The sequence below is a fragment of the Vibrio sp. 10N.222.55.A1 genome (assembly GCF_041473835.1).
Lineage (GTDB): Bacteria > Pseudomonadota > Gammaproteobacteria > Enterobacterales > Vibrionaceae > Vibrio > Vibrio crassostreae_C.
This window is the reverse complement of sequence record NZ_JBFRSX010000052.1, coordinates 1-57,671: the sequence shown is the minus strand read 5'-3', so window position 1 is coordinate 57,671 and position 57,671 is coordinate 1. Positions and strand designations below refer to the sequence as shown.

Genomic DNA, 57,671 nt, shown 5'->3' with positions numbered 1-57,671 from the left:
TGGCACACGCCTTGGCACTGATCAAAAACAAGAAGTTTGATGGTCAGCTTAACCCCGAGCACATTGCTCTGCTTGGCATGTACCACGACACCAGTGAGGTACTGACGGGTGATTTGCCAACGCCAGTTAAATACTACAACCCGGATATTGCACAAGAGTATAAGAAGATAGAAGCCGCGGCAGAACAAAGACTGCTTTCGATGTTGCCAGAAGAGTTCAGAGACGACTTCGCCCCCTTCTTAATATCTGGTACTGCGAGTAAAGAAGAGCAAAGCATCGTCAAGCAGGCAGATACTATCTGTGCGTACCTGAAATGCTTGGAAGAGCTCAGTGCGGGCAATCATGAATACGAGCAAGCCAAGCGCCGATTGGAAGAGACACTCGAACAACGCAAAAGCCCAGAAATGGACTACTTTCTCACCACATTCGCACCGAGCTTTGAATTATCACTAGACGAGATAAGCTAGCTGGGTATAAGTTGTTTTTAATTAGCTAAATAAAATCAATTTGATAGGTGCTATTTTGAATTCTCAACTCGAACCACCCTTTGTACTCGAACAAGAATGGCAGCATCGAAATGACGATGAACATAAAATAAGACGGGATGACCACCGCAGCCCGTATCAGCGTGACCGTGCGCGCGTGCTTCACTCTGCTGCTTTCCGTCGCTTACAAGCGAAAACCCAGATCCATGGCACCACGGTCAACGACTTTCACCGAACGCGCCTTACCCACTCTCTTGAGGCCGCTCAGCTTGGCACCGGTATCGTCGCTCAACTGAAGAAAAAGCAGCCCGAATTTCGAGACCTATTACCCTCAGACAGTTTGATTGATTCACTGTGTTTGGCTCACGACATCGGTCATCCACCCTATGGACATGGCGGCGAAGTCGCACTCAACTACATGATGCGCGACCACGGCGGCTTTGAGGGCAACGCTCAAACGTTTCGCATAGTCACACAGCTAGAACCTTACACTGAACATCACGGGATGAACCTATCTCGACGCACTTTGTTAGGTCTAATTAAGTACCCTTCTCTGCTGAGTGAGGTTCAAGCTAAATTGCAGTCTGAACCCGTTAAGCATCAACGACAACTCCGAGCTAAAGATTGGATGCCAGCAAAAGGCATCTACGATCATGATGAAGAGTTGTTTAACTGGGTGCTTGAACCGCTTTCAAGCAGCGACCAACAGCTCCTAAAACAGAAAAGAAAAACGCATACCGAGCCACTTGAGCACAACAAGACCAAATATAAGTCACTGGATTGTTCGATCATGGAACTTGCTGACGACATCGCGTATGGCGTGCACGATTTAGAAGATGCGATTGTGCTTGGCTCTGTGACCAAAGCTCAGTGGGTCGAATCGGCTTACCCTCAACTGAAAGAGATGGCCGACCCATGGATTTGTGAACACCTAGATTCAATTACAGAGATGCTTTTCTCTGGTGAACAGTATCGTCGAAAGGATGCGATTGGTGGGATAGTCAACGCACTGTTGACCAGTATCTCGATTAAGCGAGTGGAGGCTAACTTTGAGAATGTACTGTTGGCTTACAATGCGGTGCTCGAGCCGAGCATGGACGGCACACTCGATAAGCTGAAACACTTTGTCAGCGAGTTCGTTATTCAAGTGCCACAGGTTCAGGTCATCGAATACAAAGGTCAACAGATCATCATGGATATGTTTGAAGCATTCAGCGCAGATCCTGAACGCTTGCTGCCACTGCCCATCAAGAAGCAATGGCTACAACATCAAGATGAGTCTCGAAAAATGCGCGTGATAGCCGATTACATTTCATCGATGACTGATGATCTTGCGCAGAAAATGCATCAGCAACTGTTCTCAGCTCATACCGAGTTTTAATTCCTGACTCACTTTACTAAAACGGCTTAATCTAAGTAGTTTTTCTCAAACACGCCCGGCGGCATTTGATTGATTTGAAACTGAATCATTTGGTCAAATGCCGTTAGCAAAGGGCTAAAGTCGCCATCACGCTCTAACAAGCTAAGTAAATGATAGCCAGCTTCAACGGTTGAAAGGCTATTTTCACTGGGTGCTTTGCGAATTCGGTAATTACCCTTGAGATCTTTCGGTAAATGAACCGTGTTCAACGCATGCAAGTTACTCGATACTTGCCACATCTTGAATGCTTTCTTCCACGTGCCATCCAATAAAATCACACGCAGCTTCTTATTGGGAGATGTCGCCGACTCAACTGAAACAGAGTTTTCGCTTGGGTATAAAATCACATGTTGATACTGTTCATCGCACAACAATGCGTTGAGTTGTTCGTTGTCTGAAAAGTCTTCGCCAACAAACGTCACGCTGTTATTAAGAGATAACGAGAGAATACGCGCTGTTCCCATCGGACGATGCTCTTCTGATGGGTGCTGAAGAATGATAAGCTCAACATTCGATTCGAGTGGTGTAACCCACTGACAAATACAAGCTTTCAAAGCCTTGCTGCATTGGGGGCAATAACGAGACATGGATTTAATGTGTACCCTGTTTTAATTTTCATTTCACTTTTATGCGTCTTATTCCAATTTGAGCCAATACAAGCTTGGGTCGTTTGGGATAGCAATGCGATTGCCGATGGGCAATGGTGGCGAATCCTAACAGGAAACTTTTCACATACCAACTACTCGCATCTTCTGATGAATCTAGCAGGCTTGTGGATCATCAGCTACCTGTTTCAACCGAGTAAAAAACAGCTTGTTGTTGCTTTGCTTGTGATCAGTTTAGTGACTGGCGTCGCTCTGTTGTTTTCAAGTATTCAGATCTACGTTGGCCTATCGGGCACTTTGCATGGGTTGTTTGGCTTATTCGCGCTCAGAGAGGCTTTAAACGGCAGGAAGTCTAGTTGGCTGTTAGTATTCGGATTAGTCGCTAAAATCGCTTGGGAGCAGCTTATTGGCCCTTCTAGCACGACTGGTGAACTGATTAATGCTCGTATCGCGATTGAAGCCCACCTAGCAGGTGCATTGGCCGGAGGCTTCATATCTATCGCTTCATTTCTAACAAGTAGAAAAACGGGTCAAAGTTGAATTCTTTCGCGGTTCTTTTCAACCGTCGCTTCACCTATCCCTTTGACACTCACCAAATCATCAGCAGTAGTAAATGCCCCGTTCTGATCTCTGTAATCGACGATTTCTTTGGCTTTCTTGTCACCCACGCCAACCAATAGTGCTGAAAGTTCTTCTGCCGTCGCGGTATTGATGTTGACCGTAATCTCAATGCCTTCGTAAAGCTCAGCCTTGGTTGGGCTGTCTGCAAACACGGCAGGGCTTAAGAGCATCAGAAATGAAAGAATTAGTGTTGAATATATCGTGCGCATAAATAGTTCCTTTGTTCAAAAAACGTAACTTATGCATTTGCCGCGCTAGATAACACAATCACCAGATAAAAATAAAGCGGATCACCTAAGTGACCCGCTTCGTTATACATCTTATTTTCATCAGCTTGTTTGTTGGCTCACAAATCTGAATTAAAGCCTAACAATCACGTGTTGATTTCAGTAGTAAGCTCTAACTTGAGCTTGCTACTGAGGTAATCAAACGCTTACTGACCTTGACCCACTACGTAGTATTCAACGTCTGCGTTTTTACGAAGTACGTTTAATACGTTAGTCAGGTCTTGCTGGTTACCAACTCGCTCCAACTGTGCACCAATTTGAGTGCTGTAGGCTGGGTTGATCTCAGCCGTTACTTTAGAAAGCTCAACAACAACGATATTACCGTCTTGGTCTTTAGATTGACCGAACACAGCTTGACCTGCTTCTGGTTTCGCTAGAGCGAATACAGATGCCGCTAATGGCGAGTTACGGTCAATCGTTTCAAGTTCAGTGAACTCAAGGTTGTTGTCCGCTAGTACTGCTTCATTGCCTTGCTCAAGTTCGTTCACTAGAGAAACACCTAGCTCAACCGCTTGCTGCTCTGCTTGTACAGCAGACAGTGCAGCGACAACTTGATCTTTCACTTCAGCTAGAGGAAGAACTGTCTCATCACGAGTCTCTTCTACACGAACAACAATTACGTGCTCAGGTGCAACTTCGATAACTTCCGAGTTTAGACCGTCTTCTTTCACTTCAGGGCTCAAGATAGCTTGCATAACTGCAGGCGTCATCAGAACTTCTGGAGCGTCAACTTGAGAGATGAAATCTGTCGTTGTGATCTTCGCGTTGATAGCTTCTGCAGAATCATCTAGAGAATCTGGGAATTCAAACGCTACTTTTTCTAGCTCAGTTTGTTGCTCGTAGAACTGATCAACTGCGTGTTGGTCTAGAAGCTCTGTCTTAATCTCTGCCGCTACTTCAATGTAAGGCTGAGCTTGAGACGCTTTTAGTTCGTCTAGCTTGATGATGTGGTAGCCGAAATCAGATTTAACTAGGCCAGTAGTATCGCCAATATTCTCAAGAGCGAAAGCCGCGTCTTCGAATGCAGGGTCCATAACATCGCGCTCAATCCAACCTAGATCACCGCCAACGTCTGCACTACCGAAGTCGTCAGATTTCTCTTCCGCTAGCGTAGCAAAATCAGCGCCTGCATTTAGCTCGTCTAGGATTGCCTGAGCTTTCGCTTCGTCATCGCCTTGAACTAGGATGTGGCTAACTTTACGTTGCTCTTCCGTTGAGTACTTGTCTAGGTGCTCTTGGTAGTATTTCTGTGCTTCTTCATCGCTTACTTCAAGCTGAGACTTAAGCGCTTCAGCAGAAAGCTCAATGTAAGATACCTTAGCTTGCTCTGGACGAGTGTAAGCTGCTGGGTTCTCTTGGTAGTACTGTTCGATTTGCTCGTCAGTTAACTCGATGTCTTTTGCAAGGTCAGCAACAGACAGTGTCACTGTGCGAATGTCACGAGTTTGTGCGATAAGCTTGCTCTGAGTATCGATTTCGCCCTGAAGAACGAATTCACTGCCTTGAAGTGCAGTCACAAGCTGGTTGCGCATAAGGTCACGACGCATGTATTCAGCGAAGCTCTCTGCGCTGAAACCTGCACGACGTAGTGCCGATTGGTAAACTTCTTGGTCGAATTGACCCGCCGTTTGGAACTGAGGCATTTCTAGAATCATGGTGCGGATTTGAGAATCACTGATTCGTAGGCCTAGAGACTCAGCTTGCTGCTCAAGCAGTACGTCATTGATCATGCGATCAAGTACTGATTTACGGAAAGACTCTACGTAAGCAGGGTCTGCAAGCATTTGCGCGAAGTAATCGCCAAGTTGAGACTGCATACGATTACGTTCGTTTTGGTAAGCCTGTTCGAACTCACCACGAGCAATTTCTGTGTTGCCAACTTTAGCTGCTGCGTTGTTACCGCCACCGGTGATGTAGCTGCCTACACCTGCGAATACGAATGACAGGATAATCAACCCAAGGATAATTTTTACCGCGATGCTATTCACGCCTTCGCGTAATCGATCCATCATAATTTAAGTGCTCTCCGGATATGAAGCATTGGCTTCAAAATAAAAATCTATTCACGCGATATTATCAGAAAAAGAAATGCGCATCAGTAGGATGCGCATAATTTAAATAAGTTCAATGTGCTTTGTACACATACTGTTTAAGAATGAAACATCATTTTTCAAACAGTAAACGCATTTTACTGCCTTCCCCTCTTAAATGGAGGTTTCAGCAGTGAAAATTAGTTACATGCGTCTTTAAGTGCTTTACCCGCTTTGAAGCCAGGTACTTTAGCTTCTGCGATTTGGATCTCTTCACCAGTTTTTGGGTTACGACCTGTACGAGCAGCACGAGTACGAACACTGAAAGTACCAAAGCCAACAAGTGCAACTTGGTCACCAGATTGTAGCGTTGTGCCAACTGCTTCGATGAATGCGTCTAGAGCGCGGCCAGCTGAAGCTTTAGAGATGTCTGCGTTTTCTGCGATTGATTCTACTAGTTGTGTTTTATTCACTGTTTTTCCCCTATGTGTCATCTGTGACTACTTCTGATGACTGTACGTTCCATTTTGGTTTTAATTTAGCCGCAAGCCTTATTGCAAAAGGGCTGCCGCTTTGATCAATAACTTAGCGTCCAAAAAAAACGCTGACAAGCCTTTTCGGGCCTATCAGCGTAATTCTTTACTTATTTTTGCTATGCATCACTATTTTTTCACGTCAAACTCGACCCCTGACGGATCTCGTTCTAGCGCGACTTTGAGTACTTCATCAATCCACTGAACCGGGATCACCTTCAAGTCAGCGATTACGTTGTCTGGAATCTCTTCCAAATCACGCTCATTGTCTTTAGGGATCAGTACAGTTTTGATGCCGCCACGGTGTGCAGCAAGCAGTTTTTCTTTCAAGCCACCGATAGGTAAAACTTCACCACGAAGGGTAATTTCACCTGTCATACCGACCTCTGCTTTAACCGGGTTACCCGTCAAGCTAGAGACAAGTGCAGTACACATTGCGATACCCGCACTCGGGCCATCTTTCGGTGTAGCACCTTCTGGTACGTGAACGTGAATGTCACGTTTTTCGTAGAAATCTGAGTTGATACCCAGTTTTTCAGCACGAGAACGAACCACTGTCATTGCCGCTTGAATCGACTCTTTCATCACGTCGCCAAGTGAGCCAGTTTGCGTTAGCTTACCTTTGCCCGGCATTGCTTCGGTCTCGATAGTCAGTAGATCACCACCCACTTGAGTCCACGCTAGGCCTGTTACTTGACCGATACGGTTGCTTTCATCCGCTTTACCGAAGTCGTGGCGTTGAACACCTAAGTACTCTTTCAGGTTATCAATGTTAACCGTTACAGACTTAAGATCGCTGTCTAGCAAGATGTTCTTCACTGCTTTACGACAGATCTTTGAGATTTCACGCTCTAGGCTACGTACACCCGCTTCACGCGTGTAGTAACGAATGATGCCGATGATTGCAGAGTCTTCAATCTCAATTTCATGAGGCTTAAGACCGTTGCGTTGAACTTGCTTGTCCAGTAAATGGCTCTTAGCAATGTTCAGCTTCTCATCTTCTGTGTAACCAGATAGACGAATCACTTCCATACGGTCCAGTAGAGGCCCAGGAATGTCCATCGAGTTCGATGTTGCCACGAACATAACATCTGACAGATCGTAATCTACTTCTAGGTAGTGATCGTTAAATGCGTTGTTTTGTTCTGGATCTAGAACTTCTAGAAGTGCTGAAGATGGGTCGCCACGCATATCAGAAGACATCTTATCGATCTCATCTAATAGGAACAGTGGGTTCTTAACACCAACTTTAGACATCTTCTGGATCAGTTTACCCGGAAGTGAACCGATGTACGTACGACGGTGACCACGAATCTCAGCTTCATCACGAACGCCACCAAGTGCCATACGCGTGTACTTACGACCCGTTGCCGCAGCAATCGAACGACCTAGCGAGGTTTTACCTACACCAGGAGGACCAACAAGACAAAGGATTGGGCCTTTTAGCTTGTTGATACGGTTTTGTACTGCCAAGTATTCAAGAATACGTTCTTTAACACGCTCTAAGCCGTAGTGGTCTTCGTTTAAGATCTCTTCCGCTTTCGCTAGATTCTTTTTCACTTTTGAACGCTTAGCCCAAGGAACGCCCACCATCCAATCAATGTAGCTACGTACTACTGTTGCTTCAGCAGACATTGGCGACATCATTTTCAGTTTTTGCAGTTCTTGCTCGGTTTTTTCACGAGCTTCTTGAGGCATCTTGGAGTCTTCGATCTTCTTCTTCAGAGTCTCGAATTCATCAGGAGCGTCGTCCATCTCGCCAAGTTCTTTCTGAATCGCTTTCATTTGCTCATTCAGGTAGTACTCACGCTGAGATTTTTCCATTTGCTTCTTAACGCGGCCACGAATGCGTTTTTCAACTTGCAAGATGTCAATTTCTGACTCCATTTGGCCCATCAAGAATTCCAGACGTTCAGTCACATCTAAGATTTCTAGAACGTGCTGCTTGTCTACCAGTTTAAGTGGCATGTGTGCAGCAATCGTATCAGCAAGGCGAGCTGCCTCATCAATACCGTTCAGAGATGTTAGAACTTCTGGTGGAATCTTTTTGTTCAGCTTAATAAAGCCTTCGAATTGATTGATCGCGCTGCGAACAACCACTTCTTGTTCTTTTTCGTCAAGTTCTGAGGTTACAACGTATTCTGCGTCCGCTAAGAAAAACTCACTTTCTTTGAATTGGTGAATTTTTGCACGCTGCTGACCTTCGACAAGCACTTTAACAGTACCATCAGGGAGCTTTAGTAACTGAAGAATGGTAGCGACAGTACCTACTTTAAATAGGTCGTCAATTGAAGGCTCATCAGTGTCCGCTTCTTTCTGCGCTACAAGTAGTACTTGTTTGTTAGCTTCCATTGCCGATTCAAGGCAAGTAATCGATTTTTCACGACCAACAAACAATGGAATAACCATGTGTGGGTAAACCACTACATCACGTAGAGGTAGCACGGGGATTTCGATACGCTCGGAACGTTCCAAGTTCATATATTTCTCTCTTCCGCTTTAACTTATAAAGCAGTATATGGGGCTTAAACGACTGGATTCAATGGAAGAATAAAAAAAAGGAGGTAATTGCTTACCTCCTTTTTCAATTTGAGTGACTTGTCTAAAAAAGACCTACTCTGCAACAGCTGCTTGGTTATCTGAGTTGCTGTAAATTAATAGTGGTTCTGACTCACCATTAATTACCGACTCATCAATCACAACCTTGCTTACATCAGTTGAAGATGGCAGTTCGTACATAGTTTCTAGTAGAACACCCTCCAAGATAGAGCGTAGACCACGAGCACCCGTTTTACGGTTCATTGCTTTCTTAGCAATGGCACGTAAAGCGTCTTCACGGAATTCTAGCTCTGTATCCTCAAGCTCAAATAATGCAGCGTATTGTTTTGTCAGTGCATTCTTTGGCTCACAAAGGATTTGGATTAGCGCTTCTTCATCAAGCTCTGTCAGTGTTGTTGTAACAGGTAGACGACCAATGAATTCAGGAATTAGACCATACTTCACTAGATCTTCAGGTTCTACTTGAGTGAACAATTCACCGATAGTTTTAGTTTCGTCTTTCGAACGCACTTCTGCGCCGAAGCCGATACCTGAACCTGTTTCTACACGTTGCTCAATCACTTTATCTAGGCCTGCAAACGCACCACCACAGATAAATAGGATCTTAGACGTGTCCACTTGCAAGAACTCTTGCTGTGGATGCTTACGACCACCTTGAGGTGGAACTGAAGCAACTGTACCTTCAACAAGTTTTAGTAGAGCTTGCTGTACACCTTCACCAGACACGTCACGCGTGATTGATGGGTTTTCAGCTTTACGAGAAATCTTGTCGATTTCATCGATGTAAACAATGCCGCGTTCCGCTTTCGCTACGTCGTAATCACATTTCTGAAGCAACTTCTGGATGATGTTTTCAACATCTTCGCCCACGTAACCCGCTTCGGTTAGTGTTGTTGCGTCTGCCATTGTGAAAGGAACGTCTAGGAAACGAGCCAATGTTTCAGCCAGTAGTGTTTTACCACTACCAGTAGGACCGATAAGAAGAATGTTACTCTTACCTAGCTCTACGCCTTCAGCTGTCGTATCACCATTACGTAAACGCTTGTAGTGGTTATAAACTGCAACTGCTAGCACTTTCTTCGCGTATTCTTGACCGATTACATAGTCGTCAAGATGCTCACGAATCTCACGCGGCGTTGGCAGCGATTCCGATTCTTTCTTAGGAAGAACATCTTTAATTTCTTCACGAATAATGTCGTTACAAAGATCGACACATTCATCACAAATGTAAACAGAAGGACCTGCGATTAACTTGCGAACTTCGTGTTGGCTTTTGCCACAGAAAGAGCAGTAAAGCAGTTTACCGCTACCACCCTCTTTGCTTTTATCTGTCATTCGCTAACCTCTTAGCCTTAACTCTCTATGCTTGAGTGTATATCAATTTGAATCACTTTGCGTTAAACAATTGCCCTGCAATTATTGACCGCGGTGATTAAGAACTGAATCCACCAAGCCGTATTCTACTGCTTGATCAGCAGACATGAAGTTATCACGATCTGTATCGCGCTCAACAACTTCTAGAGGCTGACCTGTGTGCTCTGCCAATAGTTTGTTTAGCTTTTGTTTGATCGTTAGGATCTCTTGCGCGTGAATTTGAATATCAGACGCTTGGCCTTGGAAACCGCCAAGTGGCTGGTGAATCATTACACGTGAGTTTGGAAGCACGTGACGCTTACCAGGAGTACCACCCGCTAGTAAGAATGCACCCATAGAGCAAGCTTGACCCATACATACTGTGCTCACGTTTGGCTTGATGAACTGCATTGTGTCGTAGATAGACATGCCTGCTGTTACGCTACCGCCAGGTGAGTTGATGTAAAGATAGATATCTTTGTCTGGGTTTTCTGATTCCAAGAAAAGCAGTTGAGCCACGACAAGATTTGCCATGTGGTCTTCCACTTGACCTGTTAAGAAAATGATACGTTCTTTTAATAGACGAGAATAAATATCGTAAGAACGTTCACCACGGGAAGTCTGTTCAACCACCATAGGAACTAGTGCGTCCATAATCGATGGCATTGTATTTTTTTCTTGGTAGCTCATATTCTTATGTCCCTAAAATAAATGGCCCGAATGATTAAATCATACGGACCATTGTTAGCAGAATTGTTGACCGTACGTCAACCTTCTACGTCAGATATTACTATATTAAGCAGGTTGCTGATTCATTAGCTCGTTGAAGCTAACTTCTTTATCAGAAACTTGAGCTTTAGCGATGATTGCATCAATAGCTTGCTCTTCTAGAGCAACGTTGCGCATGTTGTTCATCATTTGCTCGTTTTGCTCGTAGTAAGCAATAACTTCTGTTGGATCTTCGTATGCTGTAGCCATCTCTTCGATGATAGCTTTAACTTTCTCGTCGTCAGCTTTTAGCTCTTCAGTCTTGATTACTTCACCAAGTAGAAGACCTACAACTACGCGACGTTTAGCTTGCTCTTCGAACAGCTCACGTGGAAGTTGGTCAGCAGCTTCAGTGTTGCCACCGAAACGTTGAGCAGCTTGTTGACGTAGAACACCGATCTCTTGATCGATTAGAGCAGAAGGTACGTCGATGTTGTTTTCGTTAACTAGACCGTCGATAGCTTGCTCTTTGATGCGGTTCTTAACAGCTTGCTTAAGCTCACGCTCCATGTTCTTACGAACTTCAGCTTTAAGACCTTCAACGCCGTCAGTTGCGCCGAACTTAGCAACGAATTCTTCGTTTAGTTCTGGAAGTTCACGAGCTTCAACTTTGTTTACTTTGATTGCAAACTTAGCTGCTTTACCTTTTAGGTTTTCAGCGTGGTAATCTTCTGGGAAGTTTACGTCGATTTCGAATTCCATACCTGCTGTTTTACCAACGATACCGTCTTCAAAACCAGGGATCATGCGACCAGCGCCCATCTCTAGTGGGAAGTTCTCAGCTTTACCGCCTTCGAACTCTTCACCGTCGATAGAACCAACGAAGTCGATAGTTGCACGAGAACCAGCGTCAGCAGCAGCTTCAACTTCAGTCCAAGTTGCTTGTTGCTTACGTAGAGTTTCGATCATCTCTTCAACGTCAGCTTCTTTAACTTCTACTGCTGGTTTCTCAACAGTGATGTTTTCTAGACCTTTCAGCTCAACTTCTGGGTAAACTTCAAAAGTTGCGTTGAATACTAGGTCAGCGCCTTCGTTGTTTTCAACTGGTGCGAAAGTAGGTGCGCCAGCTGGGTTGATTTTCTCTTTAACGATCGCTTCGATGAAGTGACGTTGCATTACTTCGCCCATCACGTCTTGACGTACTGCTTTGCCGTACATTTTAGCAACCATCTTCATTGGCACTTTGCCTTTACGGAAACCATCGAAACGACGGTTTTTCGCGATGTTGCGTAGTTCAGCTGTAACTGCATCTTCGATGTTAGCAGCAGGAACAGTAATATTAAGACGGCGCTCTAGGCCTTCTAGCGTTTCAACAGTAACTTGCATTATATAAACCTCAAAACTGGCTCAGTAATCTGAGCATATGAGCCGTAACTTAGCTTTAATTCAAAAGCAGACGTTGTTGGCTGCATCCTTGTGTAGTGCTCTATCCGAACACCTAATTTAAAATCGAGCATTGATGTCTGAATTGATTATTCAACCAAACACCAGACTAATCAGCGATATCTTCGTTCTTCACACGTCGATTAAAACGCAATAAAGCTTGTTTTCAGAAACAAGAAAGGTATCTCCGATTAGCCTCAGGACAGAAATTTTAGACGCGACATTCTAGCGATCTGTTTAATCTCTGTCGAGCCGTTCACCTCTGCATGATGATGAATGCTCTAAATTCGTCCAACTAAGTGATACAAAAACGATCAAATCATCACTTAGCACAACAGAAATGGGGACAATAGCGACTTTTTCAAGGGAATCGAGGGCTTTTTTTGCTAAAAACCTTAAAAAGAGATCTTGCTCTTGTTTTACCCCTCAGAGTCGATAACTTTTTCAACAATCCCCGTTACAAACCCTTAACCTACATCCATCTGTTCACTCTCTGCTTTCAGCAAAAACTACCGCTATTTGCTACCATAAACGAGAGAAGACAGGCTTGATTGTTTACCAAAGAAATCAGCGGAGAGCCTTCATGTTTCAAGCTTTTAAAATCCCAATACTGTTAATGGTCACATACAGTTTACTGATGGTGTTTGGCGGTCATTGGGTGTGGAGCACGAGCCATGAAAGTTTGTTAAATGATCATCAATCTAAGCTGGACCGCTTTTCTGTTCATATTTCAAGCCAATTGGATAAGTTCGCGCACATTCCCGAGCTGCTTTCAAAAGACAAAGAGCTGGTCGATGCCCTGCACTCTCCAAGTAACTCTGCGCAAATCGAACTCACTAATCGTTATCTAGAGCACGTAAACTCGGTGATTCAAGCATCCGACACCTACCTACTAGACAGTATCGGCACCACCATTGCAGCCAGTAACTGGAATCAACCGCGTTCTTTTATTCGTCGTAACTTTGCTTTCCGCCCCTACTTTCAAGAAGCGATTATTGGCAATGAAAATCAATATTTTGCGCTAGGTTCAACCTCTGGAAAGCGAGGCTATTATTATTCTTACCCCGTCTCCTATGCCGCCGAGATTATTGGCGTCATTGTCGTAAAGATGGATTTATCGCTGATTGAAGCAAGTTGGAAAGGCAAACAGAGTTTTTTTGTTGCTGACGATAAAGATCAAATTGTATTTATGTCGAGTAACCCTGAGTGGCTGTTCAAAAGCCTTCAGCCGCTAAGCGAAGTACAACACACTCGAATTCAAGAAAGCAGGCAGTATCTCGATACAAAAATAGAAAGCCTGCACTTCTCCGGCGATTTAGACAGTGCCACCAGTCGTATTGAGTCGCCACACAAACTCGTCCAAGAGCAGTTCTTTAGTTCTTCGCGTTTCCTAGCCGAACCAAGACTCACCATACGGGTATTTTCTCCAACCCACTTAGTTTGGTGGGACTTGGTTGCTTACCTTGTGGTTTTGAGCCTAATCTTTGCGATTATTTATCTAACAATGCAGCTCAACCACCATAGACAACAAAGACGAGCACAGATAGACAGGCTGCAATCCGAAGCCAAGCAAAAACTCGAATTTCAAGTGCTTGAACGTACATCGGAGTTACATGTTGAGATCAAACACCGTATCGAAACCGAGCATGTTCTGAGGCAAACCCAAGACGAGCTCATCCAAGCCGCCAAACTAGCAGTGCTAGGGCAGATGTCAGCGAGCATCAGTCACGAACTGAATAACCCGCTTGCCGCGATTCGCAGTTATGCCGACAACGGCCGATTGTTTCTTGCCAAAGAAAAAACCGATCGTGTCGATGACAATCTATCGCGAATCTCGGCACTCACTGATCGTATGGCGAAAATCAGCCACCAGCTTCGCTCGTTCGCCAAAAAATCTACTGCGGAAGAGCTACACACCTTACAAATACTCCCAGTTTTACATTCATCGAAAGAGCTGATGAAGCCACAACTCAAGAGCGAGCGAGTTAAGGTCAACGAACTCCCTGAGACCTTTGATGCTTGCGTGCTCGCCAACGCCATTCAACTGGAACAGGTGATCATTAACCTGCTGACCAACGCGATTCAGGCGGTGGAACAACAAGATGACAAACAATTAGCTATTCTGTTAGAGATTAGAGAGTCCGACCATCAACAAGCCAATACCTTGCTAATTCATGTCGATGATAACGGCCCCGGCTTCACCTCCCCTTCTAGCGGAAACTTTTTTGAACCCTTCCATACCACCAAGAAAAACGGACTTGGACTTGGGCTATCGATTTCTCAACAAATAATCAACGGAATAAATGGCAAGCTCGTTACCGGTAGTAGCCCTCAAGGCGGTGCTCGAATCAGCATAGAGTTGCCCCTTGTTGGACATGAACAGCAAACAAAAACTCAGCAATAACCAGAATACAAAGAAGTAAAGGAATCACTATGTGTCACGTCTATTTCATTGATGATGAATCCGATCTAAGAATGGCGATTGAACAGAGCTTCGAGCTCGCCGACATTGATGCCGAATTCTTTCCCGATGCGGAGTCTGCTCTGCTCGCGATTCAAGAAAACGGCTTACCTCACGTGATCATCACTGATATCTGTCTACCAGGTCTATCCGGGCATGATCTGCTCAACACCGTGATGCACAAAGACAAAGAGATCCCCGTGATCATGATTACTGGTCACGGCGATATTTCAATGGCCGTTCAAGCCATCCAATACGGCGCCTATGACTTCATTGAAAAACCTTTCGCTAATGAACGCCTAATCGAAACCACTAAGCGAGCGATAGAAAAACGTCAGCTCACACTAGAGAACCTTGAGTTAAAACGTTCACTCAAAGCCAGCCAAGCACTCGGCCCTAGAATCATTGGTGATACGCAATCCATGACTGAGCTGCGCTCCATCATCACCCATATTGCCGACACCAATGCCGATATATTATTGTTTGGCGAGACAGGTACAGGTAAAGAGTTAGTAGCACGTTCTCTGCATGAACAAAGCAGCCGTCGAGAGCAAAACTTTGTCGCGGTCAACTGTGGTGCTGTTCCTGAAAACCTGATTGAGAGTGAACTGTATGGCCATGAAAAAGGGGCATTCACGGGCGCAGAAAGCATGCGAGTGGGTAAATTCGAGTTTGCTCAAGGCGGAACTCTATTCTTAGATGAAGTTGAATCCATGCCGATGCAGGCACAAATTCGCCTATTACGCGTCTTACAAGAACGCGTTATTGAGCGAGTTGGTTCAAACGGTTTAGTGCCACTAGATATTCGAGTGATAGCAGCAACCAAAGTCGACCTAAAGAAAGCCGCTGAAGAAGGCTCTTTCCGCCAAGATCTCTATTATCGACTCAATGTTGTGACCTTAGATTTACCGCCGTTAAGAAGCCGACAAGAAGATATCCCAGCACTCTTCCACCACTTCTTACTGGTCGCTGCGGCGCGTTATGGCAAGACTGCCCCTGCCCTTCCACAAAAGGAGCTGCACGCACTTTTGGCTCATGATTGGCCGGGAAATGTTCGAGAATTACGTAATACTGCAGAGCGTTTTGTACTTTTAGGTAAGCTTTCTCACTTATCAGACAGCGCCACTGAAACTACTCAAGAACTGTCTTTGGCAGAATTGGTATCTGACTTTGAAAAAAACACGTTGAAGCAGGCACTTATTGAATGCAATGGCAGTATAAAAGAGACCATGGAGAGGCTGCAATTACCGAGGAAAACCCTCTACGATAAGATGCAAAAGCACCAGCTAACGAAAGAATCTTATAAGGTAGAACCAAACTAAATTAGATTTGGGAGCAAGATCACCTATACTTATTTCGACAACAGGATGTTATGCAATAAATATAATAAGGAAGTGGTTATGGGTGAGAAAACAAAAGTGCCATCGATTACCGATACTTTCGAGATAGATGGTATTTTTTATGCTGACAATCATGTCGATCTACACACGCCAGAATTAGAGGCAAAACGCGCTTTGTATGAGCAGATAAAGCCTCATTCAAATCGTGGCAGAAATATAGATGAGGAGGTCTAGCGACCTCCTCATTTTTTATGGATTAAATTCCATGTCAGTGAATGACTCAAATAGCTACTTGGTTATGATCTCTGGTCCCATCAAGGTGGTCGGTAACCATGTTGATACCCAAGGTACGTAAGTTACGATAATCAAGAACAAGAACATCACGCCAACCCACGGCAACGCTGCTTTTACCACGTTCATCATCGACATCTTCGCGACCCCGGCGGTCACAAACAAATTGAGCCCAACAGGCGGCGTTATCATCCCTATCTCCATGTTCACCACCATCATGATACCTAGGTGAATTGGGTCGATACCCAGTGCAATTGCAATTGGGAATACCAACGGCGCAACGATGATCAGCAAACCTGATGGCTCCATGAACTGCCCACCAATCAAGAGTAGAACGTTCACCACAATCAAGAAGGTGATCGGACCCAAGCCTGCAGAAAGCATAGACTCAGTGATCATCTGAGGAATGCGTTCCTCTGTCAGTACATGCTTAAGAATCAGAGCATTGGCAATGATAAACAGCAGCATGATCGTCAGCTTACCTGCATCATAGAGCGTGTCTTTGGTATCTTTATGGAAGAAGGTTTGGAACACTTTAACCAAAGCAGGCTTTGTATTCTTCTTGTCCGCAAACGGCCCCATATCTTTGTAGATAAAGTTGGCAATAAAGAACGCGTATACCGCTGCAACAGCCGCCGCTTCCGTCGGTGTAAAGATACCGCCGTAGATACCACCCAAAATGATGACAATCAGTAGCAGACCCCAACTTGCGTCTTTTGCTGCTGCGAACATCTCACTCCAGCCCACAAAAGGCTGTGCAGGAATCTTCTTAATACGTGCTGCAATGTAGATAGCAATCATCAACATCACACCGGCCAACAGGCCAGGAATAACGCCACCGAGGAACATGCGACCTACAGATACATCCGTCGCCGCAGCGTAAACAACCATAACGATGGATGGTGGAATCAAGATACCCAAAGTACCCGCATTACAGATAACCCCTGCCGCGAATTCTTTTGTGTAGCCGTTTTTGATCATACCAGCGATAACAATACTACCGATTGCTACTACCGTTGCTGGAGACGATCCAGATAACGCTGCGAACATCATACATGCCACAACCGACGCCATCGCTAAACCGCCGCGGAACCAGCCGACCATTGCGATAGCAAAACGGATAATACGTTTCGCCACACCACCTGTGGACATGAAGCTAGAGGCCAAGATAAAGAAAGGGATCGCTAAGAGTGTGTAGTGGCCTGCAAATGCATTAAACAGCGTTTGTGCAACCGAAGCTAGTGACGCATCAGAGTGCATCAACAAGAATATGACGCTCGATAAACCAAGGGAAATCGCAATTGGTACACCGACCAACATGAAAGCAATTACCATTAAAAATAGAAATAACATTGCCATGATTAGTCTTCCTTACCGTTAGATTTTGTACCCGACTCGTTCGCCTTGTTTTGCTTAGTCGAATTCAATACCGCTGTCGCGTCTTCATCAGAACCCGCTAACACATCAGCTTTCAATGCATCCAGCTCTTCTTCGGCTTCATGACCTGCAATCATGCGGTCAAGCTTGCCCGTCGCCACTTGATAAGCGATTTGGATGAATCGGAACGTCAGCATTGCCATACCAATCGGCAGCGCCATATAAGGAATAAAACGTGGCAGTTTCTCGTATCGCTCGCCTTCATTCAGCCAGCCAGCAAGAAACTGAAGCATCTCGGGCATTGGAATATCATCGGTCTCGTACCAAGCGCGCTCAGTCGCGAACGGGTACCAGTAATTCCAAGAACCTATAAGAAGTAAGATTGAAAAGGCCAGGCAGCTTGCAACGGCGATTAACGCATACACTTTACGTAGCTTTTCTGGGGCAAGGTTAATAATGACATCAACGCCAATGTGAAAGTGTTTTTTAACGCCATAAGATGCGCCTACTAACACCATCCAAGCGAACATGAACACAGTCAGTTCTAGTGCCCACAATATATTGCCATTAAATGCGTATCTGAATACCACATTGGCAAAAGTAAGTAGCGTCATTGCGCCAAGGAAAAATGCGATTAATGACTCTTCAATCACATCCGTAACTCTTCCGACTTTGGAAAAAAGAGAGGTTTCCAGTGCTGATTCGCTAGAATTTGGTTGTTCCATTTGAGGATTATCCATAATTGACTCCGCTTATAGTTATTTTAATAAGGAGTGGCGAAATGCACGCCACTCCCTTAGCGGTGTTATTGGTTTGAAGCTAACGCTGCATCGATAAGGTCTGAACCGATGTCTTTTTCAAACTTCTTCCATACTGGTTGAAGTGCTGCTACCCATGCTTCACGCTGTTCAGGCGTAAGTGTACGAACCTCACCACCGGCTTCGATGATGTTATTTTTGTTCGCTAGGTTAACTTTTGAAGATTCTGCATTACGTGTTTCAGAGACTTCTTGAACGATAGTACCAAGCTGTGTACGTACATCTTCAGGTAGGTCTTTCCAGAAGTCGTTTGACGTTACAACTAAGTAATCCAAGATACCGTGATTGGTTTCAGTTACGCCGTCTTGTACTTCAAAGAACTTCTTACCGTAGATGTTTGACCATGTGTTCTCTTGGCCATCGATAACCTTAGTTTGCAGGCCGCCGTATACTTCTTTAAAAGACATCTTCTGTGGGTTAGCACCTAGTTGTTCAAACTGAGCCACCAATACGTCTGATGCTTGAACACGGAATTTCAAACCTTCCGCATCTTCAGGGTTGATAAGAGGTTTATTCGCCGACATCTGTTTCATGCCATTGTGCCAAAACGCTAGACCTTGTAAGCCACGACGCTTCATTGCATTCTTCAGTTTTTCGCCAGATTCTGAGTTTTGGAAACGGTCAACGGCTTCTACGTCTTCAAATAGGAAAGGAAGGTCAAAAATGCGGTATTTCTTAGTGAACTTCTCAAATTTAGACAGCGATGGTGCCGCCATTTGAACATCACCATTTAATAGGGCTTCCAGTACCTTATTATCATCGTAAAGTGTTGAGTTAGGGAAAACTTGCATACAAGCTTTGCCATTCATTTCCGTGTTTACTCGCTCTTCCAGTAAAGAAGCGGCAATGCCTTTCGGGTGCTTGTCGGTATTGGTTACATGACTGAATTTAATCACGATTTCACCAGGGTCACAGTTTGCAGCAGCATTAAAACTTGTGAGCGCCAGAGCAGATACAGACAGCAGGGTAAGAGGCTTAAACATTATTATTCTCCTTAGTAAACAAAGCAGCCCTTCAATGGGAACTGCGTGCTTTCACTAAGGCAATTAGCGCGCCATATTGACACAATTCATTAACAAGCCTTTAACCGCAAGGCTTCATCAGATCTGCCTGCAGTTGTCGCTAACTCGCTACAAAAATTAATGGGTGGAAAATGACACATAGAATATTTGTAAATGGGTGGGAGTTGACCAAAGCATCAGTGATAAATGAGGTCTGACCAAAAGCCCCTTTCACGATGATGCCTTGAAGTAATTTCAACCTATCCTGTAGAGTGCTGCACAACTTAGTCAGATTTACTGATCCACTACTTACCAAGAGTTGCTACCCATGAGTCAGATCTACCATCACCCAGTACAGATTTACTACGAAGATACCGATCACTCAGGTGTGGTTTATCACCCTAACTTTCTTAAATACTTTGAGCGTGCGCGCGAGCATGTGTTGGGCAGCGATAAACTGGCAGAGTTGTGGAATGAACATGGACTGGGGTTTGCGGTGTATAAAGCCAATATGACCTTTCAAGACGGCGTTGAGTTCGCAGAGATCTGCGATATCCGAACCTCTTTTGAGCTCGATGGCAAATACAAAACCTTATGGCGACAAGAGGTATGGCGTAAAGATGCAACCAAACCTGCCGTGATTGGTGATATCGAGATGGTTTGCCTAGATAAAGACAAACAACTTCAGCCTGTACCCGCAGAAGTATTAAAAGCGATGCTTGGAGAGTCGAGCTAACTTTATTTTATCCACATAGACGTAAAGAGATGAGACGACGAAAAGGTTCTCATCTCTATCTGCATGGGGAGCAAATTCCCGCCAAGCGTCACCGCAAAGCGATACTGTTCATCCAGCCGCCCTAAGCAACACTGCCAATCTGTAGAACTATCGTCTTGTTGAGCAGAATCCAAATTCAACCCAATCCCGCTATGTAGCCTGATTTCGCGATACAAGCCTGATTGAAAGCCTGACGAACTGAGTTCCACTACTTGCTTGGTCAAAAATGTTCGCTTGGTCAAATTAGAGAAATCGAACGAGAAGCTTCGCAACGATGTGGCTAGCCCCTTGCCTGTCGCTTTGATATACGACTCCTTCAGCGCCCAAAGATCGAAAAAACGCTCTCTCTGCAGTAATGCCGTTCACTTAAGAGTGAACGGCATTTTTGTTCTTAGCATACCGTTGTGGTCTGGGTTTAACTCTTCTAGGGAATGTCCTTTCCCTTCGCCCTTCAAGTATTAAGCTTTCAGCCATGTTGTGGAACCCCTTTAGCTGACGAGGTATTGCGCCTGGTGTTGAATAAGGTAAGCCTACAAGTAACGCTGATACATGAGCTAACGTGCCGTTAAAACTCAGTTGATAAGGAAGGTAATTTCCCTTTAAATTGAAGCAGAGCTCGACCATCTGATATCGGATTAAATTGTAAGTAAGCAAGATGCCCCATAACTCCTGCTTGACCAGCTCTGGTAAACGACTTCGCAGCGTAAGACGGTTTCCAAGCATGTATTGTTTTTGCTCTCGGTAGCCCAGCTCTATTTCCCAACGATGCTCATAAAGGCCTGCAATATCTTTTGATGGGTAACGCAGGGAGTCCGTCATGGAGGTTAATACTTGGTAGTCTTTTCCTTTAATTTTACGAGTGACAAGTCGAGCGGTTATCGACTTTGGTAAATCAGGCCATAGCTTTCTAGCTCTTGGATTACTGTGTAATTGAACAAGTTTGTCATTTCGCCCTAAAGATTGAACAATGTCATATTGTGTATTTTTCTTGAGGGGGATAAGCCAATGGCGCTCTGAGCCAGAGTCTTGCCATTTATGTAATAAACCTAAAGAATAGAACCCCTTATCGAACATTGTTACGCTATGGTTTGGTGTTGTTTCTATCAGTTTTTCAGCTAATATCATTTCGTTTGTATTGTAATTATCAAATGCACTGGCCGTAATAATGTGACTGCTTAGTTCCATTTGGCAGACCATTCTCACTTGCGGATATTGCGTCCCTTTTTGTCGAGAAAATGCCTTTTCATTTTGCGGGTTATCGGGCGTTCGCCAAACAACGCCATCGACGCCAAGCAGCGTTAATCCATTCCATTGGGGTAACTTTGCACTGTTTAACCATGACGTAGTCATTCGCTCAAAGACCGCTTTAATTGCGTCTTCACCCAACGTCTTTCGACGTTGAGTTAACGCACTCGGTGCGACAAAAGCTTTACCTGTACGGTCGACAATATCAAGTTGGTTCACTAAATCTTTCATGGATTTACTGTTATAGATAGCCATTCCAACAAGCAGCCACACCATGGATTCTAAAGTTAATTACCTCTTTCTCATCGTGACAGTATCAGTAAGAGAATAGGCTTCGTCAATGAGTTCAATTGGAAGCAAGTCAGACAAAGTCTCAACGCTGCTAGGTTTCCAATCATTAATTATGTTTAGAGCTTGAAAAACATCCATAAAAAAATCCAAGTGCATTAAATACACTTGGATTTTGACAGCTCTGAAGGATCCTTCAACCGATCGCTTTGGCTTTAACTGATCGGCATTAGACCTCGTGGTCGACTTTTCTTTGGACGTTCTTATCTAAACTAGATAGACGATCAAGACTTCTGCATACGCTTTTTCAAGCGCGCTAAATCAATTGCACTTGAGCGTACAGTAAGCTTGATGCATTCGTAGTCGTATTCTTCCTTCACCACACTCATGTTTGAGCGAATCTCACCGATAATGCCTTGTCCAGAATAAGGAATCGTGATCTCTTCTTCGATCATGCCTTGTTCAGCCACACCCACAATGTACTTGTGTAGTTTGGTGATATCGAGCGGGTCACGAGTCGAGGTCAGCATTGCATCTGGGAATTCTTCAATCAGCTCTAACTGTTCTTCTTCGCTCAATCTATCGCACTTGTTCAGTACCAATAGTTTTTCGCTGCCTTCAACGCCCACTTGCGCTAATACTTCGTGTACCACATCAAGCTGTGCGCGGAATGAAACATCAGAAGCATCAACCACATAAAGCAGCAATGAAGCATCATGCGCTTCTGCTAGTGTTGAGTGGAATGAAGCAACCAGATCGTGTGGCAGTTTCTTGATGAAACCCACCGTATCTGACACTAAGATACGCGGCTGAGTGATCGGCTGAAGTGCACGAACCGTGGTATCTAAGGTCGCGAATAGCTTATCTTCACCGCTCACTTCGGTTGCGGTCATAGCGCGCATCATCGAAGATTTACCCGCGTTGGTGTAGCCAACCAGAGCAACAGTGAAAAGCTCCGAACGCTGAGTGCGTCGGTTCTTCATTTCGTCCTGTACGCTAACCAGCTCACGTTTAAGCGCAGCAATTTGGTCACGTACTTTACGGCGGTCTAGCTCTAATGAAGTTTCACCAGCACCCTGACCCATTTGACGCTCTTTATCACCGTCGGCTGTTTCACGCAGTCGAGGCACTAAGTAGTTTAGGCGAGCGATTTCAACTTGCAGACGTGCGGTACGAGTACGAGCATGGCGGCTAAAGATCTCGATGATGATACCAGTACGGTCAAATACCTCGACACCCAAGTGCGCTTCTACATTACGCAGTTGAGATGGGCTCAAATCACAGTCGAATACCACTACGTCAGCAGTACCAAACTCCACATCTTCAGATGGAAGATCATCAAAATCTAATTCATCGATACTAGCGCGAAAATCAAAAGATTCATCGATAAAATCTTCATCTTCTGCTTCTTCAATCGAACCTTGGTAACCGGTGAGGTGTGCAATTTCTGCAAGCTTACCTGCGCCCAACACGTTTTGTCGTTGTGTTGAACTGTGGTGCTGTGATTGTGTACCGACCACTTTAAACCCTAGGGTTGTTACTAAGCGAGCAAGTTCGGCAAGAGACTCTTTTGCTTCGTCACCTTTGAAGTCCGGTGTCGTAATAGAAATAAGTAAAGCGTTACTAGCTGAGGGTTTTGCTGTTAGTTTCATGTATTCTTCTGTTTATGCACTAATGTGCAACCTAGTATTTGGTCTAAAGTAGCGCGATCCTACGCTGTTCTCGGTCAGCTTTATAGAGCTAACGGAGGCTATTTGGCGATATTATTGCAGTTAATCCATTTATCTCGTTTATCCCTCTGTTTTCGTGAGGAAATAAAACAGGCTAAAACAACAAAAAAGACAGCATCACGTTACTTATTAGTAATTAGTGATACTGCCTTTGCTTAAGCTTAGACTCTCATTGAGCTACTGTCTCAAAAACTAAAAATCAATTCTCGCTTCAGTCTGAGCATCAAAGAATACCGCCTTTGATAAGTCAAAATGCAGCGGCGCCATTTGCCCAACTGACACTTCAAATTCTGGCGACAAGCGACATGCCACTTCTTGGTCGTTCACTTTCACCATCGCAATCGTATCTGGCCCTGTTGGTTCTAGCACTTCTAACTGCAAGTCTAGCTTGGTCGTTGCCGACACATCTTCACTTTCCTGCTCGGTAATATGTTCAGGGCGCAGGCCAATCACCACTTCTTTGCCATCTTGCTCACGCATGCTTTGTGGTAATCGAATGTGGTGCTCTTGCTCAGCTGTACCCGTTACTTTGATGATCGGATTCTGCTCATCATCCAAATCCACCATGGTCTTAATGAAGTTCATAGATGGTGAACCCATAAAGCCCGCCACGAACATGTTATTTGGCTTGGTGTAGATCTCTTGCGGCGTACCGAGTTGCTGCAGTTCACCATCTTTCATCACCGCAATACGGTCAGCCAAGGTCATCGCCTCGATTTGGTCATGGGTCACGTAGACAATGGTGGTGTTCAGCTTTTGGTGCAGACGTTTGATCTGGTGTCGCATCTCGACACGTAGCTTGGCATCCAAGTTAGAAAGCGGCTCATCGAACAGATACAGCTTAGGACGACGCGCCAAAGCGCGCCCCATAGCGACACGTTGACGCTGACCACCAGATAGCTGCGATGGTTTACGATCAAGCAGTTGTTCGATTTGTAGCATTTCAGCGACGCGATTCACTTCTGCGTCGATTTCGTCTTGTGGCATCTTGCGGATCTTCAAGCCGAAGGCGATATTGCCGCGTACCGTCATGTTTGGGTAAAGTGCGTACGACTGGAATACCATCGCGATGTCGCGGTCTTTAGGTTCAACCTGGGCCACGTCAACACCATCAATCACGATTTCACCCGAGCTAATATTTTCTAGCCCAGCAATGGTGTTCATTAGGGTGGATTTTCCACACCCCGAAGGGCCGACAAGTATCAAGAACTCCCCCGAATCGATACTGATGTCGATGCCCTTTAACGTTTCGTTGTCCGCGTTGCGATAGGTTTTACGGATCTGTTTTAAATCTAATGTTGCCATGGGTAATTATCCTTTTACTGATCCTGCCGTTAGGCCACGAACAAAATATTTTCCTGCGAAGACATACACCAACAGCGTTGGCAGCGCGGCGATGATCGCGGCAGCCATATCAACGTTGTATTCTTTAACGCCCGTGCTGGTGTTGACTAAGTTATTTAATGCTACGGTGATTGGCTGAGTCTCTGAGCCGGAATACACCACCCCGAACAAGAAATCGTTCCAGATTGCGGTGAACTGCCAGATCACCGTCACCATGATGATAGGCGTAGAGATCGGTAATAAGATCTTGAAGAAAATGGTAAAGAAGCCTGCACCATCCAGTTTTGCTGCTTTGATCAATTCATCCGGAATCGAGATGTAGAAGTTACGGAAAAACAGAGTTGTAAACGCCATGCCGTAGATAACGTGCACAATCACCAAGCCGATGGTTGTGTTCGCTAGCCCCATCTTGCCGAGCATGGTTGCCATTGGTAGTAGCACCACTTGGAACGGAATGAAGCAACCAAACAACAGTAAGCTGAAGAACAGATTCGAGCCTCGGAATTGCCATTTCGTCACTACATAACCATTGAATGCACCGAGCAATGTTGAAATCGCAACCGCAGGAATCACCATTTGGAACGAGTTCCAGAAGTAGCCTTTGATGCCTTCACATTTCACGCCCGTACAGGCGGTGTCCCACGCTTTATACCAAGCATCAAACACCCACTCTTTCGGTAAGCTCATCAAGTTACCTGCCTTGATGTCTGGCAGAGTTTTGAATGAGGTCAGCGCCATGACAAACAATGGCATTAGATACACCAAGCAGAAGAAAAGCAGTGCTGAATAAATAAAGATTCGAGCAAAATTGATGTTATTCATCATGACTTTTTCTCCCTAAGTTCAGAGTAAAGATAAGGCACGAGAATCGCTAAGATACCAGCAAGCATCATCATGGCACTGGCAGCACCAAGGCCGATTTGTCCACGCGTAAATGAGTGTGCGTACATGAATAACGCAGGAAGATCCGATGAATAACCTGGGCCACCCGCTGTCATCGCGGTCACAAGGTCGAAACTCTTAATCGCAATGTGTGAGGTGATGATCACCGCGCTGAAAACCACAGGGCGCAAGCAAGGTAGAATGATTTTCAGATAAATAGTGGGTAAGCTTGCCCCATCAATTTGAGCCGCTTTGATGATTGAAGAATCAATGCCACGAAGGCCGGCTAAGAACATCGCCATCACGAAGCCTGACGACTGCCAAAGTGCTGCGATAACCAAGGTATAGACCGACATTTCAGAGTCGACTAACCAATCGAATTTGAAGTCGGTAAAGCCCCAATCTTGCATCAGTTTTTCAATGCCAAGACCCGGATTGAGAATCCATTTCCAAGCGGTACCCGTCACGATGAATGACAAGGCCATTGGGTATAAATAAATGGTACGAATCGCGCCTTCTTGACGGATGTTCTGGTCAAGCAATACCGCCAAACCCACACCCAACAAGATAGCAATCGCCATGAACAGAAAACCAAACACACCGAGGTTGGTGATTGAGGTGATCCAGCGATCGTTGTCCATCAGCTTTTCATATTGAGCTAAACCAACAAAGTTGAAGCTCGGTAAAAATCGAGAATTCGTAAACGACAGCGCCGCCGTCCAGAATATATAGCCGTAGATACACACCACGGTCACTAACGCGGTCGGCGCCAGTACAATCTTGGGTAACCAATGTTGCAACCTGTCAGCAAAGCTAGGCTTGGGCGCAGGCTGGCTCCTTGTGGGTTTTGGAGTCGACTCAGTCAAAACATGCTCCATAACTTATCCTTGTTGCACAATCGAGCCAATGGCTTACCTTTCGGCACCACATCAGCATCACGCATATCAGAATTGGGAGTGAAGAGTAGATAGACTCCCTACGAGCCTACCCACCCTGGGGGTTTGGTAAAGCAACACAACCCGTCACTCACGTGCGTTGTGTGTCGCTTATCAAGTTAGATTAGATAGCCGCTTTCACAGCTTTCGCTAACTTAGCCGCCGCTTGTTTTGGATCGGCATCTTTTTCGTTGAAGAAGTTGGTTACCACGTCGTAAATCGCGCCTTGAGCGTAGCTTGTTGTCGCTAGGCCGTGAGCCATACTCGGAACAAGATCGCCAGATTTCGCACTCGCTTTGAAGGTTGCCATTGAATCCAACGCACATTGGTCGAACTTAGACATGTCCATATCTAGACGTACAGGGATAGAACCCTTGTTAAGGTTGAAGACTTCTTGGAAATCTTTGGTAAGAATGGTTTTCGCTAGGTCTTGCTGCGCTTTTTGGTTCTCTTTGTCACTCAGCTCAAAGAACGCAAAGCTATCGATGTTGAAAGTGAATTGGCCATCAGTGCCCGGTGCTGGTGCACAGATGTAATCTTTACCCGGTACTTTGCCTGCCGCAGTAAATTCACCTTTCGCCCAGTCACCCATGATCTGCATTGCCGCTTCGCCATTGATAACCATCGAAGTTGCTACGTTCCAATCACGACCCGGAGAGTTGCTGTCGATGTAATCACGCATCTTTTTGAACTTGGTGAATACTTCCACCATTTTGTCACCAGACAACACGTCCATATCCAGGTCAACGAACGCTTTGTTGTAGTCTTCACTGCCTAGCACATCAAGTGCCACCGCTTCGAATACCGTCGCGTCTTGCCAAGGTTGACCACCGTGAGCCAGTGGAATGAAGCCAGCCGCTTTAATCTTGTCTGCGGCAACAAAGAACTCATCTAACGTAGTTGGAACCGTCACGCCTGATTTTTCTAAAACAACAGGGTTCGCCCAAAGCCAGTTAACACGGTGAACGTTGACAGGAACTGCGACATATTCGCCATCCCACTTCATCACTTTAGTGACCACTTCTGGCAGTAGCTCATCCCATTTTTCTTGTTTCGCAGTTGCATCGAGAGACGTTAGAAAACCTAAACCACCCCACTCTTGAATATCATGACCTTTAATCTGCGCCGCAGATGGAGGATTGCCCGACACTGCTCGAGTTTTCAAAACAGTCATCGCACTTTCACCGCCGCCACCAGCAACAGCGAAATCTTTCCAAGTATGGCCTTGTTCTTCAATCATCTCTTTCAGTACAGCTGCGGATTTCGCTTCGCCACCGGCAGTCCACCAGTGAAGCACTTCCACTTCACCAGCTTGAGAAAATGTTGAGGCAGCAAGAAGAGATAGAGTAAGTAGGGTTTTATTGATTTTCATTATTATCTTCCATGTTTTAGCGGACTCGACGTCCGGTTCAATACAGAGTCTACTTATTCTGATTTGTAAGATTGAAACAAAAGGTAAGCTCAATGTAACACAATTGTTACATTAAACTTCTAGGCCGCGTGGAATATAGACTTTAGCTTCTAAGCCGCCTTGAGGGGAGTTACGAATAATGAGATCTCCGCCGTGTCCGTGTAGGATGTTTCGACAGATTCCAAGCCCTAAACCGTGTCCTTGGTCGTCAGTGGCGAGCCTGAAGTAAGGTTCAAACACCAACTCTAACTTGTCTTCAGGAATACCTTTTCCGTGATCTTGAATAGTCACGATAACCCACACCGAATCACTGTTAATATCGACTTCAGCTGATGTCCCATATTTCACAGCGTTGTCGATAAGATTGGTCAGCACACGTTTAATGGCTAATGGTTTGCCGACTAACGGGTCAACCACAATGGGCTCAAACTCAACCAAGGTTTGATGTTGGTTGTGCAGTTCAATCACGGAGAGCATCATCTCATTGAGGTCGATAATGGCGTTGTTTTCGTGAAGGTCGGTATCTCTTACCGCTTGTAAAGCGCCCTTAACCATCATCTCAAGCTCATCCAAATCCTTATTGAACTTGTCTTTCTTTACTTCGCTTTCCAATAGCTCGGCTCGTAGTCTAAGCCGTGTTATTGGTGTCTTTAAATCATGTGAGATTGCAGAGAAAAGGTGCTCACGGTCGGCAACATAGCGACGAATCCGTTGCTGCATTCGATTAAACGCTCGGGTCGCCGTCACCAGCTCAGTAGCCCCCTCTTCGTTAAGTGGCGGCTGCTGAATATCCATACTCATCTCATTGGCCGCTCTTGCTAATTTTTTAAGAGGGCGTACTTGCCGACGAATCATCAAGTAAGTCAAAACCAAAAGAATGAGGGTCGAGGAAACTAAGAAGATCACCTGTTCTCTGCCGAGAATCGTATCGTCGAGTTTGACGTAAGGCGCAGGCAACAACGCGGCGATATACACCCATTCATGACTGGCTAATTCTATCTGAACAACCAGAATAGGAGGGTTAAGAGGTTCTAAGGTTAAAGTATGATGTGCCCACGATCGTGGGAGATCGCTCAAGTAGATGTCATTTTTAAGCAAACGAAGATGTTCAGGGCGAGAGAAATCAACCCGCACTGATTCGACTTTATTGAGCTTGCTACTCAAAACACTTTCTATCGCTTCAATCGAGGCGGTTTTTAAACGGGTATCAGGGATCGGTTCGACAATCAACGCCTCTTTATTGAAAGAAACGAAGAAGCGCGTACCGCCCATATTGCGGATTTGATCCAACACGATATGGCGATATTTAACGGGCAGAGACTGGAAGAAAGTCACCGTCGAGGCAAACATATTGGCCATGCTTGAAGAGGCAGAACGAATCCCCTCCAGTTCTTTGTGTTTGGATTCGCTATACCAAATAGACGTTGCGATACCTTGAGCTATCACCACAGCTAACAAGGTCAGTAACAATGTTCTGGCAACCAAAGAGTTTGGCTTTAACCGACTCAACCCGTTCATAGGAAATACTTCATTGCCGAGGTGCTCATTAACATCACTTGATTATCAGTGTTCATACTGAACAGGCACAGCGAGGATATAGCCATTACCGCGCATGGTTTTGATGTAGTGAGGATACTTGCCACTGTCGCCCAATCGGCTTCTCAGACGACTAAGCTGCACATCAATGCCTCGCTCAAAAGGCAACGCTTCACGGCCTCTGGTCGCGAATGAGATAGTGTCACGGTCGAGAACTTCGTTAGGGCGAGTTAAGAACAACATCAACAGAGAAAAATCACTGCCCGACAAATCCATCTCTTCCGAGTTTTCATTGTGGGAAATTCGATGCGCTAACGTATCAAGCGTCCAATCACCAAAAACAATCTGTTTTGGCAATGCATCACTTGTCTTGTCATCCACCACTTGAACGCGGCGCAACAACGCTTTGATACGCGCCATTAACTGACGAGGGCTAAACGGCTTGGCAATGTAATCATCAGCACCAATTTCTAAGCCGATAATTTGGTCGGTTTCATCCGATACGGCAGTCAGCATGATGATAGGCACATTCGATTGCTTACGGACGCGTTGACACAAGGTAAAACCATCGTCACCGGGTAGCATCACATCAAGCAGAATCAGATCTGGATAACCTTGGTTTTGCAGATGAGCTTCTAGTTCAACACCATCTCCCACAGAAGAAACATCGAAACCAGATTTTGTGAGGTACTCTTCCAGCAGCTCGCGGATTTCTTGATCATCATCCACCACGAGAATTCGAGTATTTGTTGGCATCGCCCAAACCTATTAAATTTACAACTTATTCACATAGTGTATAGGCTGGCCGATTGTTTGATTATTGACATGTTTGTAAAGTTAGAAGAACAAACAGATAAAGATCACAACTTAGTGACCTCTATCTGAATCTTTAGGGCTTAATCCGCTATTGGTTGGTTATGAAGAGCAGCTGATCTCCATGGCTTTACCCCACTCAGGAGGTAGAGCCGCAAGGTATTCATAATCCGGGTGTTCCGCATAAGGGTCTGCCAGTACCACCATCAAAGCGTCAATATCGCTGCTATCACCGCGCTCTGCTTTGTCTATCGCTAGCTGAGCTAGGTAGTTTCTGAGGATGTATTTCGGGTTTACCTGTCTCATATTTTCGCAGCGCTCGATCACTGAGCTATCTTCCAATTCACAGCGTTGTAAGTAGTTATCTACCCACAGCTTTGCTGCCTCTCGGTCGATAACCAAATCAATCACTTCTTGCGGCTGCAAGGTATCCAAATTCGACAACGTTCTAAAAAATCTTGGGTAGTCGACTTTGTTTTGCGACATCAGCTCGAACATAGATTCGAACAAACGACTGTCGCCTTCTTGTTTCGAAAGTAGCCCCAACTTACGACGCATCATCTGACTAAAGTAACCGTTCATTTGCGGTTCGTACTGCTCTAAAGCCGCCTCTAAGTCGGCCTTATCCACCAGCGGAGAAAGTGAGTGAGCCAGTGCCGACAGGTTCCATAAACCTATTCTCGGTTGCTGGTTGAATGCGTAACGACCTTGGTAATCAGAGTGATTACAGATCAAGCGAGGGTCGTATTCGTCAAGGAAGGCGAATGGGCCGTAATCGAATGTTTGCCCGATGATCGACATGTTATCGGTGTTCATCACGCCATGAGCAAAACCATTCGCTTGCCACAACGCGACCATTTCCGCAGTGCGATCGACAATCTCATTAAACATGGCAGCGTAGGGCTTTTCTTGATCAAGGCATTTCGGGAAGTGCCATTCGATGACTTTATCAGCCAGTAATTTATGTTCTGCCAACTGATTGGTATAAAACAGATGTTCAAAGTGACCAAAACGAATGTGGGATTCAGCAGCACGCACCAACAATGCGCCCCACTCTTGTTTCTCACGATAAACTGGCGTGTCACTGGTCATCATGGCTAATGCACGTGTGGTTGGGATATTAAGCCCCGCCATTGCTTCGCTACATAAGTACTCACGAACGGTTGATCGAATAACAGCGCGTCCATCGCCCATACGTGAATAGGGCGTTTTACCGGCACCTTTAAGGTGTAAATCGAACGTTTCGCCACTTTTCGCGACAATTTGAGCTAATAACAGCCCTCTTCCATCACCTAAATCCGGGTTATAAGAACCAAACTGGTGGCCTGCGTATTTCATTGCTACAGGCGAAAACTGCTCAGGTTCAACATTGCCAGATAACGTTTCAAGCAATTCCTCGGAAGCATCATCAAATGACAAAAAACCGAGTTCATCCGCAAGCTTATGGTTCCATGCGAGCCATTGGACATCGCTGAGCGGTGTAGGTTGAATTGGGGTATAGAACAGTCGAGGTAATGCAGTAAATCGATTGTTAAATGAAATAGAATCCCAGACAGACATGAGAGATACACTGTAGATAAAAGATAACTTAAGATTATCACAGTTTCGTAACAACTTCAGAAGTGCGATGGCGCTTGTTTATAGAGGTAAGGTGATAAACCATTCCACAGGAAGAAAGTGGCGACTAGGAGTAAATGACTAGGGGAAGCTTGCTAAAAGAAGGTGACTAAGAAAAAGTTAAGTGGCTAGCCTGATGAGAAAAGCCACATTTATAAGAGAAAGAGTTCTGACTTTGAAGACTTTTTAACAAGTGATTTCATAATAAAAACTAAAACTATAGAGCCATGAAGCTGACTACATTAGAGCAAGAATACCCACTAGAGAAAGGGTAGAGAAAATCCAAGTACGACTGATTACGCCAAAGTTACTGTGTTGAATCATTTCTTGATGCTGCATATGTCTCTCCTTGAGAACGTGATGGTGTAACTACAATATATCGGCTTTTCGCCAAAAGCAGCAAGCACATTAATATTAACCTTTTATTACAACACCAAGAAACTTCTGTAACTATTCAACAATTTGATAAATCGAAAGCTATGCTCGACTTGTCGTCGAAAGCAGTGCACCAGCCCCAATAAAGACACCTCCAGTGACACGATTAAATACCTTAGCTCGGCCTTTCGCAAACAACCAATTTGACGACTTCGCCCCCAAGTAGGCATACACCAGTAACCAAGACAATTCCATCACTGCGAAGGTCAAAGCAAACACGGTAAACTGGGGTAATAGCGCAATTGAGGGATCAATAAATTGAGGGAAAAGTGCGGTAAAAAACAGGATAGCTTTGGGGTTACTTGCGCCAACAATAAAGCCACTTAAGTAATGCTGCGCAGCACTTTCTTTGACAGATTGAGCACCGCTTTGTTGATTCGATAGGTTGTCATAATCTTGTTGGCTAGAGCGCAGAGACTTCCAGCCGAGGAAGATCAGATAAGCTGCACCAGTCCATTTTATGACATTAAATACCACTTCAGACGAAGCAATAATTACCCCTAGCCCGGTAAACGATAAAGTTAAAATACCAGTAATCGCAGTTAAGCTCCCCAAGGCAGTAAATATCGATAATTTAAAGCCAGATTGCACACCTTTGGTCATGCACAATAAAGAACTTGGGCCTGGTGATGCCGTTAAAATTAGCACCGCTAATAAATAATAAATCCATGTATCAAAGCTCATCGTGAATCCTCCTTAACTCACTAAAACGACTAAATATTAAACACCAATATGTAATAAGCCCTCATATTAATCAACTAAATATTGCGCTTAACGTCTTCGATATAAATGCAAACATCTTTAATCTAGGCAATAAAAAACGCCATGCATTGCTGCATGGCGTTTAAATAAAAACGTTTCAAATCGAACGTCTTACTAGATGTCAGGTTCTAAGCTTACAGCCCTAAGATAGGGGCACTAACCTAATAATTGAAACCTAGTCTTTGTAGATAGAGAACTCATCAGCGCAAGCAACAAGCTGCTCACGAGTGATCATGAATACGCCATGACCACCGTTAGAGAATTCAATCCAAGTGAATGGAATCTCTGGGTACTGATCCATCATATGAACCATTGAGTTACCAACTTCACAGATAAGAATACCGTCGTCAGTTAGGTAGTCTGGTGCATTAGCTAAGATGCGACGAACCAATTTCAGACCGTCTGTACCCGCTGCTAGGCCAAGTTCTGGCTCGTGAGTAAACTCATCTGGCAGGCTGTTCATATCTTCTTCGTCCACGTAAGGTGGGTTAGATACGATCAGGTTGTATTTCTCTTTTGGCAAATCACGGAAAAGATCTGAACGGATTGGGAACACTTGCTGCTCCATGCCGTGATCTTGAACGTTCTGCTCTGCAACTTGCAATGCGTCAGTAGAGATATCAATCGCATCTACTTCAGCGTCTGGGAATGCGTGAGCACAAGCAATAGCGATACAACCACTACCCGTACACATATCCATGATGCGAGTTGGCTCTTCAGTTAACCAAGGTTGGAATTGAGCTTCGATCAGCTCACCAATTGGAGAACGAGGCACAAGAACGCGCTCATCAACGAAGAACTCAAGACCACAGAACCAAGCTTTGTTGGTTAGGTAAGCCGTTGGTGTACGATCATTAATACGCTTGATTACGCGCTCAACAATACGTAGACGTTCGCTGCTCGTTAGACGAGAGTTCATCACATGCGAAGGAACATCAATCGGCAGATAAAGAGTAGGTAAGATAAGTTGTACTGCCTCATCCCACGCGTTATCAGTGCCGTGACCATAAAATAGGCCCGCTGCGTTAAAGCGGCTAACAGTCCAACGAATCACATCTTGAAGCGTGTGTAGTTCTGATACCGCTTCTTCTACAAAAATCTTATCCAAAATTGTCTCCGAAAAGCGCTACAATACTGCTAATTACGTTTCTAATTAGAATTCATAACCTGATGAGCAAAAAAGACACCGACTTCGATGACGATTTCGCCCTGTTCAACGATGCAGTAAAGGGCGTTAAAAAGTTGCAACAGGATACCATAGTCCAGCAGCCAAAAAGAAATGCCAAGCAAAAAGAAATTACTCGAACGGCAAGACAAGCCAGTGATAGCGAGTTTTATTTCTCGGATGAGTTCATTCCGCATCTTAGCGAAGACGGTCCGACGCGTTATGCGCGTGATGATGTCTCTAAATATGAGGTCAAGCGCCTCCGTCGTGGTGTCTACGTGCCTGACGTGTATCTCGATATGCATGGTATGACTCAACAAGAAGCCAAACGTGAGCTTGGCGCGATGATTGTGCACTGCGTGAAAGAGAGCGTGGCGTGTGCCTGTGTTCAACACGGTATCGGTAAACACATCCTTAAACAGAAGGTGCCTTTGTGGTTAGCACAGCACCCAGACGTGATGGCTTTCCACCAAGCGCCGTTAGAGTTTGGCGGCAATGGCGCGCTGTTAGTCTTGCTTTCGGTTCCTGAGAAGTAATTCTGGTTAACAAACTCTCTCTCACCAAAAAACAACAAAGGGCATCCCAATCATATTGAGATGCCCTTTCTAATTGTCTGCAACTTTGTCATCAAACAGAGCTCAACGAGCTTATGGATTGATGTTCCAAAGCAACTCACCTTTTTGTGTCTCAAGGTTGAAGTCGATACACGCTAGGCCCGAAGTGGGAAACATAGGCGGCGCCATGCCTGTTGCAAACTCTGCAGTTAGGTAGCCAACTAGAGGTAAATGAGAAACAAATAAAATGGTCTCTAGTTTTTCTACTTCAGCCATTGCTAAGGTCAAATCAAACACATCGTCGGACATTCCATAAGGCGTAATATCATCACAGGTTTCTACTTTCTTTCCAGAAAACGCCTGAGAGATCTCTAACCACGTTTCTTGTGCCCTTAAATATGGGCTCACCAGCACTTTATCGAATTGACTAATCCCCTGCTCATTTGCAGCTTGTGCCACGGCAAGAGAAGCCATTTTCCCGCGCTTGGTCAACGCTCTTTCTGCATCCGAGTTGGCAAAATGTTCTGCTTCACCGTGGCGCATAATGAATATTTTCATGTTCAATCCTGTCTTCGTAACATGTCGAAAGTCGATATATCCCATATATCAGCGAAACGCTACTTAGGTTTGGCTCTCAATCCAGAGAAACCGCAGTCAATATAAATAATTATATCAAGTCACTTGCCAAAGAGTTCGACTTTCTTAACAATCTTGTTAAAAGAAAATAAATTACTGATAAAAATCGATAAAAGTGATTTAGAAATCGCCAAAAAGCACTTCATATCCCAAAATATGATCACAAGGTTTGCACGCCGAATCATCGGGTACATAATTTAAAAACCACCTTCTCTGGAGATGCTCCTGTGCACTTAAGCCCAAATGATGAACATCAATACCGCTACATAACCTTAAATAACGGGTTACGTGTACTGTTAGTTCAGGATCAAAATGCTCAAAAAGCAGCAGCCGCATTAGCCGTCAATGTGGGGCATTTTGATGACCCTACAGACCGAGAGGGTTTAGCTCACTACTTAGAGCATATGCTATTTTTGGGAACTGAAAAGTATCCAAAGGTCGGAGAGTTCCAAAGTTTTATCAGCCAGCATGGCGGTAGCAACAACGCTTGGACAGGAACCGAGCACACCTGCTTCTTTTTTGATGTTGAATTGAATGCCTTTGAAACCGCACTCGATCGCTTCAGCCAATTTTTCACTGCTCCCCTGTTCAACGAAGAAGCATTAGATAAAGAACGCCAAGCCGTTGACTCCGAATACAAGATGAAACTCAACGACGACTCACGACGCTTGTACCAAGTTACCAAAGAACTGGTGAATCACAATCACCCATTCTCGAAGTTTTCTGTCGGTAATATCGATACGTTGGGCGACAGAAACGGCGAGACGATTCGACAAGAGATTTTAGCTTTCCACCAGCAACAATACTCTGCTGACTTGATGACACTGACACTGTCTGGCAATCAGTCGTTAGATGAGATGCAAAGCTGGGTTGAGGATCGCTTTAGCTCAATCACCAATCACAACCTACAAGGCAAAAAGGTTGAAGTTCCGATTGTCGGCGAGTTAAGTACGGGTGTACAAGTCCGCGTTGAGCCGATTAAAGAAGTGCGCAAACTGATCTTAACCTTCCCGATGCCAAGCATGGACGAACACTACGGCGTTAAGCCTTTGTCGTTCTTTGCCCACCTTTTAGGTTACGAAGGTGAAGGCAGTTTGATGATGCAACTCAAAGAGAAAGGCTGGATAACATCTCTCTCTGCAGGTGGTGGCGCGAGTGGCAGTAACTACCGTGATTTCACAGTCAGTTGCTCATTGACCATAGAAGGTTTAACCAAAACCGATAACATCATCCAAGCGATATTTCAGTACATCAAGTTAGTCGAACAACAAGGCATAGAAGAGTGGCGCTACCTAGAAAAACGCGCCGTTTTAGAGTCTGCTTTCCGCTTTCAAGAGCCAGCAAGACCGCTTGATGTCGTCAGCCACCTCGTCATCAACATGCAGCACTACCAAGAGCAAGATGTGGTGTATGGCGATTACAAAATGTCGCATTTCGATGACGAATTACAGCGTTCTTTGCTGCCTTACTTAACCGTAGACAACATGCGAGCGACCATTGTTGCTCAGGGATTCGAGTATGACAGGGAAGCGAAGTGGTACTTTACTCCCTACTCGGTCACACCTTTTAGCGCTGAACAAGTTCAATGCTTTACGTGCATTAACCCCGGTTGGCAGTTTGAACTCCCAAGCAAAAACCCGTTTATTTGCTACGATCTAGACCCGACTGAACTGGAAGGTGACGCTAAGTTCCCACAACTGTTAGAAGAGCTCGACGGCTTTAAGCTGTGGCACCTGCAAGACCATCAATTTCGAGTTCCTAAAGGTGTAGTGTATGTCGCTATCGATAGCCCGCACTCAGTTGCTAGCCCAAGAAATATCGTTAAAACACGCTTGTGCGTAGAGATGTTCTTAGACTCACTCGAAAAAGATACGTATCAGGCTGAAATCGCCGGAATGGGCTACAACATGTACACCCATCAGGGCGGTGTAACGCTCACTCTGTCCGGGTTTAGCGAGAAACAGCCACAACTGCTCAATATGATTCTTGAACGTTTCCAAGCACGCGACTTTAGTCCAACACGCTTCGAAACCATCAAGCATCAATTGCTCAGAAACTGGAACAACGCGTCGCAAGATCGCCCTATTTCGCAGTTGTTTAATGCAATGACTGGGATACTTCAACCAAATAACCCGCCTTATTCCGTGTTAATTGAAGCCCTAGAAACGATAGAGGTCGATGAGCTCTCCTCTTTTGTTCAAGCAATCTTGGCGGAACTTCATGTTGAGATGTTTGTGTATGGCGACTGGAAAAAAGCCGATGCACACAAGATGGCTAAAACGCTAAAAGATGCACTGCGTGTTCAAGATCAGGCTTACGAAGAATCACTGCGTCCGCTCATCATGCTCGGTGAAAACGGCAGCTTCCAACGTGAAGTGGTGTGTAACCAAGATGATTCAGCAATTGTGGTTTATTACCAATGCCCTGATATTTCACCTAAAAATATCGCGCTGTATTCATTGGCAAACCATTTGATGTCGGCCACTTTCTTCCATGAGATACGAACCAAGCAGCAGCTAGGTTACATGGTCGGTACTGGCAATATGCCGCTCAACCGACACCCTGGTATTGTGTTGTATGTGCAATCACCGAATGCCGCCCCTGCTGACTTGTTAGCTTCAATAGATGAGTTCCTCAATGCCTTTTACATGGTGCTGTTGGAGCTTAACGACTATCAATGGCACAGCAGTAAGCGCGGTCTCTGGAATCAGATTTCGGCACCAGATACGACTTTGCGAGGGCGAGCTCAGCGCTTATGGGTTGCGATAGGCAATAAGGATGTTGAGTTCAACCAGAGAGAGCGCGTATTGGAAGACCTTAAGGGGTTAACTCGCTCAGACATGATGCGTTTTGTGGTTAGCCAGCTAAAACCACGCACGGCAAATCGCCTGATTATGCATGCTCACGGTAATGCTCATAATGAGGAAGAGAAGCTGTCAGCAGGTGTTGAAATTGGCTCTATTGATGAGTTTCAGTTACGCCCGAAAGATACTGAGCTAGGCTGATAAAGCTGGAATGAAAATCATAAGGTTGATGTGAAAGCATCAACCTTTTTTATTGGATGCAGTCCAAAAGCAGATCTCCTATTACGCTCCTTCGTCGCTTTAGGAGATGACGGTAGTTTTGATTGACGTGTGTTTGACCACCTTTCTAATCAACGCAATAACTTACTTTTTATCTCTCAATCATCATTCCCGAGAAGGAGGAACGACTGAGTCGGGAATCTCATTCCTTTCACACTCGTTCATAAAACAGAAAAGCCCGCATCAATTGCTTGATACGGGCTTCTTAATCAATGAGTTAGAGAGTTACTTGTAGAAAGACTCACCCAATCCAGCACGTGTCAGTAGGCCATCACATGGCGCGAAACGATCACCGTACTTCTTAGCGAAATCGTTCATCATCTCAACCAGTGACTTAATGCCGATTTGATCCATATAACGGAACGGACCACCTAGGAATGGCGGGAAACCGATACCGAAAATCGCACCGATATCACCATCACGAGGGCTGCGGATAATGCCGTCGTCTAGACAACGAACCGCTTCGTTTAGCATAGGTAACACACAGCGCATCGCGATATCGTTATCGCTCAACTTAGGATCTGGTTGCAGCTTAAGCAGCTTGTAAACTGACTTATCCACTTCCTTCTTCTTGCCTTTGTAAGTGTAGAAACCTTTACCACTCTTGCGGCCTTTACGATTGTCATTCAAAAGAATATCGAACACATCAGGACCTTGGAAACGATCGCCAAGCTCATTCACTAAAATCGGAATGATCTTCGCACCGATATCAACACCCACCTCATCTAATAAAGTGATAGGACCAACCGGGAAACCGAAGTCCAATAACGTGCTGTCGAGCTTTTCAATCGGCTCGTTCGCTAGCAGTAAATGCGCTGCTTCGTTCATGTACGGAGCAAGAATACGGTTCACATAAAAACCAGCCGTGTCTTTCACAACAATCGGCGTTTTACCTTGCTTCTTCGCTAATGCAACAACCGTAGAAATCGTCTCTTCTGACGTAGTTTCATGAGGGATAACTTCTACTAGCGGCATTTTTTCGGCTGGGCTGAAGTAGTGAAGACCGACCACGTTTTCTGGTCGCTGCGCCTTCTCCGCAATCTTATGGATCGGCAATGAAGACGTATTCGTCGCGAAAATAGTCTCTGGCTTGGCATTGGCTTCGATGTCCGCAACCATTGACTGCTTAAGGTCGAGGTCTTCAAATACCGCTTCAATCACCACATCGGTGTGATTAAAGCTCGTAAAGTCGATACCACCAGACAGTTGAAGCATCTTACTTTCAAGGCCCGCTCGGCTCAGAATGCGACGCTTACGCTGCTTATCGAACAACTTGAAGTTGTAGTTAAGCGCGTTCAGTACACCTTCATTTGATACGTCTTTAATGCGTACAGGCACTTTCGCCTTAGCAACACTGACATGGCTGATGCCTGCGCCCATAAGACCACCGCCCAGCACACCAACACGCTTAACCGCTTTTGGTTCTGCGTCTGCGCCGTGTTCTTTTTTCATTTCCGTAGTAGCAAAGAAAATCGAACGAAGGGCTTTAGATTCTGAAGTCATTACCAGTTCAGAGAAACGCTTCGCTTCATACTGAAGACCTTTGTCAAAGCCGTTCTCAAGGCCATAACGAATCACGTCTAGAATCGCATCCGCTGCTGGGTAATTGCCGCGTGTTTTCTGATTAGTCTTCTTAGAAGCTTGTTCAAAAATCACTTTACGACCAAGGCCGTTACGTGAAATCAGCTTTTCTTTGGTCGACGCTTGGCTTTTCGACGCAAGACGCTTCCCTTTTTTACTGCCCGTATTCTTTTCAACAAAGCTTTTAGCGACTTCAAGCAGGATAGTTTCAGGCACACAAGCATCCACAACACCGAGCGATTTCGCTTTCTTAGCGCGCAGTTGCTTGCCCGTTAGGATTAGGTCAAGAGATGGCAGCAAACCGATAAGGCGAGGCAGACGCTGTGTACCGCCAGAGCCTGGTAACAGACCTAACTGTACTTCTGGCAGACCAACGCGAGTCTTATCTGAATCGGTACATACACGGTAATCACACGCCAGTGCAAGCTCTAAACCACCACCTAAACATGGGCCGTGAATCGCTGCGACTACTGGGTACGGTAGTTCAGAAAGCGTTTGGAACATCTCCTGCCCTTGGCGAGCCAGAGACTGTGCTTCGTCAGCCGTTTTACACGCATCAAGCATTCTTACATCAGCACCAGCGATAAAGTTATCTGGCTTAAGAGAATGAACGATTAGGCCCTTAACTCGGCTTTGCTTTTCTTTGAGTTGCTCGAAGATGGCCTTCATTTCTTCAGCAAAAGCCGCTTGCAGCGTGTTCATTTTCTCGTTTGGTACATCAATCGCTAACCAAGCAATATCTTGCTCATCGATATTGAGAGTAAATGCTGTCGCTTTCTTTTTGGTTGATTCAGTCGCAGAGGTTGAATCTGGTTGAGCGACTGTTTCTTTTTCTGTTGTTGCATCAAGAGTCGTAGACATTATTCTACCTCCAAGATCATTGCTGCACCTAAACCACCAGCCGCACACGCTGTGTTCAGTGCCAAGCCGCCACCGCGACGTTTCAGTTCACGTAATGTTTGAGTCATCATGCGTGCGCCAGTCGCTGCAAACGGATGTCCGTAAGCAATCGAGCTACCCAGCACGTTGAACTTCTCCATATCAATCTCACCGATCGCTTTATCGCGGCCAAGATTCTTCTGTGCAAACTCATCGCTTGCGAACATTTTCACGTTAGCCAAAACTTGGGCAGCGAATGCTTCGTGCATTTCGATCAGTGTTAGGTCTGACAACTCTAAACCGGTGTTCTTTAATACTTGTGAGGTCGCGTAAGTCGGGCCCATCAGCATATCTGTTTCAACACCAATCGCTGAGAACGCATAACCACGAATATAACCAAGCACTTCTAAGCCTAGTTCTTTCGCTTTACCTTCGCGCATCAACATCACTGCTGCACCGCCATCAGTCAGTGGCGTAGCATTGGCTGCCGTTACACTGCCGTACTTTCTATCAAAAGCAGGACGTAGCTTGGCGTATCCTTCAACCGTTGAGTCGTGGCGAATGTTGTTGTCTTCCGCTAGATACTTTTTGTAAGGTGCCGGGAATGCCGTCATCACTTCGTCTTTAATCTTGCCTTCTTTCCATGCCTGAGAAGCCAAAGAGTGAGAACGGTGAGCAAGTGCATCTTGAGCTTCGCGAGTAATACCATGCGTCTTAGCCATTTGCTCAGCCGTTTGTCCCATGGATAAACCGGTCGAGTATTCAGCAACTGCAGGTGGTACTGGCATCAAATCTTTTACGGAAAGTGTTTTAAGAATTTTCAGCTTTTGACCCATAGTTTTCGTTTTACTCAGCGCTAATAGATTTGCCGCTAACTTTTTCGAAACACCGATAGGCAATACAGAAGAAGAGTCCGCACCGCCCGCAATACCGATATCAATCGTGCCAGCCATAATGCTTTCGGTCACGTTAACTGCCGCTTGGAAGCTGGTCGCACATGCTCGTGTGACACTGTAGGCATCGGTATTGATGTTCATGCCTGTGCCCAACACGATTTCACGCGCAATGTTCGGCGCTTCTGGCATTTGCACTACTTGGCCGAACACAACTTGTTCGATAAGCGCAGGATCGACATCCGTTCTTGCAAGCATTTCACTCACAACCATTTTGCCTAAGTCGACCGCAGGCACTTGGCTAAATTCTGTGCTCTGACGAGCGAATGGGGTTCGTAATCCAGCGACAACGGCAACACGTTCTCCAGAACGCGTTTTGACTTCCTGTTTGCCCATGGTTTCTCCTTAAAGTTAAGAGGTCTGACCTGAAGCATTGTAAAGAAGTTGTTAATTAAATCAAACGAGCGTTTAAATAAACGTGATACGAGTATCTCACTGTTTGAAAATATAACTGCGCATTCAGGCGAACCTTTTTGGGGGAAAGGTTGCCGTAAGAGACTAAACTATTGTAAGCAAAGACTGTTATCGCTGTGTAGGGAATGGTTTTCTTGAGGCAAAAAAAAACCACACAAAGCTGTGTGGTCGGAATGTATATAAAGCAATTAACTTAGCGCCAATTGAAATAATCAGTTTCCTGATTAGGAGAAAGTAAAGTCAGCCTTCAAAAGGAAGTGTCGTCTTGCTCAACATGCTAGCCACGAATGACTAACTAGACGACAAGGTGTACTATAACGAGTTCGAGGCCTTAGATTTTGAAGTAGATCAATTTTAATGTGATTTTACGATTTCCTGCCGATCGTTAGCTCTAAAAATATAAAAACGAAGCACAACGTATAGAGGACAGCTATACGCAGAGCAATTATGGAGGCTCGTGTGTCAATAATAAAAATGTTTGGAAAGAAAACAGCCAAGCGTCCGGTCAACTCTGATATGGACAAACAAAGAAAATACGAAGCACTTGTGCGCGCCTATCATCGTGACCTCTTTCGCTACGCCTATTGGTTATGCAAAGACAAAAGCATTGCCGAAGACTTAGTTCAAGAAACTTGCCTTCGTGCATGGAAGTCACTCGATAGCCTTCAAGATGAAAAAGCCGCCAAATCTTGGCTGATTACCATCTTGAGACGCGAGAACGCTCGACGTTTTGAACGCAAACAGTTTGATCTGGTTGATATCGACGATCACGGTAACGATGCTAGTGTCAGTGATGACCCGCACCATCAGCATCAGTGGTTGCAAGCCCAGATCATGAAACTTGAAATTGATTACCGTGAACCTCTCTTCTTGCAAGTGATTGGTGGTTTTAGTGGTGATGAGATTGCCGATATTCTCGATCTCAACAAAAACACGGTGATGACACGTTTATTCAGAGCTCGAAATCAGTTGAAAGAGCTGTTGGATACAGAAGAGGCAGAGAGGGGGCAACATAATGGATGATTTGGAATTTCGTCGTCGTGTATTGTCGGAACCTAAACAACGTACACAAGATATTGTTGATGCGACCGCGAATAGCGAAGCCAATAGTAACTTCTTAGACGATGTACTAGCGCTTGATAAACAGATCCACTCTGCGATGAATGTGGATGTGCCAGACGATCTTGCTGATCGTATTCTGTTCAATCAGACCTCAAGCGAAGAAAGCAAAGTAGTAAGGCCTACGTTTGCGAGACGAGCAATGGCAATGGCTGCCTCGGTGGCGTTTGTTGCTGGTTTATTAGTTGGCCAAGTGAATTGGGGAAATGCATTCGTTTCACCTGCGCAAGCTAGTTTGGTTGATACGGCGATGAAGCATGTTGTTGATGAGAAGAGCTTTGTTAGTAACATCGATGAACAGGTCACATCACAGCAGATCAACGCAAAAATGAACCCATTTGCTTTTCAGTTTGATGATGCTTTCCCTTACCACGTCTATTACCTAAACCACTGTGGCTTTGGCAAATCTAACGCGGTCCATATGGTCTTCCAAGGCGCAAAAGGCAAAGTAACACTGTTTTTAACTGGTATTCCAACAGACAAACCTATCGACTTTGATGAAAAAGGCATGTCCGGCTCGGTAACCCCCGTCGATGGCAGCAGCTTAATCCTTGTGGGTGAAAATGGTGAGGATGTTTCCAAAATCGCCGAAAAGCTGACAAAAATGATCAAACCAATGAGCTAATTCACTCTTAAAGCCCCGTCACAAAAGGCCCAGCAATTATATTACTGATATTGCTGGGCTTTATTTATAAATAAATCAGAAAACCATTCACACCACCAATACCTCTAGAGTTAAAACTCTAAAAATCAGCATTTCGCACCATTTTCGTGCCAGATAGGCGTCATTTCCATAATTTTCCACTCAAAATTCCCAATGGTCGGATTTGTATATCGTATACTTGCGAATAGGATCAGCCACCATTGAGCAATTGCTCAAATTAATCGCCCTGTAGAGGCGGATATATAAAGGAATAAATGAATGACTACCAACAACACGCGTCTGTTTAAAAAGTCTCTTTTAGCAGTAACAATTACACTGGCGTCTTCGCAAGCGATGGCAGCAGGTTTCCAACTTAACGCACAATCAGCAACCGGCATCGGCCGTGCTTTCGCTGGTGATGCAGTAATCGCAGATAACGCGTCAGTAATGGCACGTAACCCTGCAGCAATGGCACTATTTGACAAAACTGAGCTTTCGCTTGGTTTTGAAAGCATTACTTCAATGATTGAAGTAAACGATGCTGAATACAATATTAATGGCAGTCCAATTCCGGTTGCCGACACGGATGATGTTGGTGATACATCTATCGCTCCAAATATCCACCTTATCGTTCCAGTAAATGATAAATTCGCTTGGGGTGTTAATGCGTACTCAAACTTCGGTACTAAGACAGAGTTTGATGATAGTTATACTGCAGCTGAATACGGCGGCTTAACAGATGTTCAGAGCATTAACTTTGGCCTTGCTGGTTCATACCGACTGAATAAACAATGGAGCTTTGGTGCAGGTTTAGACCTTATTTACGGTCAAGGCACCATGAAAAGAGAAACTAGTGCAGCTCTAGGTGTAGCTAGTGGCGGTTTAGTTCCTGCCGGAACAACATTAGTCGATGTTGATGAGGCTGATGGTTGGGCTGTGGGCTTCAATGTTGGTACTGTATATGAACTAGACGAAAACAACCGCTTCGGCTTAGCTTACCGCTACAGTCCAGAGATCACAGCTAAAGATGATAAAGGCCAAGAAATCACCTTACCTTTACCTGATATCGCTGAATTCTCGGGTTACCACAAAATCGAAGATACTAAATTCGCAGTTCACTACTCTGTACAATGGATTGGTTGGGGTGCATTCGATCAAATCGACTTTGAAAACTTACAAGGCTCACCTCTTGGCTCGTCGTATGCGAAACAATACCAATGGCAAGATGGCTGGCACTACGCTATTGGTGGTACATACTACCTAAACTCTGATTGGACTCTTCGTGCAGGTTACATGTACGACACAAGTGCACAGGATGAACTGACTTCAATTTCTGTTCCAGATTCTGATCGTCAATGGTTCTCTGCTGGTTTCACATACCACATTGACACAGTTTCTAATGTTGACTTCGGCTTCACATACCTAATGGGTGATGATGTAGATGTATCAGAAACTACGCCAGTCGCTCCTGGGCTTTCAACCGGTGTTAACGCAACAACACATGCTGATGCAATCCTGATGGGTCTGCAGTACAGCCGTAGCTTCTAATATAAGCTAATAATTTATCCCCAAAGGGTCGCATAATGCGACCCTTTTTTATTACCTAAACCACTGACCTACATCAATTTAAGCTTACAACTGTAGCCTGCAAGGTCAATATATGACTACAAGTGTACGCTCAAACTTCGCAACACAGCAGAAACATTTAGATTATTTCTCTAATAATTAAACACATTTACTCATTAAATCCCTAAAACACTGTTTTATTCGAATTTCATTTTTAAAGCAATGACTCTAAACGTAGAATCACGCCACTAAATACTTATGATTCAGCGAACATAATAATGAAAATGAATAAGACTCTTCTATCTGCTGCAGTGGCAGTTGGACTACTTTCGACTTCTACCGTCACTCACGCGGCAGGTTTTCAACTAGCAGAATACTCAGCAACAGGCCTTGGCCGCGCATACGCTGGTGAAGCTGCAATGGCTGACGGCGCAGACGCACAATGGCGTAACCCTGCCATGCTGACTTACCTAGAAGGTACTCAGGTTTCTGTTGGTGCTATCTATGTTGACCCTAACATCGATATCGACGGTACTTCTACGTCCATGATGGGACAATCTACTTCGTCAAATTCTAGCGATTTTGCGCACAGTGCAGTAATCCCAAACTTTTATGTTTCTCATAAGTACAACGACAAGTTCGCATTAGGCTTTGCTGCTGGCACTAACTACGGTATGGAAACAGACCTAGGTAAAGACTTTGGTGGCGCAAACCACGGTAACGAAGCAAGTGTTACTACGATGGAGCTAAACCTAAACGCGGCTTACCAAGTACTTGAAAGCGTATCTATTGGTGGTGGTATTCGTTACATCATGGCTGAAGGTAGCTTTGGAGCGGTATCTACAGTTAACTCTCTAGTTCCTATGCCTCAAGGTACAGCTTTAAAATACATGGAAGGTGATGACACAGCGTGGGGCTGGCAAGTTGGTACCGCTTGGCAGATCAATGAAAACAACCGCCTTGGTTTTACCTACAAGTCAGAAGTAGACCTAACGCTTGAAGGCCACGCAAATGGTGTCGCTTTTGATGCTGTTGCTGGCGCTTTAGGTACTCCTGTGAAGTCAAAATATAACGGCTCAATGCAACTTGCATTGCCAGCTACCGCCGAGCTAGCAAGCTTCCATCAACTATCAGATAAGGTCGCTGTACATGCGAGCGTTAACTGGACTAACTGGAGCAGCTTTAAAGAACTAGTAGCTGACATCCCTGAATTCGGTCCTGCTCGAACTCAAGATATCAAGCAAGAGAACTGGGAAGATAACTACCGCTTTGCTCTTGGTACTACTTACCAAATGACGCCTAAGTTAGCTCTACGCTCTGGTATCGCATACGATACTTCAGCGGTAAGCGATGAGCACCGTACGGCAACGATCCCAGAAACAGACCGCACTTGGTTAAGCATTGGTGCTGGATATCAATGGTCTGAGCAACTAACTCTAGATGCTGGCTTCACTTACATTCTAGCTAAAGACGCAAAAATGGTTGAAGATGACGCAAGTTCTGCACCATTTGGTGGTGACTTCGAAGGTGAAGTAACAGGTAGCATCTGGCTAGTAGGTATCCAAGCTAACTACCGCTTCTAATCTACCTCCCTAAAAGTAGAAAGCATTAAAAAGGCTCGATGTTGCATCAACATCGAGCCTTTCTTTTATCGATTTTCTAAATCATGTTTCTAGTAATCTTCTAGATAACCATCGATCAAATCTTCTTCTTCAAGGTCGACCTCTTCAGGCTCGATCTCGGCTTTAAAGTCACGACGTTGAATATAAACATCTCGCGTTAACGCATATGGATCTGGCGAGTCATCCAACAGCGCTTCTTGTGACACTAACTGAGCACGAGTTTCCATGCCTTCGAATGCCCACTTTCCTAAGCTAGCCCAGAAGTTCAAGAAAGACAGAGGCACATACATACCATCAACGGTTTCAGTTACTTCACGCGTTGTTATTGGGCCATAACCCGGCACCATGAAGTAGGGACCATTCCCTACCCCGTAATGACCAATCGCATCAGAGAACGACTTATCATCGTATTTGGTGATCCCCGCTTCGCTGGCAATATCGATTAAGCCTAACAAACCAATCGTTGAGTTAATCCAAAAACGATTGAAATGGTCGAGTGCTTTTTCACCATTGCCCATAATAAGGTTATTCACCATGCTTGATGGTTCGTCTAAGTTGGCTAGAAAATTGGATATACCAGAACGTACTGGCACAGGGGTGTAGTCAACATAAGCGAGGGAAACAGGGCGAACTAAATAAGGATCTAGATATTCGTAGTTGATATCCCACATCGCTCGGTTGAAGCCTTCAAAAGGATCATTCGGGTGGGACTCTTCGACGTATTCAGAGGTTTCGAGGTTATCATCGTCAACACTTTCGTCCGGCGCACTTGAACACCCAACCGTTAAGCTTGCGATAAAAAGTAAACTCGAGAGTCTTAAAACACTGACAGACATATCACCTTTTCCATAAGGAATTCAAATAATAAAAAAGGCCAGCAATCGCTGGCCTCAATTGTTTGGCTAAGTCTATACCGTTTATCTGCAAATCGGAATAGCTAACACCTATGCAAAGTGGTGATTAATATTGCTTATTGATATCAATGGTAACTGGAGCACCCAGTTCAACCACTTCACTTTCACCGTACCAATCGCCTTCGCGAGTTGAAACGTTGCCGTCTGTATCAAGCCTAGCTCTAACCATCAGAGTTTCAAGGCTAGACAGCTCTTGTCCTTCCAGCATGCTGTTGCCGTCATCTAGAACAACAGTACGAGGGAAAGTCCCTAGTGGGTAACGAGCGGCTGCGATAGGCATTGGAGAACCATCTGCTCTGTGTACTGAAACAATTAACACTGAGTTAGGGTCAGCATTCACGTCTGCAGATAGATCGAGCGTTACAGCAACAGTCTTACCTTGGTCGACACCCATATTGTCGCCCATTTTCTTCTGAGCACTTTCAATACTGCGCGAAAGCATTTCATAGCGACTGTCTTGTGGACCAATCATCTGCTGCATGATGCTCCAGTACTTCACCGCACCTGGGTAGTCTTGACGCTCAAACGCATCAAACGCAAGCAGTGAGAACACACGAAGGTCAACGTAATCGTTTTGAATCAAACGGCTCAAAATCAAACGAGCTTGGTTTTGATCAGCTTCATCAGGAGAAAGCATCAGTGCTTGTGCGAAACCTAACTGAACATCTTCATTCTTAGGTTCAAGCTTGTAAGCTCGTTCCATAGAATCTTTTGCTGTTTCAGCGTCGCGGTTAGCCAGTGCAATACGACCGAGTAGCAACCAACCTGTTGAATCTTTTGGTTGGTAATGCAGACGAGTACGAAGCGCTAGAGTCAAATCTTCCAACTCATCATCCGTTAGTGCACCACCTTCCGATGACATTAGCTTTTTAGACAATTCAGGAAGGTTCGAGCTCACTTCTTGCCAGTGTTGAACTTTGTCCAACGCACCGAACTTAAAGTACATACCATAAGTCACAACGACGACAAGGATGATCGACGGTACAACCACACCAAGCGTAGAGATTTGAGTCTTCTTCATCTCTTCTTGTGCAGGAACATCATCAAGCAGAGACTGTTTCAAATCATCGATCAGTTCTTGTTGGTTATCAACAAGACCTTCCTCTGCTTCTACTTCTAACTCGACAAGACGGTCTTTATAGAACGCTTTATTCAACTCGTCGCGAAGCATCTCGTCATTGTTTGCCTTCTTGTTAATGAAAGGCAGAACAATTAAGAAAATTGCCGCTAGCGAAAGGATAATGGTAGAAATCCAAAATAGAGTCATTACTTCTTATCTCCGTCGTTCTCTTCATCGAGTAACGCTTTTAAGCGAGCTTCTTTGTCTGCATCCCAGTCTTTATCTGACTCTACTGCTGCTTTTGATTTTGACTTTCTGCTTCGTAAAATAATCAAACCAAATCCAAACACAACAACCGCAAACGGACCAATCCAAAGGATCGATGTAGCTAAGGTCAGTGGCGGGTTGTACGTTACAAAGTTACCGTAACGAGCAATCATGTAATCAATAATTTCTTGCTCAGACTTGCCGTCTTTTGTCATCTCGTACACTTTTTGGCGTAAGTCGACCGCTAGCTCAGCATTCGAATCACCAATCGTGTTGTTCTGACATTTAGGGCAACGTAGCGTATTACTCAACTCTTTGAACTGCTGTTCTTGATCTACGGTATCAAATTCATGGAACTCGATAGGTGCAGCAGAAACAGTCGCTGAAATTGCGAACGTAGCGAATAGAGTAATCAGTGCCTTTCTAATCATTTCGATTCCTCCAACAACTCTTGATACATCGGCTCAAGCGTCGATGCCCAGTTGGTTGGGTTCACGTCACCAACATGGCGGTAGCGAACTACGCCGTTAGCATCGATTAGGAAAGTTTCAGGCGCGCCATACACGCCAAGGTCAAGGCCTAGCATGCCATTACCATCAAACAGGCTAATTAGGTACGGGTTACCCAACTCTTTTAGCCAACCAACCGCTTTGTTGCGATCATCTTTGTAGTTAAGACCAATGATCTTAACGCCTTGATCCGCAAGCTTGTTCAGGTAAGAGTGCTCTGCATAACAAGTAGGACACCAAGTCGCCCACACGTTAAGAAGCAGTGGCTCGCCTTTAAAGATCGCTTGATCATGAAACTTACCTGGTTGTTCTAAGTCTTCTAGACCAAACTCAGGAACAGGCTTACCAATCAATACGGATTCTAGCTTAGTTGGGTCATCGCCCGACTGGTTGCGCATTAATTGCGTTGCAAAGATTCCAGCTAGAACCATGAACGCAATCAATGGAATGAATAAAATCTTCTTGTTCATTCGAATTAAGCCTCCTGCTCTTCAGCCGACTTTTTGATTGGCTTACGGAAACGGTAACGACGGTCACTGATAGCAATAGCGCCACCAATCGACATAATCAAAGAACCTGCCCAGATCCAACGTACAAATGGTTTGTAGTAGATACGTACAGCCCAAGATTTGTTGTCGTCTAAACGTTCACCCATTGCAATGTAAAGGTCGCGCGTTACGCCACGGTCAATCGCTGCTTCTGTCATCATAGACTTAGCTGTGGTGTAGAAACGTTTTTCAGCGTGAAGCGTGTTGATGTATTTGCCTTCTTTAGTAATTTCAAAGTCAGCAATGTAACCATCGTAGTTAGGACCATCTTTGTCACGAACCCCTGTAAACAGGAAGCTGTATTCTTCAAGCTGGTAGCTTTCACCTGGCGCCAGACGTACATCACGTTCGATGCTGTAGTTTTGCACCATCGCGATACCAATCACTGTCACGGCTAAACCTATGTGACCACACATCATTGCCCAGTGGCTACGAGGTAGCTTAGTTAGACCTTTCAAGAATGTATGACGGTGAGTCGCACGCTCATGCAGCTCAAAGCCGTGCATGAAGATGATCCAGAACGCCATTACCCAACCAGCAAACGCAGTACCACTGAAGCGGTCAGCCAGTAGAGCAACCATTAGCGCACTCAAGCCAAGTGAGAGTGCACCTGAAATCAGCATTGGTTTAACAAGCTTAGACAGGTTGTCACGTTTCCATCGGATCAGAGGACCGATACCAAGCAGGAACGAGAACGGGATCATTAACCAGAAGAACAACATATCAAAGAATGGTGCACCGATAGATACCGAGCCCAAGCCTAACTGTTTGTGAACTAATGGCAGTAGCGTACCTACTAACACAACGACAAGCGCTGCAATCAGTAAGATGTTGTTACCAAGCAGTGCGTTTTCACGAGAAACCAGATCGAAGTTACCGCGAACACGAACCGATGCGCCTTTAATAGCAAACAACAGCAGTGAGCCACCGATAACAAAGACAAGGAAACCTAGAATAAACATACCACGAGCAGGATCCGACGCGAATGCGTGAACCGATACCAAGATGCCCGAACGAACTAAGAATGTCCCTAGTAAGCTTAGCGAGAATGCAGAGATAGCCAGCAGTACTGTCCAAGCTTTAAATGTGCCACGCTTCTCAGTTACCGCTAGTGAGTGCATTAGAGCAGTACCAGCCAACCAAGGCATGAATGAAGCGTTTTCTACTGGATCCCAGAACCACCAGCCACCCCAGCCAAGTTCGTAGTAAGCCCACCATGAACCTAGTGCGATACCTACCGTTAGGAATAACCAAGCTGCGATTGTCCAAGGACGCGACCAACGAGCCCATGCCGTATCAAGACGACCACTCATTAGAGAAGCGATTGCGAAAGAGAACGCAACAGAGAAACCTACATAACCCATGTAAAGCATTGGCGGGTGAATAATCAAACCCGGATCTTGCAGTAGTGGGTTCAGGTCACGGCCATCAACAGGGAAGAAAGGCAATGTACGTAAGAACGGGTTAGACGTCACGATAATGAACAGCAAGAAGCCGACAGTAATCAGACCCATGATAGCCAAAACACGAGCCACAGACTCTTGAGGCATACCACGACTGAATGTCGCTACTGCTACAGTCCAACCCGCTTGGATGAGAACCCAAAGCAGTAATGAACCTTCGTGCGCACCCCAAACCGCCGTAATTCGGTAGTACCAAGGTAGTTGGCTGTTTGAGTTACTTGCTACGTATTGAATCGTAAAATCATTTGTGTAAAACGCGTAACACAAGATAAAGAACGAAATCGCTAAGAATCCGAACATACCCCACGACAACGGTCGTGCGCTGTTCATCAATAATGTGTTATTTCGAGCGGCTCCATACAATGGGAGCACGCTTAGCAGCAATGCAAGTCCCAAGGACAGGATCATCGCAAAATGGCCGATCTCGGCTATCATTGAGCATTTCCTTCTTTTTGTTCAGTCGTGTATTGCAAAGGCTCATGGGTTTTCTTCATTGCTTCCGCAACTTCAGAAGGCATGTACTCTTCATCGTGCTTTGCCAACACCTCAAACGCTTCGATTGTCGTTGCATTTTTAAGGACACCCTGAGCAACAATACCTTGGCCTTCACGGAAAAGATCAGGAAGGATACCATCGTATAGAATTGTTACTTTAGGGCCTACATCCGCCAAATCGAAGCTTACACGTAGTGATTCATTGTCACGGCTTACAGAGCCGACTACGACCATGCCACCAATACGTAGGCGTTGACCAACTTCAGGCTTTTTACCATCTTTGCCGTTGACCAGCTCAGTTGGTGTGTAGAACAGATCCATGTTCTGGTTAAGTGCGTAAACCATCAATCCAACAGTCGCACTGATACCAAAAAAGATCGCTAAGACAATGCCCAGCCTCTTTTTACGTCTTGGGTTCATAGAGTGTTCTCCATATTTTTTGCTGCATCGATACGAGCTTGACGATCAATCTTAGCTTGTACTTCATTTAGTAATTGCTTACCACGACGAACGCTTACGACCAGTAAAATGATCATCGCGAGGAATGTGATTCCAAATGCACTCCAGACATACGAGGCATAACCTCCCATGGCTAAGAAATCACTCAAAGATTCAAAATACATAATTACCTACCCTACTACGCTTTTTCAGCCGCAAGCTTGCGAACCCATGGACGATGGCTTTCTTTACTGATGATTTCGTTACGGAAACGAATCATGGTTAAAGCGCCAAAGAAGAAAGCGAAGCCGAAGATGTTAAGAAGAAGCGGCCATAACATGTCACTTGAAATAGAAGGCTTGTCGAACTTAGTGATCGTCGCGCCTTGGTGAAGTGTGTTCCACCACTCTACTGAAAAGTGAATGATAGGTAGGTTGATGACACCAACGATAGCCAAGATACCCGCCGCTTTTGCTGCTGTTTTTTGGTCGTCAAAAGCGTGGTGTAGTGCAATCACACCCAAGTATAGGAATAGAAGAATCAGCTCTGAGGTTAAACGCGCATCCCAAACCCACCAGGCGCCCCACATTGGTTTACCCCAAACAGCGCCGGTTAGTAACGCAATGAAGGTAAACACAGCACCAATCGGTGCCATCGCCAGTGCGGCCATGTCTGATAGCCTTACCTGCCATACCAAACCGATAAAGGCAGCAATCGCCATCGACATGTAAACGCCCATAGACCAGATTGCAGACGGTACATGGATGTAGATGATACGGAAGCTATCGCCTTGTTGGTAATCAGAAGGCGCAAATGCAAGCCCCCACACGGTACCGACGGATAGACACAATAGCGCTAGGATCGAAAACCATGGCAAAAGTTTACCAGCAAGCTGATAAGAGGTTTCTGCTTTGGCATAGGGATGGAGCCATTTCCACATGTTGTAATCTCACTCTTACTTCATATTGCTTACAGCTATTAAAGCTATAATTATAATAATTTTATTTGTCTTGCTTTCAGTTTTATTGACTCTATGAGTCCAATCGTCACATTTGGTTCACATTGGCTATACGATAACGGAACCCCAATCAGTTCACACTCACTCTAAGTGCGGCACTGATCGCAAAAGGCGTCATAGTCATCGCACCCATTAACATTGCCCCAAGCACCGCCAATTGGCCGTTGTACGCAACGCCCAAAGCCGCAGCGTCAATCGCTGACGTCGCGAAAATCAAAATGGGGATGTAAAGCGGCAAGATTAACAGGCTTAACAGGACTCCGCCCTTCTGTAACCCAACGGTTAACGCAACACCAATCGCACCAATAAAACTCAATGCGGGTGTTCCTACCAGCAAGGTCAACACAACTGAGAGCCATGTATCAAAATCTAAAGACAATAAAACAGCCAATAATGGGCTGATTAAAATCAATGGTAACCCGGTCAACAACCAGTGTGCTATGACTTTGGACAATACTACCAACTGCAACGGGATTGGCATCAGCATCATCTGTTCAAGGGCGCCATCTTGAAAATCATCACGGAAAAGACGCTCTAAAGAGAGCAATGCAGAGAGCAAAGCGGCCACCCAAACAATACCCGCAGCAATACGCGCAAGTAGGTTTGGCTCTGGGCCAATACTCAAAGGGAAAAGCGTGATAACAATGATGAAGAACCACAAAGGGTTAAAGATATCCGCTTGACGTCGAAACGCGATAAGCAGTTCGCGTCGGATAATCGTGGTCATTGAAGAGATCATATTACTCACCCAACTTTATTTTTCTTAGTTTCGGGCTATCAGCAAACATATCTTGGTGTGTGGTTAACAACACAATGCCACCGTTGTCTGCATGCTGAGAAAAAAGAGATTCGAGAACTTTCACGCCCTGCTTATCAATGGCAGTCAGCGGCTCATCAAGAATCCACAACATTTGCTTGCTCAACCAAAGGCGAGCCAACGCAACTCGGCGTTGTTGGCCTGCTGAAAGTTGCCCCGCAGGTACGTCTTCTCTGCCCGCAAGCCCGACTTGAGCCAGCGCGTGATAAAGCTCTTCTTTGCTGGTACCGCCACTGTGAATCGACTGATAAAAGCTCAGATTCTCATAAGCACTAAGCTCGCGCTTTACGCCTGTTTGGTGACCAAGAAAAAGTAAATTTTGATGATAAACATCTCGACTCGATTCAATAGACTCACCGTCCCAAGAGATAGTGCCGTCATCGCGATCGCCTAAGCCAGTAATAATCCTAAGGAGTGTCGTTTTCCCGGTACCGTTACGACCTTCAACTTGAACCAGCTCACCTGGTTTCAATTGAAAAGACAACGATTCAAACAGAATCCTGTCGTCACGAATAGCAGTTAAATTTGAGACTTCTAGCATAGGTAAATTTAGTCGAGTAATGAGAGCGCTATAGTAGCACACCAACATGGTGACAAAACAGGACTAGGCGTTTTCGATAGAACAAAGTCGGTAAGAAACTGTTACCACCTCATCACAATTTACACATTTTCATCAACAAACAAGATATTGTCGTAGATACAAGCACTTATAAACATCGTTCTATATAGATCGGACAGGCATAAAAAAAGAAGCCGAAGCTTCTTTTAAGAGGAATACGTAATAAACATCAATTGCTCAATACGAATTAAGCGCTCAATTTAACGACGTCGAGGCGGGTCTCTGCGATCGCGAGAGGCATCGGGTTGCTGATCGTACGATGAAGGGTCGCTTCGTAATGAAGGAATTTTCTCTTTACCAGCAAGCTTGTTCTGCAGAGACATCATCAGCTCAGCTTCTGCTTTGGGTAATTCACATTCTTCAATTAACTCGTTAATCCCAGCGCCAAGCTGAACCATTTTCGTTGCACGTGTGTACAAACGTCCATCGGTATCCGCATGTTCCAGCTCAACAATACGTTCATTCAAATGTTTGATAAGATCTTGTTGTTCAGTCACTTTCTGGCCAAGGCCAACCACAACAGAGCGAACCTCAAGTAATTGCTTACTCGATTTTTGAAGCTCTTTGTCCAAGTTACGAACTTGCAGGCGTGACTGATCGAGCTGCTTTTGAATCGCACGTTTTACTTTGCTAATCAAAATCAGGATAAATAACGTAAAAACCCCAACGCCTGATATCAGAGCGACAGGGCTTAAAGGAAGCGCTTCAAACATTACAGGTGAGCCATCTCATCCCATTCGTCTTCGCTTAGTAGTTTGTTTAGATCTACTAAGATAAGTAGCTTGCCATCTCGGTTACTTACACCTTGGATGAACTTAGCACTTTCATCAGTACCAACACTTGGCGTTGTGTCGATTTCAGAAGAACGCAGGTAAACCACTTCAGCAACGCTATCTACTAGAATGCCAATTACTTGACGCTCAGATTCAATAACGATGATACGAGTGTTGTCTGTGATTTCACCTTGCATCAAACCAAAGCGAGAACGAGTGTCGATAACAGTAACAACGTTACCACGTAGGTTAATAATACCTAGAACGTAATCTGGAGCACCCGGTACTGGAGCAATTTCGCTGTAACGTAGTACTTCACGTACTTGCATTACGTTGATGCCGTAAGTTTCTTCTTCTAGCTGGAAAGTCACCCATTGAAGTACTTCATCATTCGTTTGCTCTTTTCTTACTTCAACTTCACTCATATGAGACATAGATAATCCTCTTGCCGTCGTTACCGACCACTATTATTAACTTGATGCTTATTGTTAGCCCAATGCTTATTACTAGCTTAATGCTTTTACATCTAGCCCTGCGTTTAGCATGGCGATTAATGCTTCAACATGAATCAAAGCACACATTTTTTCTTTTACCATACCAGCGAGCCATGGGCGTTTCCCTGCCATTTCTCGCCAACGTACTTTGTCTGTATTAAGTAGCTCGGTGCCTTTGAGCTCTGTGCCCGCCAGGCCCCACAAGCTCTCTCCAAGCATCACTATATATTGATAGTTTTCTTTGTATTCGTCACCTGATAGTTTCTCAGACATCACCCATTTTGCGGTGTCGACCACATCTAGCTGACTATCACGGTTGGTTTGTAAACCCAAATACCAAGCTGGCTTACCAATGATATGACTTAACTCTTCAAGGCGATGGATGCCGCCAAGCTCATCAAGTGGCACCGCAAAGGTCACGCCGTTTACATCAAAATACAAGACTTGAAAGTCTTCTTTGCGAACCGTACTTTCCCAAGAGGTAAACTGGTCAGCACCTCCTGCTTGAGTTTCGGGTTCAATAACTGTCTCGGGATCAGGAACGTCAAGTTCAGGCTCAACAGCCTTAACTTCTACTTGTTCCGTCTCCAGCGATTCAGCTTGTAACTCTTCAATTTGCTGCGATTCAACAGGTGGCTCTAAAACAATTGATAAATCGGGTTCTGGAAGATTCCAATCCTGAATCTCTGGCTCTTCGAACACTTGAACAGACTCAACCGCGGCATCAAACATTTGCATGTCAGCTTGCTCGGCAATTTTCTGGGTGTTCTGATCCATCAACTCATCAAGGTTCAGTTCATCAACAACATTGGTCGCCTCTAAACGACTCAGTAGTTTCTGAACATCCTCAAGGTTAGGAACCTCAAACTCAGCCGCGCGTATTTCTGCGTAGCTTGAGTGGTGACTCGAAAATTGGCGCTCTGGCTCTGGCTCTGGC

At 45.0% G+C, this 57,671-nt stretch carries 50 protein-coding genes and 3 pseudogenes (1 of these 53 running past the window's edge); 13 read left to right on the top strand and 40 right to left on the bottom strand.

Going from position 1 to position 57,671, the window contains the following annotated elements; all coding sequences use genetic code 11:
• Window positions 1-467, top strand: partial view of a 5'-deoxynucleotidase gene (gene yfbR, locus AB4493_RS16325; RefSeq protein ID WP_017060613.1) — the 3' portion only. Its footprint begins 118 nt before the window's first position; 467 of the gene's 585 nt are visible here — the last part of the coding sequence; its start codon lies beyond the left edge, outside the window; it ends in the stop codon at window positions 465-467.
• A gap of 55 nt (window positions 468-522) precedes the next feature.
• Window positions 523-1,866 (top strand): anti-phage deoxyguanosine triphosphatase, encoded by a 1,344-nt coding sequence (locus tag AB4493_RS16320; RefSeq protein WP_017060614.1) that lies wholly within the window; start codon window positions 523-525, stop codon window positions 1,864-1,866.
• A 26-nt stretch (window positions 1,867-1,892) separates the two neighbouring features.
• Here the strand turns inward: AB4493_RS16320 and AB4493_RS16315 are convergent, their stop codons facing one another.
• Complete coding sequence (locus tag AB4493_RS16315; RefSeq protein ID WP_017060615.1) at window positions 1,893-2,492, bottom strand: tRNA-uridine aminocarboxypropyltransferase; 600 nt, start codon at window positions 2,490-2,492, stop codon at window positions 1,893-1,895.
• A gap of 9 nt (window positions 2,493-2,501) precedes the next feature.
• On the opposite strand from AB4493_RS16315, the gene rrtA reads away from it, so the two are divergent.
• Complete coding sequence (gene rrtA / locus AB4493_RS16310) at window positions 2,502-3,050, top strand: rhombosortase (RefSeq protein WP_017060616.1); 549 nt, start codon at window positions 2,502-2,504, stop codon at window positions 3,048-3,050.
• Here the strand turns inward: rrtA and AB4493_RS16305 are convergent.
• The 8 genes and pseudogenes from AB4493_RS16305 to AB4493_RS16270 form a co-directional block, all read right to left on the bottom strand.
• Complete coding sequence (locus AB4493_RS16305) at window positions 3,041-3,340, bottom strand: helix-hairpin-helix domain-containing protein (protein WP_017060617.1); 300 nt, start codon at window positions 3,338-3,340, stop codon at window positions 3,041-3,043. The genes rrtA and AB4493_RS16305 overlap by 10 nt on opposite strands.
• A gap of 224 nt (window positions 3,341-3,564) precedes the next feature.
• The gene (gene ppiD / locus AB4493_RS16300) at window positions 3,565-5,430 is read right to left on the bottom strand and encodes a peptidylprolyl isomerase (RefSeq protein ID WP_372155429.1); all 1,866 of its coding nucleotides are present in this window, start codon (window positions 5,428-5,430) and stop codon (window positions 3,565-3,567) included.
• A 218-nt stretch (window positions 5,431-5,648) separates the two neighbouring features.
• A complete protein-coding gene (locus AB4493_RS16295) occupies window positions 5,649-5,942 on the bottom strand; it encodes an HU family DNA-binding protein (protein WP_012604504.1) in 294 nt (97 codons plus the stop codon).
• A gap of 168 nt (window positions 5,943-6,110) precedes the next feature.
• On the bottom strand, window positions 6,111-8,462 hold the full coding sequence (lon, locus tag AB4493_RS16290; protein WP_017060619.1) for an endopeptidase La: 2,352 nt from the start codon (window positions 8,460-8,462) through the stop codon (window positions 6,111-6,113).
• A gap of 132 nt (window positions 8,463-8,594) precedes the next feature.
• Window positions 8,595-9,875 (bottom strand): ATP-dependent protease ATP-binding subunit ClpX, encoded by a 1,281-nt coding sequence (clpX, locus tag AB4493_RS16285; protein ID WP_009847283.1) that lies wholly within the window; start codon window positions 9,873-9,875, stop codon window positions 8,595-8,597.
• Between the two features lie 81 nt (window positions 9,876-9,956).
• Window positions 9,957-10,583 (bottom strand): ATP-dependent Clp endopeptidase proteolytic subunit ClpP, encoded by a 627-nt coding sequence (gene clpP, locus AB4493_RS16280; protein ID WP_004736080.1) that lies wholly within the window; start codon window positions 10,581-10,583, stop codon window positions 9,957-9,959.
• A 105-nt stretch (window positions 10,584-10,688) separates the two neighbouring features.
• Window positions 10,689-11,987, bottom strand: coding sequence for a trigger factor (gene tig / locus AB4493_RS16275; RefSeq protein ID WP_017060621.1), 1,299 nt, complete (start codon window positions 11,985-11,987; stop codon window positions 10,689-10,691).
• A 294-nt stretch (window positions 11,988-12,281) separates the two neighbouring features.
• Window positions 12,282-12,464, bottom strand: a pseudogene (locus AB4493_RS16270) (hypothetical protein); the annotation flags it as partial.
• Window positions 12,465-12,627: 163 nt separating this feature from the next.
• Between AB4493_RS16270 and AB4493_RS16265 the strand changes: the two are divergent.
• The 3 genes from AB4493_RS16265 (at window position 12,628) to AB4493_RS16255 (ending at window position 16,079) form a co-directional block, all read left to right on the top strand.
• Window positions 12,628-14,448, top strand: a complete 1,821-nt coding sequence (locus AB4493_RS16265) for an ATP-binding protein (RefSeq protein ID WP_017060622.1) — start codon at window positions 12,628-12,630, stop codon at window positions 14,446-14,448.
• A 29-nt stretch (window positions 14,449-14,477) separates the two neighbouring features.
• The gene (locus AB4493_RS16260) at window positions 14,478-15,827 is read left to right on the top strand and encodes a sigma-54 dependent transcriptional regulator (RefSeq protein ID WP_136974223.1); all 1,350 of its coding nucleotides are present in this window, start codon (window positions 14,478-14,480) and stop codon (window positions 15,825-15,827) included.
• Window positions 15,828-15,905: 78 nt separating this feature from the next.
• Entirely contained in the window at window positions 15,906-16,079 is a 174-nt protein-coding gene (locus AB4493_RS16255; RefSeq protein ID WP_017060624.1) for a hypothetical protein, read from the top strand.
• Window positions 16,080-16,133: 54 nt separating this feature from the next.
• Here AB4493_RS16255 and AB4493_RS16250 read toward each other — a convergent pair whose 3' ends face one another.
• The 3 genes from AB4493_RS16250 to AB4493_RS16240 form a co-directional block, all read right to left on the bottom strand.
• Complete coding sequence (locus tag AB4493_RS16250; protein WP_372155427.1) at window positions 16,134-17,495, bottom strand: TRAP transporter large permease; 1,362 nt, start codon at window positions 17,493-17,495, stop codon at window positions 16,134-16,136.
• 2 nt (window positions 17,496-17,497) lie between these two features.
• On the bottom strand, window positions 17,498-18,253 hold the full coding sequence (locus tag AB4493_RS16245; RefSeq protein WP_145565715.1) for a TRAP transporter small permease: 756 nt from the start codon (window positions 18,251-18,253) through the stop codon (window positions 17,498-17,500).
• Window positions 18,254-18,318: 65 nt separating this feature from the next.
• The gene (locus tag AB4493_RS16240) at window positions 18,319-19,314 is read right to left on the bottom strand and encodes a TRAP transporter substrate-binding protein (protein ID WP_004736072.1); all 996 of its coding nucleotides are present in this window, start codon (window positions 19,312-19,314) and stop codon (window positions 18,319-18,321) included.
• 346 nt (window positions 19,315-19,660) lie between these two features.
• Here AB4493_RS16240 and AB4493_RS16235 point away from each other — a divergent pair, with 346 nt between their 5' ends.
• Window positions 19,661-20,068, top strand: coding sequence for a thioesterase family protein (locus AB4493_RS16235; protein ID WP_048607892.1), 408 nt, complete (start codon window positions 19,661-19,663; stop codon window positions 20,066-20,068).
• 2 nt (window positions 20,069-20,070) lie between these two features.
• Here the strand turns inward: AB4493_RS16235 and AB4493_RS16230 are convergent.
• From AB4493_RS16230 to prmB, 12 genes and pseudogenes are all read right to left on the bottom strand, one after another.
• Window positions 20,071-20,457 (bottom strand): annotated as a pseudogene (locus AB4493_RS16230) (4'-phosphopantetheinyl transferase superfamily protein); the annotation flags it as partial.
• A 16-nt stretch (window positions 20,458-20,473) separates the two neighbouring features.
• Window positions 20,474-21,781 (bottom strand): annotated as a pseudogene (locus AB4493_RS16225) (IS4 family transposase).
• A gap of 143 nt (window positions 21,782-21,924) precedes the next feature.
• The gene (gene hflX / locus AB4493_RS16220; protein ID WP_136974229.1) at window positions 21,925-23,292 is read right to left on the bottom strand and encodes a GTPase HflX; all 1,368 of its coding nucleotides are present in this window, start codon (window positions 23,290-23,292) and stop codon (window positions 21,925-21,927) included.
• Between the two features lie 270 nt (window positions 23,293-23,562).
• Window positions 23,563-24,675, bottom strand: coding sequence for an ABC transporter ATP-binding protein (locus tag AB4493_RS16215; RefSeq protein WP_017066148.1), 1,113 nt, complete (start codon window positions 24,673-24,675; stop codon window positions 23,563-23,565).
• A gap of 6 nt (window positions 24,676-24,681) precedes the next feature.
• Entirely contained in the window at window positions 24,682-25,539 is an 858-nt protein-coding gene (locus AB4493_RS16210; protein ID WP_009848502.1) for a carbohydrate ABC transporter permease, read from the bottom strand.
• Complete coding sequence (locus tag AB4493_RS16205; protein WP_017060634.1) at window positions 25,536-26,474, bottom strand: carbohydrate ABC transporter permease; 939 nt, start codon at window positions 26,472-26,474, stop codon at window positions 25,536-25,538. Before AB4493_RS16205 ends, AB4493_RS16210 begins: the two co-directional genes overlap by 4 nt.
• Window positions 26,475-26,655: 181 nt before the next feature.
• Window positions 26,656-27,903: an ABC transporter substrate-binding protein gene (locus tag AB4493_RS16200; protein WP_017066147.1), complete on the bottom strand. Its 1,248-nt coding sequence runs from the start codon at window positions 27,901-27,903 to the stop codon at window positions 26,656-26,658.
• Between the two features lie 111 nt (window positions 27,904-28,014).
• Window positions 28,015-29,460 (bottom strand): ATP-binding protein, encoded by a 1,446-nt coding sequence (locus AB4493_RS16195; protein WP_372155424.1) that lies wholly within the window; start codon window positions 29,458-29,460, stop codon window positions 28,015-28,017.
• Between the two features lie 45 nt (window positions 29,461-29,505).
• Window positions 29,506-30,234, bottom strand: coding sequence for a response regulator (locus tag AB4493_RS16190; RefSeq protein WP_017060637.1), 729 nt, complete (start codon window positions 30,232-30,234; stop codon window positions 29,506-29,508).
• Between the two features lie 159 nt (window positions 30,235-30,393).
• The gene (locus AB4493_RS16185; RefSeq protein ID WP_372155422.1) at window positions 30,394-31,851 is read right to left on the bottom strand and encodes a protein adenylyltransferase SelO; all 1,458 of its coding nucleotides are present in this window, start codon (window positions 31,849-31,851) and stop codon (window positions 30,394-30,396) included.
• A gap of 534 nt (window positions 31,852-32,385) precedes the next feature.
• Complete coding sequence (locus tag AB4493_RS16180) at window positions 32,386-33,027, bottom strand: LysE family translocator (RefSeq protein WP_372155420.1); 642 nt, start codon at window positions 33,025-33,027, stop codon at window positions 32,386-32,388.
• Between the two features lie 253 nt (window positions 33,028-33,280).
• Complete coding sequence (gene prmB / locus AB4493_RS16175) at window positions 33,281-34,213, bottom strand: 50S ribosomal protein L3 N(5)-glutamine methyltransferase (protein WP_017060640.1); 933 nt, start codon at window positions 34,211-34,213, stop codon at window positions 33,281-33,283.
• A gap of 62 nt (window positions 34,214-34,275) precedes the next feature.
• Between prmB and smrB the strand changes: the two genes are divergently transcribed.
• Entirely contained in the window at window positions 34,276-34,806 is a 531-nt protein-coding gene (smrB, locus tag AB4493_RS16170) for an endonuclease SmrB (RefSeq protein ID WP_017060641.1), read from the top strand.
• A gap of 111 nt (window positions 34,807-34,917) precedes the next feature.
• Here smrB and sixA read toward each other — a convergent pair whose 3' ends face one another.
• Window positions 34,918-35,382 carry a phosphohistidine phosphatase SixA gene (gene sixA, locus AB4493_RS16165; RefSeq protein ID WP_017064097.1) on the bottom strand — a complete coding sequence of 155 codons (465 nt, stop codon included), beginning with the start codon at window positions 35,380-35,382 and terminating at the stop codon, window positions 34,918-34,920.
• 305 nt (window positions 35,383-35,687) lie between these two features.
• Between sixA and AB4493_RS16160 the strand changes: the two genes are divergently transcribed.
• A complete protein-coding gene (locus AB4493_RS16160) occupies window positions 35,688-38,465 on the top strand; it encodes an insulinase family protein (protein ID WP_372155417.1) in 2,778 nt (925 codons plus the stop codon).
• A 303-nt stretch (window positions 38,466-38,768) separates the two neighbouring features.
• Here the strand turns inward: AB4493_RS16160 and fadJ are convergent, their stop codons facing one another.
• Window positions 38,769-40,985, bottom strand: coding sequence for a fatty acid oxidation complex subunit alpha FadJ (gene fadJ / locus AB4493_RS16155; protein WP_102332825.1), 2,217 nt, complete (start codon window positions 40,983-40,985; stop codon window positions 38,769-38,771).
• Window positions 40,985-42,292 carry an acetyl-CoA C-acyltransferase FadI gene (fadI, locus tag AB4493_RS16150; protein ID WP_017060645.1) on the bottom strand — a complete coding sequence of 436 codons (1,308 nt, stop codon included), beginning with the start codon at window positions 42,290-42,292 and terminating at the stop codon, window positions 40,985-40,987. The genes fadJ and fadI overlap by 1 nt, the downstream gene beginning before the upstream one ends.
• Window positions 42,293-42,844: 552 nt before the next feature.
• On the opposite strand from fadI, the gene AB4493_RS16145 reads away from it, so the two are divergent.
• The 4 genes from AB4493_RS16145 (at window position 42,845) to AB4493_RS16130 (ending at window position 47,281) form a co-directional block, all read left to right on the top strand.
• Window positions 42,845-43,393, top strand: a complete 549-nt coding sequence (locus AB4493_RS16145; protein WP_017060646.1) for a sigma-70 family RNA polymerase sigma factor — start codon at window positions 42,845-42,847, stop codon at window positions 43,391-43,393.
• On the top strand, window positions 43,386-44,114 hold the full coding sequence (locus AB4493_RS16140) for a DUF3379 domain-containing protein (protein WP_060983667.1): 729 nt from the start codon (window positions 43,386-43,388) through the stop codon (window positions 44,112-44,114). Before AB4493_RS16145 ends, AB4493_RS16140 begins: the two co-directional genes overlap by 8 nt.
• A gap of 297 nt (window positions 44,115-44,411) precedes the next feature.
• Complete coding sequence (locus AB4493_RS16135; RefSeq protein ID WP_069597167.1) at window positions 44,412-45,680, top strand: outer membrane protein transport protein; 1,269 nt, start codon at window positions 44,412-44,414, stop codon at window positions 45,678-45,680.
• A gap of 296 nt (window positions 45,681-45,976) precedes the next feature.
• Window positions 45,977-47,281 (top strand): outer membrane protein transport protein, encoded by a 1,305-nt coding sequence (locus tag AB4493_RS16130; RefSeq protein ID WP_372113795.1) that lies wholly within the window; start codon window positions 45,977-45,979, stop codon window positions 47,279-47,281.
• An 89-nt stretch (window positions 47,282-47,370) separates the two neighbouring features.
• On the opposite strand, the gene AB4493_RS16125 is transcribed toward AB4493_RS16130, so the two are convergent.
• The 13 genes from AB4493_RS16125 to AB4493_RS16065 all read right to left on the bottom strand — a co-directional run.
• The gene (locus AB4493_RS16125; RefSeq protein ID WP_017064102.1) at window positions 47,371-48,156 is read right to left on the bottom strand and encodes a VacJ family lipoprotein; all 786 of its coding nucleotides are present in this window, start codon (window positions 48,154-48,156) and stop codon (window positions 47,371-47,373) included.
• A 124-nt stretch (window positions 48,157-48,280) separates the two neighbouring features.
• Complete coding sequence (gene ccmI, locus AB4493_RS16120; protein WP_017064103.1) at window positions 48,281-49,501, bottom strand: c-type cytochrome biogenesis protein CcmI; 1,221 nt, start codon at window positions 49,499-49,501, stop codon at window positions 48,281-48,283.
• Window positions 49,501-49,992, bottom strand: coding sequence for a cytochrome c-type biogenesis protein (locus AB4493_RS16115; protein WP_065583667.1), 492 nt, complete (start codon window positions 49,990-49,992; stop codon window positions 49,501-49,503). Before AB4493_RS16115 ends, ccmI begins: the two co-directional genes overlap by 1 nt.
• Window positions 49,989-50,540, bottom strand: a complete 552-nt coding sequence (locus AB4493_RS16110; RefSeq protein ID WP_017060653.1) for a DsbE family thiol:disulfide interchange protein — start codon at window positions 50,538-50,540, stop codon at window positions 49,989-49,991. The genes AB4493_RS16115 and AB4493_RS16110 overlap by 4 nt, the downstream gene beginning before the upstream one ends.
• 5 nt (window positions 50,541-50,545) lie before the next feature.
• Complete coding sequence (locus AB4493_RS16105; RefSeq protein WP_136979573.1) at window positions 50,546-52,516, bottom strand: heme lyase CcmF/NrfE family subunit; 1,971 nt, start codon at window positions 52,514-52,516, stop codon at window positions 50,546-50,548.
• Window positions 52,513-52,995: a cytochrome c maturation protein CcmE gene (ccmE, locus tag AB4493_RS16100; RefSeq protein WP_017060655.1), complete on the bottom strand. Its 483-nt coding sequence runs from the start codon at window positions 52,993-52,995 to the stop codon at window positions 52,513-52,515. Before ccmE ends, AB4493_RS16105 begins: the two co-directional genes overlap by 4 nt.
• Window positions 52,992-53,198, bottom strand: a complete 207-nt coding sequence (gene ccmD / locus AB4493_RS16095) for a heme exporter protein CcmD (protein ID WP_017060656.1) — start codon at window positions 53,196-53,198, stop codon at window positions 52,992-52,994. The genes ccmE and ccmD overlap by 4 nt, the downstream gene beginning before the upstream one ends.
• A 14-nt stretch (window positions 53,199-53,212) precedes the next feature.
• On the bottom strand, window positions 53,213-53,953 hold the full coding sequence (locus AB4493_RS16090) for a heme ABC transporter permease (RefSeq protein ID WP_017060657.1): 741 nt from the start codon (window positions 53,951-53,953) through the stop codon (window positions 53,213-53,215).
• Between the two features lie 148 nt (window positions 53,954-54,101).
• On the bottom strand, window positions 54,102-54,770 hold the full coding sequence (ccmB, locus tag AB4493_RS16085) for a heme exporter protein CcmB (protein WP_017060658.1): 669 nt from the start codon (window positions 54,768-54,770) through the stop codon (window positions 54,102-54,104).
• Window position 54,771: 1 nt separating this feature from the next.
• A complete protein-coding gene (gene ccmA / locus AB4493_RS16080; protein WP_017060659.1) occupies window positions 54,772-55,389 on the bottom strand; it encodes a cytochrome c biogenesis heme-transporting ATPase CcmA in 618 nt (205 codons plus the stop codon).
• 278 nt (window positions 55,390-55,667) lie between these two features.
• Window positions 55,668-56,180: a DUF2802 domain-containing protein gene (locus tag AB4493_RS16075; protein WP_017060660.1), complete on the bottom strand. Its 513-nt coding sequence runs from the start codon at window positions 56,178-56,180 to the stop codon at window positions 55,668-55,670.
• The gene (locus AB4493_RS16070) at window positions 56,180-56,674 is read right to left on the bottom strand and encodes a chemotaxis protein CheW (protein WP_017064109.1); all 495 of its coding nucleotides are present in this window, start codon (window positions 56,672-56,674) and stop codon (window positions 56,180-56,182) included. Before AB4493_RS16070 ends, AB4493_RS16075 begins: the two co-directional genes overlap by 1 nt.
• Before the next feature lie 72 nt (window positions 56,675-56,746).
• The coding region (locus tag AB4493_RS16065; RefSeq protein ID WP_372155415.1) for a chemotaxis protein CheW at window positions 56,747-57,671 on the bottom strand (925 nt) is incomplete at its 5' end.

What these genes read in the sequence shown, in the direction of transcription:
- AB4493_RS16315 (WP_017060615.1), bottom strand. Translation starts at nt 2,492, where the DNA reads ATGTCTCGTTATTGCCCCCAATGCAGCAAGGCTTTGAAAGCTTGTATT.
- AB4493_RS16305 (WP_017060617.1), bottom strand. Translation starts at nt 3,340, where the DNA reads ATGCGCACGATATATTCAACACTAATTCTTTCATTTCTGATGCTCTTA.
- ppiD (WP_372155429.1), bottom strand. Translation starts at nt 5,430, where the DNA reads ATGATGGATCGATTACGCGAAGGCGTGAATAGCATCGCGGTAAAAATT.
- AB4493_RS16295 (WP_012604504.1), bottom strand. Translation starts at nt 5,942, where the DNA reads ATGACACATAGGGGAAAAACAGTGAATAAAACACAACTAGTAGAATCA.
- lon (WP_017060619.1), bottom strand. Translation starts at nt 8,462, where the DNA reads ATGAACTTGGAACGTTCCGAGCGTATCGAAATCCCCGTGCTACCTCTA.
- clpX (WP_009847283.1), bottom strand. Translation starts at nt 9,875, where the DNA reads ATGACAGATAAAAGCAAAGAGGGTGGTAGCGGTAAACTGCTTTACTGC.
- clpP (WP_004736080.1), bottom strand. Translation starts at nt 10,583, where the DNA reads ATGAGCTACCAAGAAAAAAATACAATGCCATCGATTATGGACGCACTA.
- tig (WP_017060621.1), bottom strand. Translation starts at nt 11,987, where the DNA reads ATGCAAGTTACTGTTGAAACGCTAGAAGGCCTAGAGCGCCGTCTTAAT.
- AB4493_RS16265 (WP_017060622.1), top strand. Translation starts at nt 12,628, where the DNA reads ATGTTTCAAGCTTTTAAAATCCCAATACTGTTAATGGTCACATACAGT.
- AB4493_RS16260 (WP_136974223.1), top strand. Translation starts at nt 14,478, where the DNA reads ATGTGTCACGTCTATTTCATTGATGATGAATCCGATCTAAGAATGGCG.
- AB4493_RS16255 (WP_017060624.1), top strand. Translation starts at nt 15,906, where the DNA reads ATGGGTGAGAAAACAAAAGTGCCATCGATTACCGATACTTTCGAGATA.
- AB4493_RS16250 (WP_372155427.1), bottom strand. Translation starts at nt 17,495, where the DNA reads ATGGCAATGTTATTTCTATTTTTAATGGTAATTGCTTTCATGTTGGTC.
- AB4493_RS16245 (WP_145565715.1), bottom strand. Translation starts at nt 18,253, where the DNA reads ATGGATAATCCTCAAATGGAACAACCAAATTCTAGCGAATCAGCACTG.
- AB4493_RS16240 (WP_004736072.1), bottom strand. Translation starts at nt 19,314, where the DNA reads ATGTTTAAGCCTCTTACCCTGCTGTCTGTATCTGCTCTGGCGCTCACA.
- AB4493_RS16235 (WP_048607892.1), top strand. Translation starts at nt 19,661, where the DNA reads ATGAGTCAGATCTACCATCACCCAGTACAGATTTACTACGAAGATACC.
- hflX (WP_136974229.1), bottom strand. Translation starts at nt 23,292, where the DNA reads ATGAAACTAACAGCAAAACCCTCAGCTAGTAACGCTTTACTTATTTCT.
- AB4493_RS16215 (WP_017066148.1), bottom strand. Translation starts at nt 24,675, where the DNA reads ATGGCAACATTAGATTTAAAACAGATCCGTAAAACCTATCGCAACGCG.
- AB4493_RS16210 (WP_009848502.1), bottom strand. Translation starts at nt 25,539, where the DNA reads ATGATGAATAACATCAATTTTGCTCGAATCTTTATTTATTCAGCACTG.
- AB4493_RS16205 (WP_017060634.1), bottom strand. Translation starts at nt 26,474, where the DNA reads ATGGAGCATGTTTTGACTGAGTCGACTCCAAAACCCACAAGGAGCCAG.
- AB4493_RS16200 (WP_017066147.1), bottom strand. Translation starts at nt 27,903, where the DNA reads ATGAAAATCAATAAAACCCTACTTACTCTATCTCTTCTTGCTGCCTCA.
- AB4493_RS16195 (WP_372155424.1), bottom strand. Translation starts at nt 29,460, where the DNA reads ATGAACGGGTTGAGTCGGTTAAAGCCAAACTCTTTGGTTGCCAGAACA.
- AB4493_RS16190 (WP_017060637.1), bottom strand. Translation starts at nt 30,234, where the DNA reads ATGCCAACAAATACTCGAATTCTCGTGGTGGATGATGATCAAGAAATC.
- AB4493_RS16185 (WP_372155422.1), bottom strand. Translation starts at nt 31,851, where the DNA reads ATGTCTGTCTGGGATTCTATTTCATTTAACAATCGATTTACTGCATTA.
- AB4493_RS16180 (WP_372155420.1), bottom strand. Translation starts at nt 33,027, where the DNA reads ATGAGCTTTGATACATGGATTTATTATTTATTAGCGGTGCTAATTTTA.
- smrB (WP_017060641.1), top strand. Translation starts at nt 34,276, where the DNA reads ATGAGCAAAAAAGACACCGACTTCGATGACGATTTCGCCCTGTTCAAC.
- sixA (WP_017064097.1), bottom strand. Translation starts at nt 35,382, where the DNA reads ATGAAAATATTCATTATGCGCCACGGTGAAGCAGAACATTTTGCCAAC.
- fadJ (WP_102332825.1), bottom strand. Translation starts at nt 40,985, where the DNA reads ATGTCTACGACTCTTGATGCAACAACAGAAAAAGAAACAGTCGCTCAA.
- fadI (WP_017060645.1), bottom strand. Translation starts at nt 42,292, where the DNA reads ATGGGCAAACAGGAAGTCAAAACGCGTTCTGGAGAACGTGTTGCCGTT.
- AB4493_RS16145 (WP_017060646.1), top strand. Translation starts at nt 42,845, where the DNA reads ATGTTTGGAAAGAAAACAGCCAAGCGTCCGGTCAACTCTGATATGGAC.
- AB4493_RS16140 (WP_060983667.1), top strand. Translation starts at nt 43,386, where the DNA reads ATGGATGATTTGGAATTTCGTCGTCGTGTATTGTCGGAACCTAAACAA.
- AB4493_RS16135 (WP_069597167.1), top strand. Translation starts at nt 44,412, where the DNA reads ATGACTACCAACAACACGCGTCTGTTTAAAAAGTCTCTTTTAGCAGTA.
- AB4493_RS16130 (WP_372113795.1), top strand. Translation starts at nt 45,977, where the DNA reads ATGAAAATGAATAAGACTCTTCTATCTGCTGCAGTGGCAGTTGGACTA.
- AB4493_RS16125 (WP_017064102.1), bottom strand. Translation starts at nt 48,156, where the DNA reads ATGTCTGTCAGTGTTTTAAGACTCTCGAGTTTACTTTTTATCGCAAGC.
- ccmI (WP_017064103.1), bottom strand. Translation starts at nt 49,501, where the DNA reads ATGACTCTATTTTGGATTTCTACCATTATCCTTTCGCTAGCGGCAATT.
- AB4493_RS16115 (WP_065583667.1), bottom strand. Translation starts at nt 49,992, where the DNA reads ATGATTAGAAAGGCACTGATTACTCTATTCGCTACGTTCGCAATTTCA.
- AB4493_RS16110 (WP_017060653.1), bottom strand. Translation starts at nt 50,540, where the DNA reads ATGAACAAGAAGATTTTATTCATTCCATTGATTGCGTTCATGGTTCTA.
- AB4493_RS16105 (WP_136979573.1), bottom strand. Translation starts at nt 52,516, where the DNA reads ATGATAGCCGAGATCGGCCATTTTGCGATGATCCTGTCCTTGGGACTT.
- ccmE (WP_017060655.1), bottom strand. Translation starts at nt 52,995, where the DNA reads ATGAACCCAAGACGTAAAAAGAGGCTGGGCATTGTCTTAGCGATCTTT.
- ccmD (WP_017060656.1), bottom strand. Translation starts at nt 53,198, where the DNA reads ATGTATTTTGAATCTTTGAGTGATTTCTTAGCCATGGGAGGTTATGCC.
- AB4493_RS16090 (WP_017060657.1), bottom strand. Translation starts at nt 53,953, where the DNA reads ATGTGGAAATGGCTCCATCCCTATGCCAAAGCAGAAACCTCTTATCAG.
- ccmB (WP_017060658.1), bottom strand. Translation starts at nt 54,770, where the DNA reads ATGATCTCTTCAATGACCACGATTATCCGACGCGAACTGCTTATCGCG.
- ccmA (WP_017060659.1), bottom strand. Translation starts at nt 55,389, where the DNA reads ATGCTAGAAGTCTCAAATTTAACTGCTATTCGTGACGACAGGATTCTG.
- AB4493_RS16075 (WP_017060660.1), bottom strand. Translation starts at nt 56,180, where the DNA reads ATGTTTGAAGCGCTTCCTTTAAGCCCTGTCGCTCTGATATCAGGCGTT.
- AB4493_RS16070 (WP_017064109.1), bottom strand. Translation starts at nt 56,674, where the DNA reads ATGTCTCATATGAGTGAAGTTGAAGTAAGAAAAGAGCAAACGAATGAT.